General features: G+C 70.5%; 52 protein-coding genes and 3 pseudogenes (1 of these 55 running past the window's edge). 21 read left to right on the forward strand and 34 right to left on the reverse strand.

Annotation, left to right across the window (positions count from 1 at the left end):
* The 8 genes from CG719_RS04385 to CG719_RS04420 all read right to left on the reverse strand — a co-directional run.
* On the reverse strand, positions 1-60 hold the 5' portion of the coding sequence (locus tag CG719_RS04385) for a TetR/AcrR family transcriptional regulator (protein WP_199836501.1). Its footprint begins 504 nt before the window's first position; 60 of the gene's 564 nt are visible here — the first part of the coding sequence; it begins with the start codon at positions 58-60; its stop codon lies off the left edge, out of view.
* A gap of 32 nt (positions 61-92) precedes the next feature.
* A complete protein-coding gene (locus CG719_RS04390) occupies positions 93-278 on the reverse strand; it encodes a hypothetical protein (protein ID WP_234375418.1) in 186 nt (61 codons plus the stop codon).
* 25 nt (positions 279-303) lie between these two features.
* Positions 304-1,230 carry an SPFH domain-containing protein gene (locus CG719_RS04395; RefSeq protein WP_199836502.1) on the reverse strand — a complete coding sequence of 309 codons (927 nt, stop codon included), beginning with the start codon at positions 1,228-1,230 and terminating at the stop codon, positions 304-306.
* Between the two features lie 298 nt (positions 1,231-1,528).
* A complete protein-coding gene (locus CG719_RS04400; RefSeq protein WP_234375402.1) occupies positions 1,529-2,299 on the reverse strand; it encodes a hypothetical protein in 771 nt (256 codons plus the stop codon).
* Between the two features lie 119 nt (positions 2,300-2,418).
* Positions 2,419-3,252 carry a tat (twin-arginine translocation) pathway signal sequence gene (locus CG719_RS04405; RefSeq protein WP_100567113.1) on the reverse strand — a complete coding sequence of 278 codons (834 nt, stop codon included), beginning with the start codon at positions 3,250-3,252 and terminating at the stop codon, positions 2,419-2,421.
* A gap of 268 nt (positions 3,253-3,520) precedes the next feature.
* Positions 3,521-4,159 (reverse strand): LysE family translocator, encoded by a 639-nt coding sequence (locus CG719_RS04410; RefSeq protein ID WP_199836503.1) that lies wholly within the window; start codon positions 4,157-4,159, stop codon positions 3,521-3,523.
* 111 nt (positions 4,160-4,270) lie between these two features.
* A complete protein-coding gene (locus tag CG719_RS04415; RefSeq protein ID WP_100567114.1) occupies positions 4,271-4,480 on the reverse strand; it encodes a DUF397 domain-containing protein in 210 nt (69 codons plus the stop codon).
* Positions 4,477-5,352: a helix-turn-helix domain-containing protein gene (locus CG719_RS04420; protein WP_100567115.1), complete on the reverse strand. Its 876-nt coding sequence runs from the start codon at positions 5,350-5,352 to the stop codon at positions 4,477-4,479. The genes CG719_RS04415 and CG719_RS04420 overlap by 4 nt, the downstream gene beginning before the upstream one ends.
* Positions 5,353-5,504: 152 nt before the next feature.
* Here CG719_RS04420 and CG719_RS04425 point away from each other — a divergent pair, with 152 nt between their 5' ends.
* From CG719_RS04425 to CG719_RS04435, 3 genes are all read left to right on the forward strand, one after another.
* A complete protein-coding gene (locus tag CG719_RS04425; RefSeq protein ID WP_100567211.1) occupies positions 5,505-5,774 on the forward strand; it encodes a hypothetical protein in 270 nt (89 codons plus the stop codon).
* On the forward strand, positions 5,771-6,208 hold the full coding sequence (locus CG719_RS04430; protein ID WP_100567116.1) for a type II toxin-antitoxin system VapC family toxin: 438 nt from the start codon (positions 5,771-5,773) through the stop codon (positions 6,206-6,208). Before CG719_RS04425 ends, CG719_RS04430 begins: the two co-directional genes overlap by 4 nt.
* A 112-nt stretch (positions 6,209-6,320) precedes the next feature.
* Positions 6,321-9,317 carry a bifunctional [glutamine synthetase] adenylyltransferase/[glutamine synthetase]-adenylyl-L-tyrosine phosphorylase gene (locus CG719_RS04435; RefSeq protein WP_100567117.1) on the forward strand — a complete coding sequence of 999 codons (2,997 nt, stop codon included), beginning with the start codon at positions 6,321-6,323 and terminating at the stop codon, positions 9,315-9,317.
* A 113-nt stretch (positions 9,318-9,430) separates the two neighbouring features.
* Here CG719_RS04435 and CG719_RS04440 read toward each other — a convergent pair whose 3' ends face one another.
* Complete coding sequence (locus CG719_RS04440; RefSeq protein ID WP_100567118.1) at positions 9,431-10,273, reverse strand: phosphatase PAP2 family protein; 843 nt, start codon at positions 10,271-10,273, stop codon at positions 9,431-9,433.
* Between the two features lie 75 nt (positions 10,274-10,348).
* On the reverse strand, positions 10,349-11,383 hold the full coding sequence (locus CG719_RS04445; protein ID WP_267895319.1) for a LacI family DNA-binding transcriptional regulator: 1,035 nt from the start codon (positions 11,381-11,383) through the stop codon (positions 10,349-10,351).
* Between the two features lie 445 nt (positions 11,384-11,828).
* Between CG719_RS04445 and CG719_RS04450 the strand changes: the two genes are divergently transcribed.
* The 8 genes from CG719_RS04450 to CG719_RS04485 all read left to right on the forward strand — a co-directional run bounded on the left by CG719_RS04450 (position 11,829) and on the right by CG719_RS04485 (position 24,769).
* Positions 11,829-13,100: an extracellular solute-binding protein gene (locus CG719_RS04450; RefSeq protein WP_100567120.1), complete on the forward strand. Its 1,272-nt coding sequence runs from the start codon at positions 11,829-11,831 to the stop codon at positions 13,098-13,100.
* Positions 13,101-13,200: 100 nt separating this feature from the next.
* On the forward strand, positions 13,201-14,205 hold the full coding sequence (locus tag CG719_RS04455) for a carbohydrate ABC transporter permease (RefSeq protein ID WP_100567121.1): 1,005 nt from the start codon (positions 13,201-13,203) through the stop codon (positions 14,203-14,205).
* A 19-nt stretch (positions 14,206-14,224) separates the two neighbouring features.
* Positions 14,225-15,130 (forward strand): sugar ABC transporter permease, encoded by a 906-nt coding sequence (locus CG719_RS04460; protein WP_100567122.1) that lies wholly within the window; start codon positions 14,225-14,227, stop codon positions 15,128-15,130.
* 218 nt (positions 15,131-15,348) lie between these two features.
* On the forward strand, positions 15,349-17,037 hold the full coding sequence (locus CG719_RS04465; protein ID WP_100567123.1) for a glycoside hydrolase family 13 protein: 1,689 nt from the start codon (positions 15,349-15,351) through the stop codon (positions 17,035-17,037).
* Positions 17,038-17,169: 132 nt separating this feature from the next.
* Positions 17,170-18,546, forward strand: a complete 1,377-nt coding sequence (locus tag CG719_RS04470) for an alpha-amylase (RefSeq protein ID WP_100567124.1) — start codon at positions 17,170-17,172, stop codon at positions 18,544-18,546.
* Positions 18,540-18,758, forward strand: coding sequence for a GNAT family N-acetyltransferase (locus CG719_RS04475; RefSeq protein WP_199836504.1), 219 nt, complete (start codon positions 18,540-18,542; stop codon positions 18,756-18,758). The genes CG719_RS04470 and CG719_RS04475 overlap by 7 nt, the downstream gene beginning before the upstream one ends.
* A gap of 204 nt (positions 18,759-18,962) precedes the next feature.
* Positions 18,963-24,377, forward strand: coding sequence for a pullulanase-type alpha-1,6-glucosidase (pulA, locus tag CG719_RS04480; protein WP_100567125.1), 5,415 nt, complete (start codon positions 18,963-18,965; stop codon positions 24,375-24,377).
* Between the two features lie 35 nt (positions 24,378-24,412).
* Positions 24,413-24,769: a 5-carboxymethyl-2-hydroxymuconate Delta-isomerase gene (locus CG719_RS04485; RefSeq protein ID WP_100567126.1), complete on the forward strand. Its 357-nt coding sequence runs from the start codon at positions 24,413-24,415 to the stop codon at positions 24,767-24,769.
* Positions 24,770-24,787: 18 nt separating this feature from the next.
* Here CG719_RS04485 and CG719_RS04490 read toward each other — a convergent pair whose 3' ends face one another.
* From CG719_RS04490 to CG719_RS04500, 3 genes are all read right to left on the reverse strand, one after another.
* Positions 24,788-25,477, reverse strand: coding sequence for a TetR/AcrR family transcriptional regulator (locus CG719_RS04490; RefSeq protein WP_100567127.1), 690 nt, complete (start codon positions 25,475-25,477; stop codon positions 24,788-24,790).
* Between the two features lie 97 nt (positions 25,478-25,574).
* Positions 25,575-27,497, reverse strand: a complete 1,923-nt coding sequence (locus tag CG719_RS04495; RefSeq protein WP_100567128.1) for a hypothetical protein — start codon at positions 27,495-27,497, stop codon at positions 25,575-25,577.
* A 51-nt stretch (positions 27,498-27,548) separates the two neighbouring features.
* Entirely contained in the window at positions 27,549-28,049 is a 501-nt protein-coding gene (locus CG719_RS04500) for a tetratricopeptide repeat protein (RefSeq protein ID WP_234375403.1), read from the reverse strand.
* A 158-nt stretch (positions 28,050-28,207) separates the two neighbouring features.
* On the opposite strand from CG719_RS04500, the gene CG719_RS04505 reads away from it, so the two are divergent.
* Positions 28,208-28,639, forward strand: a complete 432-nt coding sequence (locus CG719_RS04505; RefSeq protein ID WP_199836505.1) for a hypothetical protein — start codon at positions 28,208-28,210, stop codon at positions 28,637-28,639.
* A 112-nt stretch (positions 28,640-28,751) separates the two neighbouring features.
* On the opposite strand, the gene CG719_RS04510 is transcribed toward CG719_RS04505, so the two are convergent.
* The 7 genes and pseudogenes from CG719_RS04510 to CG719_RS36145 form a co-directional block, all read right to left on the reverse strand.
* Positions 28,752-30,314, reverse strand: a complete 1,563-nt coding sequence (locus tag CG719_RS04510; RefSeq protein ID WP_100567131.1) for a DUF1996 domain-containing protein — start codon at positions 30,312-30,314, stop codon at positions 28,752-28,754.
* A 216-nt stretch (positions 30,315-30,530) separates the two neighbouring features.
* Positions 30,531-31,523 (reverse strand): NAD-dependent epimerase/dehydratase family protein, encoded by a 993-nt coding sequence (locus tag CG719_RS04515; RefSeq protein WP_100567132.1) that lies wholly within the window; start codon positions 31,521-31,523, stop codon positions 30,531-30,533.
* A 59-nt stretch (positions 31,524-31,582) separates the two neighbouring features.
* Positions 31,583-32,269 (reverse strand): winged helix-turn-helix domain-containing protein, encoded by a 687-nt coding sequence (locus tag CG719_RS04520; RefSeq protein WP_100567133.1) that lies wholly within the window; start codon positions 32,267-32,269, stop codon positions 31,583-31,585.
* Positions 32,270-32,615: 346 nt separating this feature from the next.
* Positions 32,616-32,765 (reverse strand): annotated as a pseudogene (locus CG719_RS35730) (glutamine synthetase); the annotation flags it as partial.
* A 71-nt stretch (positions 32,766-32,836) separates the two neighbouring features.
* Positions 32,837-33,541 (reverse strand): hypothetical protein, encoded by a 705-nt coding sequence (locus CG719_RS04530; protein WP_100567134.1) that lies wholly within the window; start codon positions 33,539-33,541, stop codon positions 32,837-32,839.
* A 159-nt stretch (positions 33,542-33,700) separates the two neighbouring features.
* Positions 33,701-34,063 carry an arsenate reductase family protein gene (locus CG719_RS04535; RefSeq protein ID WP_100567135.1) on the reverse strand — a complete coding sequence of 121 codons (363 nt, stop codon included), beginning with the start codon at positions 34,061-34,063 and terminating at the stop codon, positions 33,701-33,703.
* Between the two features lie 413 nt (positions 34,064-34,476).
* Positions 34,477-34,605 (reverse strand): annotated as a pseudogene (locus tag CG719_RS36145) (transcriptional regulator); the annotation flags it as partial.
* Here CG719_RS36145 and CG719_RS04545 point away from each other — a divergent pair.
* The 3 genes from CG719_RS04545 to CG719_RS04555 all read left to right on the forward strand — a co-directional run bounded on the left by CG719_RS04545 (position 34,577) and on the right by CG719_RS04555 (position 36,396).
* Entirely contained in the window at positions 34,577-34,867 is a 291-nt protein-coding gene (locus tag CG719_RS04545; RefSeq protein WP_234375419.1) for a hypothetical protein, read from the forward strand. The pseudogene CG719_RS36145 and the gene CG719_RS04545 sit on opposite strands and share 29 nt — an antisense overlap.
* A 165-nt stretch (positions 34,868-35,032) precedes the next feature.
* On the forward strand, positions 35,033-35,317 hold the full coding sequence (locus CG719_RS36150; protein ID WP_234375404.1) for a hypothetical protein: 285 nt from the start codon (positions 35,033-35,035) through the stop codon (positions 35,315-35,317).
* Between the two features lie 206 nt (positions 35,318-35,523).
* A complete protein-coding gene (locus CG719_RS04555) occupies positions 35,524-36,396 on the forward strand; it encodes an SGNH/GDSL hydrolase family protein (RefSeq protein ID WP_159024807.1) in 873 nt (290 codons plus the stop codon).
* A 551-nt stretch (positions 36,397-36,947) separates the two neighbouring features.
* Here CG719_RS04555 and CG719_RS04560 read toward each other — a convergent pair.
* From CG719_RS04560 to CG719_RS04570, 3 genes and pseudogenes are all read right to left on the reverse strand, one after another.
* Complete coding sequence (locus CG719_RS04560) at positions 36,948-37,337, reverse strand: hypothetical protein (protein WP_159024808.1); 390 nt, start codon at positions 37,335-37,337, stop codon at positions 36,948-36,950.
* Between the two features lie 876 nt (positions 37,338-38,213).
* A complete protein-coding gene (locus CG719_RS04565) occupies positions 38,214-38,591 on the reverse strand; it encodes a hypothetical protein (protein ID WP_100567138.1) in 378 nt (125 codons plus the stop codon).
* Positions 38,569-38,945, reverse strand: a pseudogene (locus CG719_RS04570) (single-stranded DNA-binding protein); the annotation flags it as partial. The pseudogene CG719_RS04570 and the gene CG719_RS04565, both read right to left, overlap by 23 nt.
* A 426-nt stretch (positions 38,946-39,371) precedes the next feature.
* On the opposite strand from CG719_RS04570, the gene CG719_RS04575 reads away from it, so the two are divergent.
* On the forward strand, positions 39,372-39,998 hold the full coding sequence (locus tag CG719_RS04575; RefSeq protein ID WP_234375405.1) for a hypothetical protein: 627 nt from the start codon (positions 39,372-39,374) through the stop codon (positions 39,996-39,998).
* A gap of 294 nt (positions 39,999-40,292) precedes the next feature.
* Positions 40,293-40,607 (forward strand): hypothetical protein, encoded by a 315-nt coding sequence (locus tag CG719_RS04580; protein WP_100567139.1) that lies wholly within the window; start codon positions 40,293-40,295, stop codon positions 40,605-40,607.
* Between the two features lie 46 nt (positions 40,608-40,653).
* On the opposite strand, the gene CG719_RS04585 is transcribed toward CG719_RS04580, so the two are convergent.
* The 5 genes from CG719_RS04585 to CG719_RS04605 all read right to left on the reverse strand — a co-directional run bounded on the left by CG719_RS04585 (position 40,654) and on the right by CG719_RS04605 (position 45,577).
* A complete protein-coding gene (locus CG719_RS04585) occupies positions 40,654-41,841 on the reverse strand; it encodes a winged helix DNA-binding domain-containing protein (RefSeq protein WP_100567140.1) in 1,188 nt (395 codons plus the stop codon).
* 84 nt (positions 41,842-41,925) lie between these two features.
* Entirely contained in the window at positions 41,926-43,560 is a 1,635-nt protein-coding gene (locus tag CG719_RS04590) for an alpha/beta fold hydrolase (RefSeq protein ID WP_100567141.1), read from the reverse strand.
* An 87-nt stretch (positions 43,561-43,647) separates the two neighbouring features.
* A complete protein-coding gene (pspAB, locus tag CG719_RS04595; RefSeq protein WP_100567142.1) occupies positions 43,648-44,232 on the reverse strand; it encodes a PspA-associated protein PspAB in 585 nt (194 codons plus the stop codon).
* A gap of 2 nt (positions 44,233-44,234) precedes the next feature.
* Positions 44,235-45,158, reverse strand: a complete 924-nt coding sequence (gene htpX / locus CG719_RS04600) for a zinc metalloprotease HtpX (protein ID WP_100567143.1) — start codon at positions 45,156-45,158, stop codon at positions 44,235-44,237.
* Positions 45,159-45,319: 161 nt separating this feature from the next.
* Positions 45,320-45,577 carry an SCO2583/SCO2584 N-terminal domain-containing protein gene (locus CG719_RS04605; protein ID WP_100567144.1) on the reverse strand — a complete coding sequence of 86 codons (258 nt, stop codon included), beginning with the start codon at positions 45,575-45,577 and terminating at the stop codon, positions 45,320-45,322.
* Between the two features lie 375 nt (positions 45,578-45,952).
* Between CG719_RS04605 and CG719_RS04610 the strand changes: the two genes are divergently transcribed.
* Both CG719_RS04610 and CG719_RS04615 read left to right on the forward strand, forming a co-directional pair.
* Positions 45,953-46,240, forward strand: coding sequence for a hypothetical protein (locus tag CG719_RS04610; RefSeq protein ID WP_234375406.1), 288 nt, complete (start codon positions 45,953-45,955; stop codon positions 46,238-46,240).
* A gap of 207 nt (positions 46,241-46,447) precedes the next feature.
* Positions 46,448-46,813: a hypothetical protein gene (locus tag CG719_RS04615; protein ID WP_100567146.1), complete on the forward strand. Its 366-nt coding sequence runs from the start codon at positions 46,448-46,450 to the stop codon at positions 46,811-46,813.
* A 143-nt stretch (positions 46,814-46,956) separates the two neighbouring features.
* On the opposite strand, the gene glnA is transcribed toward CG719_RS04615, so the two are convergent.
* Positions 46,957-48,366 (reverse strand): type I glutamate--ammonia ligase, encoded by a 1,410-nt coding sequence (glnA, locus tag CG719_RS04620; RefSeq protein WP_100567147.1) that lies wholly within the window; start codon positions 48,364-48,366, stop codon positions 46,957-46,959.
* A 209-nt stretch (positions 48,367-48,575) separates the two neighbouring features.
* On the opposite strand from glnA, the gene CG719_RS04625 reads away from it, so the two are divergent.
* Positions 48,576-49,043 carry an RDD family protein gene (locus CG719_RS04625; protein ID WP_100567212.1) on the forward strand — a complete coding sequence of 156 codons (468 nt, stop codon included), beginning with the start codon at positions 48,576-48,578 and terminating at the stop codon, positions 49,041-49,043.
* A gap of 111 nt (positions 49,044-49,154) precedes the next feature.
* On the opposite strand, the gene CG719_RS04630 is transcribed toward CG719_RS04625, so the two are convergent.
* The 4 genes from CG719_RS04630 to lipB form a co-directional block, all read right to left on the reverse strand.
* Positions 49,155-49,856, reverse strand: coding sequence for a DUF4191 domain-containing protein (locus tag CG719_RS04630; protein WP_100567148.1), 702 nt, complete (start codon positions 49,854-49,856; stop codon positions 49,155-49,157).
* A gap of 93 nt (positions 49,857-49,949) precedes the next feature.
* Positions 49,950-50,150, reverse strand: a complete 201-nt coding sequence (locus tag CG719_RS04635; RefSeq protein ID WP_100567149.1) for an SCO2195 family GlnR-regulated protein — start codon at positions 50,148-50,150, stop codon at positions 49,950-49,952.
* A gap of 272 nt (positions 50,151-50,422) precedes the next feature.
* Positions 50,423-51,388: a lipoyl synthase gene (lipA, locus tag CG719_RS04640; RefSeq protein WP_100567150.1), complete on the reverse strand. Its 966-nt coding sequence runs from the start codon at positions 51,386-51,388 to the stop codon at positions 50,423-50,425.
* 118 nt (positions 51,389-51,506) lie between these two features.
* Entirely contained in the window at positions 51,507-52,304 is a 798-nt protein-coding gene (lipB, locus tag CG719_RS04645) for a lipoyl(octanoyl) transferase LipB (RefSeq protein ID WP_100567151.1), read from the reverse strand.
* 244 nt (positions 52,305-52,548) lie between these two features.
* Here lipB and CG719_RS04650 point away from each other — a divergent pair, with 244 nt between their 5' ends.
* Positions 52,549-54,042, forward strand: coding sequence for a regulator (locus CG719_RS04650; RefSeq protein ID WP_100567152.1), 1,494 nt, complete (start codon positions 52,549-52,551; stop codon positions 54,040-54,042).
* A 415-nt stretch (positions 54,043-54,457) separates the two neighbouring features.
* Here the strand turns inward: CG719_RS04650 and CG719_RS04655 are convergent, their stop codons facing one another.
* Positions 54,458-55,897 carry an NAD(P)/FAD-dependent oxidoreductase gene (locus CG719_RS04655; RefSeq protein WP_100567153.1) on the reverse strand — a complete coding sequence of 480 codons (1,440 nt, stop codon included), beginning with the start codon at positions 55,895-55,897 and terminating at the stop codon, positions 54,458-54,460.
* Between the last annotated feature and the right edge of the window lie 69 nt (positions 55,898-55,966).

A 55,966-nucleotide genomic window follows, 5' to 3' on the forward strand; every position in this document is an offset into this window, starting at 1 on the left:
CACGATGCCGAGCGCCACATCGACCACGGCGGCCGGCGTCAGCGACCTCTTAGCAACCATAGCCCAGAGGCTATTGCCATTAGCCAGGGACGTCAATAGGCGCCGGAGCCGACGGGATCGCGCATGCCGCGGCGGCGGCAGTCGCGCGACAGGTCGGCCCAGGACTCGGCGGACTCCCGCAGCCCCTCCGCGAGCGCGATCAGTCCTTGTGCCCCCCACGAGGCAGCCCGAACGCAGAACCGCCGCAGTGCCCCGTAGGACACTGCGGCGGCGCTCATGGCACGGAACAACTGCCTTCGGTGACTACGCCTTATCAACCTGAGTCAGGCCCTGGAGGCGACGCAGCGAGCTCTGCATGCCCTCGACACTCCCGTCGAGGAAGATCACGTTGCCGTCGCCCTCCTTCGCGGATTCGCGAATCGTCTCCGTCCACATCGTGAAGGCCAGCAGACCAGGGTCGACCCCGTGATCCGTCAGGGTCTGCGCGGACTCCGACAGGCCCTTCGCCAGCTCCATACGGAACTGCGCGAGACCCTCACCGCGCAGTCGCGCGGCCTCCGCCTCGTTCTGCGCGGCGATCCGGATCGCGGCACCGTTCGCCTCCGCCTCCTTCGTCCGCGTGATCAGCAGCGCCTGACCCTCGAACTCAGCGGCCGACTGCGCGTTCTTCGCCGCCACCACACGAGACATCGACGCCATGACCTCGGCGTCGAAGGTGATGTCGTTCACCGTCAGGTCGACCAGGGTGTAACCCCACGAAGCGAGCTGCTCATCCAGGGTCGACTTCGCGTGCGAGACGATTTCCGACCTCAGGCCCAGAACCTCGGCCTGCTTCTTCGTCGAGACGAACTCCCGCACACTCGCCTCGACGGCGCTGGTCATCGCCATGTGGAACGAATTGTCGTTGATGAACTTGAATGCCACGAGCTGCACGGTCTCCGGGGAATGGTCGGACACCGTGAAGATGATCGTCGACGTGAAGTGGACCGCGGCCTGGTCACCCGTGATGGCGGAGAACTGCAGACGGGAGGTCTGGTTCTGAACAGGCACCTTGCGATGGATGCGTTCGAAAATCGGGATGATGAGGTTCAGGCCGGGGTTCAGGACCCGGCGGTATTTCCCGAACAGGGTGACGACTGCGACATGCGCCTGGTCGACAGTGCGTATGGAACTGACGAGCAGTACGAGCACTATGACGCCGACGGCGACCAGCGCGACAAGAAGAGACACAAGAAGACCTTTGGATCGGGCGAAACTGACGAAGTGCGCGGTGCACGCCATACGAAGGGCGGCAGTAGGGCGCGTACCTGAGCAGCGACGGAGACCTCGGAAGACAGGCCGCCCTGCCGCTTTCCGGGAACACGCCCCCCGGCGGCCTGCACCAATACTGCCTTCTCATACCGGGAAGGGGCCGGTGCTGTCCAGCCGAGACGGACGTCGCCGTCAGGCTGGTCGGCAGCATCGACCTGGCAACCCGTGGCCTTGGAGCGGAAGCGGATGACGTCCCTGGGCGCCAGGTCCTTCAGGGTCATGCGGAGGATTCAGGCGGCGTGTAGTGAAGCAAGTAGTCGCACAACTGCGGTTCGAGCCTTGACAGGTCGCCGCCGTTGACCGCATGCCACAGACGGTTCTCGATCCAGAAGCGGTGGGCGAACTCCTCGAACGACGGTGCACACCAGAAGATCGCGGCCGCCTGCTCCTCCGGGTCGTCGAGGCAACTCTCTGGCTCCTCCCTGTCACGCTGGGCCTCGAACTCGTACTCGTAGTCGAGGTGGGAGTGCACGACGAACGTCTCACCGGAGGGGCGCAGGTAGAGATACCAGATGACGCAGTCCTGCTGATCCCGCAGGAACCGCACAAGGAAGGAGCCGGGCTCGACCGGACTGGGCAGTGGTTCCGAGAGGTCCGTCCAGCAGCCGGTCACCGAGACCTCATCCAGCGAGCCGTGCAGATTCGCACTGGTCTGGAACGTGACGAAGTCCTGTGGCAGAGACAGGCTCCTGGCCGCCAGGCCCTCTGCCAATTCGTTGAGCTTCGCGACCTGCTCAGGGACGAGGCCGCGGGCGCCACCGAGCCATTGGAAATCTCCTGTGAACTGGCTGGAGTCGAGCGGCGGCAAGCTCTCGTACGGGTAGCGCTCATAGGTGTAACGGCACGCGCGGTACTCGCCGAGGTCGGTCGCACACCACGCGGCATCGAAGCCGACCGAGGACAGCACGGCCCCGGATTGTTCATCAGGCATCAGAACCCCCAGTTGATCACGGCGCGAAGTCGTCGGGTCCAGCCTGGCAGTCGCCACTGACAACTCCCGCAGTGGTGGGTCGGCGTGAAGTGCATCGACCCGGCCGTCTGCGAGACGGCCGCTCTGACGCCCTCGTCCCGGAGCGCGCGAGCTGATCCCGACCGTGACGGATGTCTTCACCACCCGCCGGCGAAGAAGTCGGCGAGCGCCCGGGGCGAGTCCGCCGCGGTAGTGGTGTTCGCGTAGGCGATGACGAGTACAACGGCCGCCAGGATCGCTGAAGCGGTACCGCCGAACTTCGTCGCGCGCCTCGACCGCGCGTCGGGCGACGTCCTGAGGCGCCTCCACAGCACGACACTCGCGCCGGCCATCGCGAGCGCGACGATGGCGGCCATCGCGGCCAGCACCGCGTGGTAGAGGGCGAAGTCGCTGATCATGACGGCGAGGGCGGGGGAGTGCCGGCCCTCCGGATAGACAGCGATCTGCTGCTGGACTTGGCCGAGGGTCGCGGTGAGTTCGCCGTCGGCACCGCCACTCGTCAGCATGGGCATCAGCGAGGCGAACGGGGCCGCTGCACCCTGCAGATTGGCCAGCAGTGCCACAAGAGCGAAGAGCCCGAGCACTCCGGCGAGGGCCCTGTACAGCGCGAGGGGGAAACGGCTGGTTCGCCCGCCGGCCGACTGCCGAAGATGGCGGCTGAGGACGACACCGAGCACCACGGCCACCGCGAGGAGCAGTGCGGAAACGCCGGCCTTGACGAGGTGAAAGCGGAACCAGAAGGCGACCGTGGTGCTCAACTGCGTCGGGAAGTCCTCGCTGCCGGAACCCCAGTAGGCGACGAATCCGCGGCGGAAGGTATCGCCGACGTTCGCGGTGTTGACCGAACTCCGGGCCAGCGCGTTGGGCGCGAGGAAGAAGGCGACGAGGACCGCTCCAGCCAGAGCGGTCAGAAGGCCGATCTGCCGCCGTGGCGTGGCGGTGAGGCGGGACCGGATTTCGAAGCGGTTCATGGAGGGCTTTCGGTTCGTCGGAGGCGGCGTCAATGCGCACAGGCCGGGGCCTGAATCCCCGGAACCGGAAACTACCGTGGGGCGACCGGCCAATCCCTGGAGCCAGCCTCCGACTACGGGGTGGGGCTGACCCCACCGAGGAGGGACTACCGGTTCTTGATGAGGGTGAGCCGGCGCGCGGGCGGTGCTGGACAGGACGCCGGCACGCCCTAGGAGCGTGTCTCAGCAACCAGCGAAACGCACAACGTTTCGAGTATCCGCTGCGTTGTCACACGTCATTCCTGGTGAGAGCCAGACGGACGCCGAGGCCGACCATCACCGTCCCGGACACTGCACCAATCGCGGACAGACGGCGGGGCGACCCGCGGAACCAGCCACGCGCCGTCCCGGCGAGGAGCCCCCAGGCCGAGTCGGAAACCAGAGCGACAGCGGCGCAGACGATGCCGAGGAGCAGGAGTTGCAGCGTCACGTGACCTGCTGAGCGGTTGACGAACTGAGGCAGCACGGCCGAGAAGATCAGGAAGCCCTTCGGATTGCTCACCCCGACAACGAAACCCTGCCGGACGATGCGCCGCACGTTCGTGGGTGGCCGCTGCTGCGTGTCCGTGACGGCCAGTTCCCCGCGATGCCGCCACGTCTGGACGCCGAGATGGACCAGATACAGCGCGCCTGCGAACTTCAGCACCGAGAACACCACGATCGACCGCGCGACCACGGCTCCCAACCCGAAGGCCACCAACACGGCCTGGACCAGCACCCCGCCGTTGTTGCCCACCGCCGTGGCCAGCGCCGCCCGACGCCCGAGCGTCACCCCGCGCCCGACCACGAATACCACGCTCGGTCCCGGAACAGCGATCAGCACAGCGACCACGGCGAGGAAAGCCCAGAAGTGCCCTATGCCCAGCATGCCGTCAGGCTAGAAGCGTGGGTCAGTGGGCGACAACCCCGCGAGGGTCCGGTGAGACAGGCTCCTAGCCGTGGTTGCGCTCGATGGCGAGCGCGGTGCGCGGGCCGGAGGTCAGCCCCTGCCCGCGAAGGTCACGAAGTCCGTCCAGGCGGTCGGTGCGAGGGCGAGGCGGGGGCCTCGGGGGTTCTTGGAGTCCCGGACGTGGACGGTGGCGGGGGTCGTGGCGACTTCGACGCAGTCGCTGGGGTTGCTGCTGTCGCTGTAGCTGCTCTTGAACCAGGTCAGATCGACGACGTTTCCCGCCGCTTCGTTGCCGTTCATGTCTCCCCCAGCAGTTGTTCGACGAAGGTGAGCGACTCTCGTGTGGTCAGAGCCTCGGCGCGGATGATGCCATAGCGCAGCTCAAGGATCCGCAACTGCTGAGGGACGGAGACCGGCCGACTGCCGAACTCGTCGTCGGCACGGCCCATCGCCGTGCCGTCCGGGAACTTCAGCACCTGGATCCGGCCTCCCGTTCCCGGATGGTCTCCACGAGACGTGGGCATCACCTGGACGTCGACGTGCCGCAAGTGCGCCACCTCCAGCAGGTGTTCGAGTTGCCTGCGCAACACCATCTTGCCCCCGACGGGGCGGCGGAGAGTCACCTCTTCCTGGACGAAGCTGAGTTCCGGAGGGGGAACCCGCTCGAAAATCGCCTTGCGGGCCATTCGGGCGGCGAGTGCTCGCTCAAGTTCGTCCTCCGACAGCGCGGGTCGCCGGGTGCTCAGCAGGGCCCGCGCGTACTCCTCGGTCTGCAGGAGCCCATGCAGGTTGTGACTGCCGTACGAGAGAAGCTCGACCGCCTGGGATTCCAGCTTGGCCAGATCACGGACCTTCTTCGGGTACCGGACCCGCTTCACGTCCTCCTTCATCGCCGAGAGCAGCCCGCCCGCGCCCAGCACCTCGTCCGCCTTGTCCAGGTACTCGGGCCGGGGGATCCGCTTCCCGCCCTCGATCTTGTAGACGAGATCCTCGCCGTACCCGACCGCCGCCGCGAACTCGCCGGCCCGCATCCCTGCAGCCTCCCGCCGCAGCCTCAGCTGCCGCCCCACGGTGGCGACGACCGCGATGCCCCAGTCGTCGTCCGGGTCCACCTCCCACCCCGGCTCGTCCGCCTCGCTCCTGAGCCGTACCGCCTCACCGTCCACCGACATCCGGACCCCTCCGTCGTACGCGTCGTATCGCGATGGCCGACGGTAGGTGTCTCGACCACTCTGAGTGATGCGAACCGACCAGTGGACACGCCTACGGGTGACAAGTGCACCAGGGCGAGCATCGTTGGTACATGTTCTGTACCATCGCTGGTATGGCTCTGAAGCGCACCAACGTCTACGCAGAGGATGGAGATCTTCTGCTGATCAAGGAGGCCGCCGCACGTCTCGGTGTGTCGGAGGCGGAGATAATTCGCGAGGGGATTCATCGCATCGCGCTGGCGCACCGTGTCTGGGACGAGCCGTTCGTTTCCGACGAGGAGACCTTCGATCTCGGCGCTCCCGTGGAGAAGGACGAGATTCGCGAAGCTGTGGCACGGGGTCATGAGGAGCGGGAGCGCCGGAACCGGGGGAACGCGGCGTGATCGCCGTCGCCGACACGTCTGGCATTCTCACCCTCTTCAATAGCTCCGACCCGGATCACTACGCCGTCAGGAAGGCCGCGGACCAGTGCGGATTCCTCGTCGCCACGCCGCTCGCGCTGACCGAGGTCCATCAGGTGGCGACCAGTCGCGCCGGGCGGGCCGCGGCCGACGCGATACTGCGCTCGCTCACGTCACGTGTCCGGCAGATGCGCCTAGTCCTGGCGCCGTCTACGCCCGAGATCCTCGATGTCGCGCTCTCCGTGCGGGCCCGGTACGCGTCGCTCGACCTGGATCTCGTCGACGCGGTGAACGTGGCCCTCGCCGCCGAGTACGAGACGGACGCCATCCTTACCAGAGACCTGCGTGACTTCCGGACCGTACGTCCGGTGGGTGGCAGGTACTCCTGTTTCCGGATCCTCCCCGACGATCTGTGACCGGCCGCCGGCCCGACGGTGGACGCGGAAACCCGGGGTCGCCCTCAGGGCCCCCGTCCCCGAGTCCGGATAGGCTCTGGCCAGGACGGGCTGGATCCGACGGGAGGCCGGGATGACGGCGCCGGGGCGCAGGAGCAGTACCTTCACGCGGCTGCTGCGGCACGGCTTCATCCATGCCACGGACGCCGAGCGGCTGCTGGACGGCCCGGACCTCGCGCCGCTCAGGGACGACCCGGTGCTGCTGGAGGCGCTGGGCGCCACCGCCGACCCCGACCTCGCGCTGGCCGGTCTGGTCCGGCTGCTGGAGGCGCAGCCGGAGTCCAAGGCCCGCCGCGAGCTGCTCGACACTCTGATAGCGGCCAAGCCGCTGCGCGACCGGCTGCTCGGGGTGCTCGGCGCCTCCGCCGCCCTCGGCGACCACCTCGCCCGGCACGCCGGCGACTGGCGGGCGCTGGTCACCTACGAGCCGCGCGACCTGCATCCGGGGGTCGAGGAGTTCGAGCAGGGGCTGGCGGAGGCCGGCGACCCGGTCGCGCTGCGCGTCGCCTACCGGCGCTGCCTGCTGTCCATCGCCGCCCGCGACGTGTGCGGCACCACCGATGTCGCCGAGACCGCCGCCGAGCTCGCCGACCTCGCCACCGCCACCCTGCGCGCCGCTCTCCGGATCGCGCGGGCCGCCGCGCCCGAGGACGACGCGCTGTGCCGGCTCGCGGTGATCGCGATGGGCAAGTGCGGCGGCCACGAGCTCAACTATGTCTCCGACGTCGACGTGATCTTCGTCGGTGAGGCCGTGAACGGCGCCGACGAGGTCAAGGCCCTGCGCGCCGCGACCGCGCTCGCCTCGCACATGATGCGGATCTGTTCCGAGACGACCGTGGAGGGCTCGATCTGGCCGGTCGACGCCAACCTGCGGCCCGAGGGCCGCAACGGGCCGCTGGTGCGCACCCTCAGCAGCCATGTCGCCTACTACCAGCGGTGGGCCAAGACCTGGGAGTTCCAGGCGCTGCTCAAGGCCCGCCCGGTGGCCGGCGACCCGGAACTGGGCGGCCAGTACATCGCCGCGCTCGCCCCCATGGTCTGGCAGGCCGCCGAGCGCGAGAACTTCGTCGCCGACGTGCAGAAGATGCGCCGCCGCGTGGTCGAGACCATCCCCGTGGCCGAGGTCGAGCGCGAGCTGAAACTCGGTCCCGGCGGCCTCAGGGACGTCGAATTCGCCGTGCAGCTCCTTCAGTTGGTGCACGGGCGGACCGACCCGTCGCTGCGCAGCGGCTCCACCCTGGGCGCGTTGCAGGCACTGGCCGCCGGCGGGTACGTCGGCCGCGTGGACGCCGTGCAGCTCGACGACGCCTACCGGTTCCTGCGCTCCCTGGAGCACCGCATCCAGCTCTTCCGGCTGCGGCGCACCCACCTCGTCCCCGAGGACGAGGCCGATCTGCGCCGGCTCGGACGGTCGCTCGGGCTGCGCAGCGACCCGATCACCGAGCTGACCCGCGAGTGGAAACGGCACACCAGCGTCGTACGCCGGCTGCACGAGAAGCTGTTCTACCGGCCGTTGCTCGACGCGGTCGCCCAACTCGCTCCGGGCGAGGCCAGGTTGAGGCCGGACGCGGCGCGGGAGCGGTTGGTCGCGCTCGGGTACGCCGACCCGGCCGCCGCGCTGCGGCACCTGGAGGCGCTGGCGTCCGGCGTCACCAGGAAGTCGGCCATCCAGCGGACCCTGCTGCCCGTGCTGCTGGGATGGTTCGCGGACTCCGCCGACCCGGACGCCGGGCTGCTGAACTTCCGCAAGGTGTCGGACGCGCTCGGCAAGACCCCCTGGTATCTGCGGCTGCTGCGGGACGAGGGGGCCGCCGCCGAGAACCTCGCCCGGGTGCTGTCGGCCGGGCGGCTCGCGCCCGACCTGCTGATGCGCGCTCCCGAAGCCGTGGCCCTGCTGGGCGACGGCGACGCGGGCGGCCTCGGACCGCGCGGGCGCGCCCAGCTGGAGCAGGAGGTCCTCGCCGCCGTCCGCCGCGCCGAGACCGCCGAGCAGGGCGTCACGGCGGCGCGCGGCGTGCGGCGCCGGGAGTTGTTCCGTACGGCCGCCGCCGACATCGTCGGCTCCTACGGCACCGAGACCCGGCCCGCCGAGGCCGACCAGGGCGCGCTCGTGGACCGGGTGGGCGGCGCGGTGTCCGACCTGACGGCGGCGACGCTGGCCGGCACCCTGCGGGCGGTCGTGCGCAAGGGCTGGGGGGACACCCTGCCGACCCGGTTCGCGATCATCGGCATGGGACGTTTCGGCGGGCATGAGCTGGGCTACGGCTCGGACGCGGACGTGCTGTTCGTGCACGAGCCGTGGGAGGGCGCCGACGAGCGGGAGGCCGCCGAGGCCGCGGCCAAGGTGGTCGCCGAGATGCGCCGGCTGCTCCAGGTCCCGAGCGCGGATCCGCCGCTGCTGGTCGACGCGGATCTGCGGCCCGAGGGGAAGTCCGGGCCGCTGGTGCGTACGCTCAAGTCGTACGAGGCGTACTACCGGCGGTGGTCGCTGGTGTGGGAGTCGCAGGCGCTGCTGCGGGCCGAGCCGGTGGCCGGGGACGAGGACCTGGGGCGGCGGTTCGTCGAGCTGATCGATCCGCTGCGGTATCCGCGCGGCGGGCTGCGCGAGGACGCGGTGCGGGAGATCCGGCGGCTGAAGGCCCGGATGGAGTCCGAGCGGCTGCCGCGCGGCACCGATCCCAAGCTGCACACCAAACTGGGCCCGGGCGGGCTCTCCGACGTGGAGTGGACCGTGCAGTTGCTCCAGATGCGGCACGCGGCGGGGGAGGCGTCGCTGCGGACCACGCGCACGCGTGAGGCGCTGGCGGCGGCGCGGGAGGCGGGCCTTGTGTCCCCGGAGGACGCCTCGACGCTCGACGAGGCGTGGGTCCTGGCCACCCGGGTGCGCAACGCGGTGATGCTGGTCCGGGGGCGGGCCGGGGACACGTTCCCCACCGAGTCCCGGGAGCTGGCCGCGGTGGGGCGCTACCTGGGCTACGGGCCGGGGCACGCGGGCGACATGCTCGACGCGTACCGGCGGACGGCCCGCCGGGCCCGGTCGGTCATGGAGGAGCTGTTCTACGGCGCGTGAAGCGGCCGCTCAGTTAAGCAGCCGTTCAGTGGAGCGGCCGCTCGGAGTGAAGCGGCTGCTCAGTGGGACGGCCGTTCAGCGGAACGGCGCCCCGGTGACACCCCAGCGGGCGCCTACGCCTCCGTCGGCCGCAGCGCCGGCGTCAGCCGCGGCAGCGCGTGCGGCAGCGCCCCGTACCAGACGCGGGCCGCCGTGAAGCCGAAGGACAGGCACAGGACGCCGCCGACCGCGTCGAGCCAGAAGTGGTTGGCGGTGGCGACGATGACGACCAGGGTGGCCACGGGGTAGAGCAGCCCGAGGACGCGCAGCCACGGAACCGCGCTCAGGGCGAAGACGGTCAGCCCGCACCACAGGGACCAGCCGATGTGCATGGACGGCATCGCGGCGTACTGGTTGGACATGTTCTTCAGGTCGCCCGAGGCCATGGAACCCCAGGTGTGGTGCACCTGGACCGTGTCGACGAAGCGGCCGTCGGTCATCAGGCGCGGGGGCGCCAGCGGGTACAGGTAGTAGCCGAGCAGGGCCACGCCCGTCGTCACGAACAGGGTGAGCCGGGCCGCCGCGTAGCGGCCGGGGTGCGTGCGGTAGAGCCACACCAGGACGCCGATGGTGACCACGAAGTGCAGCGTCGCGTAGTAGTAGTTCATGCCGATGATCAGCCAAGTCACCGAGTTGACGGCGTGGTTGACGGCGTGTTCGACGGCGATGCCGAGCCGGTGCTCGGCGCTCCAGACCCAGTCCGCGTTGCGCAGCGCCTGGGCCTTCTGCTCCGGGACCGCGTTGCGGATCAGCGAGTACGTCCAGTAACTCACCGCGATCAGCAGGATCTCGAACCACAGCCGCGGGTGGCGGGGTGTGCGCAGCCGCTCCAGGGCGGTGGGGCGCCGCTCGTCCGTGACGAGGTGTGGAACGGCCTTTTCCCGGCCTTCCCGGCGTGTCACGGTCGAGTCACCCATAGGCACAGAGTCTGCCAGAAAAGCGTTCGTCCACCGCTCATCCGCCGGTCGGGTTCCGTTCGCATGTTCTCCGGCTCAGGGACGACTGCGGTCCCCGGGGGCCGAAGCGGTCGAACCGCGCACCACCAGCTCCGGCATGAAGACGAACTCGCTGTGCGGCGCGGGCGTCCCGCCGATCTCCTCCAGCAGCGTGCGCACCGCGGCCTGGCCCATCGCCGGCACCGGCTTGCGTATGGTCGTCAGGGGCGGGTCGGTGAAGGCGATCAGCGGGGAGTCGTCGAAGCCCACCACGGAGACGTCCCGGGGGACCTCCAGGCCGCGCTGCCGGGCCGCGCGGATGGCGCCGAGCGCCATCATGTCGCTGGCGCAGACGATCGCCGTGCAGTCCCGTTCGATGAGCGCGGTGGCCGCCGCCTGGCCGCCCTCCAGGGTGTAGAGGGAGTGCTGGATCAGCTCCGACTCGACGACGTCCGCGGCCAGGCCGAGCTGGTCCCGCATGGCGCGGACGAAGCCCTCGATCTTGCGCTGGACCGGGACGAAGCGCTTCGGGCCGAGGGCCAGGCCGATGCGGGTGTGCCCCAGGGAGGCGAGGTGGGTGACCGCCAGGGTCATCGCCGCCCGGTCGTCGGGGGAGATGAACGGCGCCTGCACCTTGGGGGAGAAGCCGTCCACGAGGACGTAGGGCACGCCCTGGGCGCGCAGGCGCTCGTACCGCTCCATGTCGGCCGTGGTGTCCGCGTGCAGACCGGAGACGTAGATGATCCCGGCGACCCCGCGGTCCACCAGCATCTCGGTCAGCTCGTCCTCCGTGGACCCGCCGGGGGTCTGGGTGGCGAGCACCGGGGTGTATCCCTGCCGGGTCAGCGCCTGGCCGATGACCTGCGCCAGCGCCGGGAAGATCGGGTTCTCCAGCTCCGGGGTGATCAGCCCCACCAGGCCCTCGCTGCGCTGCCGCAGCCGCACCGGGCGCTCGTAGCCGAGGACGTCGAGGGCGGCCAGCACGGACTGGCGGGTGGTGGCGGCGACGCCGGGCTTCCCGTTCAGGACGCGGCTGACGGTCGCTTCGCTCACCCCCGCCTGGGCGGCGATGTCGGCAAGCCGTGTGGTCACGTGACCGGACTGTACCGGTCGTCCCCCGCCCTGCCCACCGATGGGGCGCCTGGCGCGAGCCGTTGAACGGCCCGCTGCGGGCTGCTGCGTCATCGCGATCCCTCGTGTTCGGTCGGCGTCCGGTCGACGTCCGGGTCTCGGCGTCCGGTCCGCAACGGGATGATTCCTCCCCCGCCACTGTCTGGCAAGGGCTTGCAGAGTCTTGCACAAGTGTCCGACGAGCCGCCTGTCCGCGTGAAATCAGGGCCGTAGGACCCGCAGGGGCGGGTCACGAAGCGGTAACTGGCGCGGTGTCTTGCACTTTTTTTCTGCAAGGTCTTTCGCCGGGCTTGCAACGCTGTTACGTTTCCGGTCGCCCGGCGGCGGCAATGGCGCGGTCGGAAAGTCGGCAGGACGGCGGACGGGGCCGTTACCTGTTCACGGGCTTAACCCTCAAGGAGAACTCATGCGGCGTGGCATAGCGGCCACCGCGCTGGTGGCGTCCCTCGCCCTCACGGCGACGGCGTGCGGCGGGAGCGACAACGGCGACAAGTCGGACGGTCCGGTGACCATCACCTGGTGGGACACCTCCAACGCCACCAACGAGGCACCGACGTACCAGGCCCTGGTCAAGCAGTTCGAAGCGGCCAACAAGGACATCAAGGTCAAGTACGTCAACGTCCAGTTCGACCAGGCGCAGAACAAGTTCGACACGGCCGCCGGCTCCAAGGGCGCCCCGGACGTGCTGCGCTCCGAGGTCGGCTGGACCCCGGCCTTCGCCAAGAAGGGCTACTTCGTGCCGCTGGACGGCACCGAGGCCCTCGCCGACCAGGACAAGTTCCAGCCCAGCCTGGTCACGCAGGCCCAGTACGAGGGCAAGACCTACGGCGTCCCGTTCGTCACCGACACCCTGGCCCTGGTCTACAACAAGGCCCTGTTCAAGAAGGCCGGCATCGCCGAGGCCCCCAAGACCTGGGACGAGCTGAAGTCCGCCGCCGCCAAGATCAAGGACAAGACCGGCGTCGACGGCTACTGGGGCTCCACCCAGGCCTACTACGCCCAGAGCTTCCTCTACGGCGAGGGCACCAACACCGTCGACGCCGACGCCAAGAAGATCACGATGAACTCGGCGCCCGCCAAGAAGGCCTACGGCACGTGGCTCGGCCTGTTCGACGGCAAGGGCCTGCACAAGGCCGACACCACCGCCGACGCCTACGCCCACATCCAGGACGCGTTCATCAACGGCAAGGTCGCCGCGATCATCCAGGGTCCCTGGGAGATCACGAACTTCTACACGGGCTCCGCGTTCACGGACAAGTCCAACCTGGGCATCGCCACCGTCCCGGCCGGCTCCTCCGGCAAGGCGGGCGCCCCGACCGGCGGACACAACCTCTCGGTCTACGCCGGCTCGGACAAGGCCCACCAGGACGCGGCCATGAAGTTCGTGAACTTCATGGCCTCGGCGAAGTCCCAGGAGACCATCGCCCTGAAGAACTCCACGCTCCCCACCCGCGACGACGCCTACACCGACGAGGTCAAGGCCGACCCCGGCATCGCGGGCTACCAGGGCGTCCTGCCCGCCGCCCAGCCGCGCCCGGCGCTGCCCGAGTACGGCTCCCTGTGGGGCCCGCTCGACACCGAGCTGCCCAAGATCGCCGCCGGCAAGGAGTCCCTGGACAAGGGCCTGAGCAACGCGGAACTCGCGATCGCCAAGCTGGTCCCCGACTTCAGCAAGTGAGCCGTCGTGGCTGTCGGAGTGCTCCCGTGAAGGGGAGGACTCCGACGGCCACCGGCCTGTGCCCAGCCCAACTCCCTGATCTTGCAAAAGGTGTCGAACCATGACAGTCGCCATCGACCGCGCGACCGGCAGGCGCCGCGGTGACCGCGCGCCTCGGCCCGGGCTGGGGCAACGCCTGAAGAACGGCTTCCAGAAGTACTGGTACGCCTACGCGATGATCGCGCCGGTGGTCGTCGTGCTCGGCGGCCTCGTGGGCTACCCCCTGGTGCGGGGCTTCTACCTGACCCTCACCGACGCCAACAGCCTCAACTCGGCGCGCACCATCGGCGTCAACCACATCGAGGCCACCTACAAGTTCATCGGGCTGGACAACTACCAGGACATCCTGTTCGGCCCGACCTCGTACGACCGGTTCTGGTCGCACTTCCTGTGGACCGTCTTCTGGACGGCCGCCTGCGTGTTCCTGCACTACACCATCGGCCTCGGCCTCGCGCTCATGCTCAACCAGAAGCTGCGCGGCCGCACCTTCTACCGGCTGATGCTGGTCCTGCCATGGGCCGTGCCGACCTTCGTCACGGTCTTCTCCTGGCGGATCATGCTCGCCGACTCCGGTGTGCTCAACCAGGTGCTCGGCAATCTGCACCTGCCCCAGCCGCAGTGGCTGGAGGACACCTTCTGGCAGCGGTTCGCCGCGATCATGGTCAACACCTGGTGCGGTGTGCCGTTCATGATGCTCTCGCTCCTCGGCGGCCTGCAGTCCATCGACTCCACGCTCTACGAGGCCGCGGAGGTGGACGGCGCCAACGCCTGGCAGCGGTTCCGGTACGTCACGCTGCCCGGTCTGCGCTCGGTCAGCTCCACCGTGGTGCTGCTCGGCGTCATCTGGACCTTCAACCAGTTCGCCATCATCTTCCTGCTGTTCGGCCCCTACAGCGCGCCCGACGCCCAGATCCTCGTCACCTGGGCCTACTACCTGGGCTTCGGACAGCAGCCGCGCGACTTCGCCCAGTCCGCCGCGTACGGCGTACTGCTGCTGTCGATCCTCACCGTTTTCACCTCCTTCTACTTCCGCTGGCTGAAGCGCAATGACCAGCTCGCCGTCTGACGCCGCAGGAGCCGCCCCCATGAGCACCACGACCCTCGAGAAGACACCGGCCGGACCGGCGTCCGCCCCGCCGCCCCCGCACCGGACCCGCCGGCGGGGCGAGCGCGGCCCGCTCGGCAGCGTCCTCCTGCACGGCGGCCTCGCCGTGGCGAGCCTCGTCGCGCTGGCCCCGGTGGTCTGGCTGTTCTTCCTGTCGCTCGGCCCGGACAAGGACGACTACCTGCACCCCGGCAAGATCTTCGGCAAGCTCACCTTCTCCAACTACAGCTTCGTGCTGCAGCACACCGCCTTCTTCGACTGGCTCAAGTCGACGATGATCGTGGCCCTCGGCACCACCCTGATCGGTGTCTTCGTCGCCGCCACCACCGGCTACGCGGTCTCGCGCATGCGCTTCCCCGGCTACAAGCAGCTGATGTGGGTGCTGCTGCTCACCCAGGCCTTCCCGATCGCCATCCTGATCGTGCCGATGTACGAGATCTTCGGCCGGTTCGGTCTCATCGACACCTACTGGGCCCTGATCGTCATCAACTGCACCACGGCCGTGCCCTACAGCGCCTGGCTGCTCAAGGGATACTTCGACACCATCCCCTTCGAGATCGACGAAGCGGGACGCATCGACGGGCTCAGCCCCTTCGGCACCTTCGTACGGCTGATCCTGCCGCTGGCCCGCCCGGGGCTGGCCGTCGCGGCCTTCTACAACTTCATCACGGCCGTCGGCGAGGTCGCGTTCGCGACCACCTTCATGCTGGACGACTCCAAGTACACCTTCGCGGTCGGCCTGCAGAGCTTCGTCAGTGAGCACGACGCCCAGTGGAACTACATGGCCGCCACCGCGGTGTTGATCGCCATTCCTGTGTCGGTCTTCTTCTACCTTGTCCAGAAAAACCTCGTCACCGGCCTCACCGCGGGCGGCACCAAGGGCTGACCCCCACGCGCCCGACAACGGCTCCCGCGCGCCTGACCCGCGCGGGTGGCGGCCGCGGTGCCCTCCCCGAGCTCTCCGAGCAAGGGGGCCCCTGACCCCGCGGGCACCGCGGCCGCCTCATCACCCGGACGCCGTCACCCCTGCCCACGACAAGCAATCGCCCCCCCCAGCTCTCGCCCACGCCGGAGCAGGGGAACACCCGACGCACCAAGGACGCCATGAGCAAGCAGTACTTCCCGGCCGAATCCCCCCTCTCCGAAGCGGCTGCCACCACCGTCGCCCCGCGCCGCGACTGGTGGCGGGACGCGGTGATCTACCAGGTCTATCCGCGCAGCTTCGCCGACAGCGACGGCGACGGCATGGGCGACCTGGAGGGCGTACGCTCCCGCCTGCCGTACCTGCGCGACCTCGGTGTGGACGCCGTCTGGCTCAGCCCGTTCTACGCCTCCCCGCAGGCCGACGCCGGCTACGACGTCGCCGACTACCGAGCCGTCGACCCCATGTTCGGCAACCTGCTGGACGCCGACGCGCTGATCCGCGACGCCCATGCGCTGGGTCTGCGGATCATCGTCGACATCGTGCCCAACCACTCCTCCGACCAGCACGAGTGGTTCAAGCGCGCGCTCGCGGACGGCCCCGGCTCCCCGCTGCGGGACCGCTACCACTTCCGCCCCGGCAAGGGCACGGACGGCGAACTCCCGCCCAACGACTGGGAGTCCATCTTCGGCGGCCCCGCCTGGACCAGGGTCACCGAGCCGGACGGCACCCCTGGCGAGTGGTACCTGCACCTGTTCGCGCCCGAGCAGCCCGACTTCAACTGGGACCACCCGGCCGTCGGCGACGAGTTCCGCTCCATCCTGCGGTTCTGGCTCGACATGGGCGTCGACGGCTTCCGTATCGACGTGGCCCACGGCCTGGTCAAGGCCGAGGGCCTGCCCGACCTCGGCAGCCACGACCAGCTGAAGCTCCTGGGCAACGATGTCATGCCGTTCTTCGACCAGGACGGCGTGCACGCGATCTACCGCCAGTGGCGGCACATCCTCGACGAGTACTCGGGCGACCGGATCTTCGTCGCGGAGGCGTGGACCCCGACCGTCGAGCGGACCGCGAACTACGTGCGCCCCGACGAACTGCACCAGGCGTTCAACTTCCAGTACCTGGGCACCGAGTGGGACGCCGGCGAGCTGCGCGAGGTCATCGACCGCACCCTGGAGGCCATGCGCCCGGTGGGTGCCCCGGCCACCTGGGTGCTGTCCAACCACGACGTCACCCGGCACGCCACCCGGTTCGCCAACCCGCCCGGCCTCGGCACCCAGATCCGCAGCGCGGGCGACCGCGAGCTCGGCCTGCGCCGGGCGCGCGCGGCCACGCTGCTGATGCTGGCGCTGCCCGGTTCGGCGTACGTCTACCAGGGCGAGGAACTGGGCCTGCCGGACGTCGTGGACCTGCCGGACGAGGTGCGCCAGGACCCGGCGTACTTCCGGGGCGAGGGCCAGGACGGGTTCCGCGACGGATGCCGCGTGCCCATCCCGTGGACCCGCGAGGGCTCCTCCTACGGCTTCGGCGGCGGGGGCAGCTGGCTTCCGCAGCCCGCGCACTGGGGCCGGCTGAGCGTGGAGGCCCAGCAGGGCGTGCCGGGCACCACCCTGGAGCTGTACCGCTCGGCCCTGGCCGCCCGCCGCGCCCACCGTGACCTGGGCGCCGGCGAGGCGGTGGAGTGGCTGCGCGCGCCCGAGGGCGTCCTCGCCTTCCGGCGCGGCGAGTTCGTCTGCGTGGCGAACACGACCGGCGAGTCGGTGACCATCCCGGCGTACGGCCGGGTGCTGCTCACGAGCGGCGAGGTCACGGAGGCGGACGGCGAGGCGAAGGTTCCCTCCGACACGACGGTGTGGTGGACCACGGCCTGACCCGACAGGTCACAGTTTCACATCAACTCCCCACGGCCCGCTGCCCGTTGAGGCAGCGGGCCTTCTACCATCCGGGGTCAACGACTTGCTGAACCTTTCAGCAAGAGCCTTCAACGAAGAAGGAACCCCCACATGGCCATCCGCAGACCCCTTTCATACGCGGCCGCCCTCGCCGTGGCCGCCTCCGTGGCCCTCGCGGCGCCCGCCGCCGCCTCCCCGCCCGGCACCAAGGACGTCACCGCGGTCCTCTTCGAGTGGAACTACGCGTCGGTCGCCAAGGAGTGCGCGAACACCCTCGGCCCGGCCGGCTACGGCTACGTCCAGGTCTCCCCGCCCGCCGAGCACATCCAGGGCCCGCAGTGGTGGACGTCGTACCAGCCGGTGAGTTACAAGATCGCCGGGCGGCTGGGTGACCGCGCCGCGTTCCAGAACATGGTCAACGCCTGCCACACGGCCGGGGTGAAGGTCGTCGTCGACACCGTCATCAACCACATGTCGGCGGGCAGCGGCACCGGCACCGGCGGTTCCTCGTACACCAAGTACGGCTACCCGGGCCTGTACTCGAACAACGACTTCAACGACTGCAGGACCGACATCACCAACTACCAGGACCGCTACAACGTCCAGTACTGCGAACTGGTGGGCCTCGCCGACCTCAGGACCGGGTCGGACTACGTCCGCCAGGCCATCGCGGGCTACATGAACGACCTGCTCTCCCTGGGCGTCGACGGCTTCCGTGTCGACGCGGCCAAGCACATCCCGGCCGCCGACCTCGCCAACATCAAGTCGCGTCTGAAGAACCCTTCCGCCTACTGGAAGCAGGAGGTCATCCACGGCGCGGGGGAGGCGGTCCAGCCGACCGAGTACACCGGCAACGGCGACGTCCAGGAGTTCCGCTACGCCTACGACCTCAAGCGGGTCCTCACCAACGAGAAGCTCGCCTACCTCAAGAACTACGGCGAGGGCTGGGGCTACATGAACAGTTCGGTGGCCGGCGTCTTCGTCGACAACCACGACACCGAGCGCAACGGCTCGACTCTCAGCTACAAGAACGGCGCGAACTACACGCTGGCCAACGTCTTCATGCTGGCCTGGCCCTACGGCGCCCCCGACATCAACTCCGCCTACGAGTGGTCCGACGCGGACGCCGGTCCCCCCAACGGCGGCAAGGTCAACGCCTGCTGGCAGGACGGCTGGAAGTGCCAGCACGCCTGGCCGGAGATCAAGTCCATGGTCGCCTTCCGCAACGCCACCCGCGGCCAGGCGGTGACGAACTGGTGGGACAACGGCAACAACCTCATCGTGTTCGGCCGCGGCAACAAGGGCTACGTGGTGATCAACCACGAGAACACGACGGCCGATCGCTCGTACCAGACCTCGCTCCCCGCGGGCACCTACTGCGATGTGCAGAGCAACAGGACCGTCACGGTGGACGGCAGCGGCTGGTTCAAGGCATCGGTCGCCCCGAACACCGCCCTCGCCATCTACGCGGGAAAGCCGAGTTGCTGACGACCCCGCGCCTGCTCCTGCGGCCGGTCGAGCCGGACGACGTACCGGCCCACCGCCGCCTGTGGACCGATCCGGAGGTGCGCCGCCACCTCGGCGGACCGGTCCCCGAGGAGACGGTGCGCGCCCGTGAACGGGGCTGCGTGGCCGCCCCCGGGCTGCTCACCATCGTGCACATGGAGGGTCAACCGCAGGTCCTCTACCGCTTCCCGTGATGGCGGGGCCGGCGCTCCGGGAGTGGAGCGCCGGCCTCCGTCGGGGCGGGCGGCCGGTTGCGTGAAAAAAGTTGCCATGAGTTTCAGGGGTATTGCAGTAAGGCTTGCGCAGGCGATACGTTCGCGGCCGCGCCCGGTGGCCCTGTTGATGGCCGGGGCGAGGGGTCGCAGTCAAGTGAGCCGTACCGCCAAGGAGTTCACCCCGTGATACCGAGATGGCCGGCGCCCTCGCGGCGCCGCACCCCGTCAGGCAGACGCGTCGCCGCCGTCACCGCGGCCGCGATTGCCGCAGCGCTCCTCCCGCCGCTGACGGCGCGGGCCGCCGAAAAGCCGCCCGCGCCGCCCTCGGACGCGAAGCTCGCCGCCGAGCCCGCCCGGCACGACAGCACCCGGGAGCAGTTCTACTTCGTCCTGCCGGACCGTTTCGCCAACGGGGACACCGCCAACGACCGGGGCGGGCTGACCGGTTCACGCCTCGTCACCGGCTACGACCCCACCGACAAGGGCTTCTACCAGGGCGGCGACCTCAAGGGCCTGACCAACCGGCTCGACTACATCAAGGGCCTGGGCACCACGGCCATCTGGCTGGCGCCGATCTTCAAGAACCAGCCCGTGCAGGGGACCGGCAAGGACGCCTCGGCCGGCTACCACGGCTACTGGATCACCGACTTCACCAGGGTCGACCCGCACTTCGGCACCAACAAGGACCTCACGACCCTCATCTCCAAGGCACACGCCAAGGGCATGAAGGTCTTCTTCGACGTCATCACCAACCACACCGCCGACGTCGTCGACTACGAGGGCGGCGCCCACGAGTACCTGTCCAAGGGCGCCTTCCCCTACCTGACCAAGGACGGCCGCCCGTTCGACGACGCGGAGTACGCGGACGGCACGAAGAAGTTCCCCGCTGTCGACGCCTCCTCCTTCCCGCGCACCCCGGTCGTCCCGGCCGCGAAGAAGAACGTCAAGGTCCCGTCGTGGCTCAACGACCCGACGATGTACCACAACCGCGGTGACTCCACCTACACCGGTGAGAACGCCACCTACGGCGACTTCTCCGGCCTCGACGACCTGTGGACCGAGCGCCCCGAGGTCGTCAGCGGCATGGAGAGGATCTACCAGCGCTGGGTGAAGGACTTCGGCGTCGACGGCTTCCGCATCGACACCGTCAAGCACGTCAACATGGAGTTCTGGACCCAGTGGGCCACGGCGCTCGACGCCTACGCCGCCGCCCACGGCCGTAAGGACTTCTTCATGTTCGGCGAGGTCTACTCCGCCGACACCGCCGTGAACGCCCCGTACGTCACCGAGGGCCGCCTCGACGCCACGCTCGACTTCCCGTTCCAGGACGCGGCCCGCGCCTACGCCTCCCAGGGCGGCAGCGCGAAGAGGCTCGCGGGCGTCTTCGGCGACGACTACAGGTACACGACCGACAAGGCCAACGCCTACGAGCAGGTGACCTTCCTCGGCAACCACGACATGGGCCGCATCGGGTACTTCCTCAAGCAGGACGACCCGAAGGCGACCGACGCCGAGATCCTGCGCAAGGACAGGCTCGCCAACGAGCTGATGTTCCTCAGCCGCGGCAACCCCGTCGTCTACTACGGCGACGAGCAGGGCTTCACCGGCTCCGGCGGCGACAAGGACGCCCGCCAGACCATGTTCGCCTCCAAGGTCGCCGACTATCTCGACGACGACCGGATCGGCACCGACCGCGGCCACGCGAGCGACGCCTACGACACCACCGCGCCGCTCTACCGGCAGATCGCCGCCCTCGCGAAGCTCCGCAAGGACAACCCGGCCCTCGCGGACGGAGTCCAGACCGAGCGGTACGCGGCGGACGGGCCCGGTGTCTACGCCGTCACCCGCACCGACGCCCGGACCGGAGCCGAGTACGTCGTCGCCTTCAACAACGCGGGCGAGGCGCGGACCGCCACGTTCGCCACCGGCTCGGCGCGGATGACGTACCGCGGGGTGTACGGCACCGGGGCCGCCGTGACCTCCGGCGCCGACCGCGAGGTCACCGTCACCGTCCCGGCCGGATCGTCCGTCGTCCTCAAGGCCGCGGGCACCCTCGACCGGCCCGCCGCCAAGCCTGCCGTCACCCTCACACCCCCCGCCCAGGGCGCCACCGGCACCGTCGAGCTGAGCGCCGACGTCACCGGCGGGCAGCTCAACCGGGTCGTCTTCGCCGCGCAGACCGGCAACGGCCCCTGGAAGGTGCTGGGCTCCGCCGACCACGCCCCCTACCGGGTCACCCAGACCCTGCCCCGGACCGTCCCGGTCGGCACCGCCCTGCGCTACAAGGCGGTCGTCGTCGACTCGGCGGGCCGCACGGCGAGCGCGACCGCGGCCTCCACCACCGGCACCCCGCCGGCCCCCGAGGTCCCCACCGCCTCCTCCCGCGACTACGCCGTCGTCCACTACAAGCGCGCCGACGGCGACTACGCGAACTGGGGCCTGTACGCCTGGGGCGACCTCGCCGACGGCGAGTCGACCACCTGGCCGGACAGCCACCCGTTCACCGGCCGGGACGCCTACGGAGCCTTCGCCCACGTCAAGCTGAAGCCGGGCGCCTCCGACGTCGGCTTCCTGGTCATCGACAAGAACGGCAACAAGGACGTCTCCGCCGACCGGTCCATCGACGTCACCCGGACGGGCGAGGTCTGGATCGAACAGGGCAAGGACGACGTACGGACCACGCGCCCCGAGTATCCGGCGCAGGACCCGGCCAAGGCCGTCCTCCACTACCACCGCGCCGACGGGAACTACGACGGCTGGGGCCTGCACGTGTGGACCGGCGCCGCGCACCCCACCGACTGGTCGAAACCCCTCCAGCCGGTCAAGACTGACTCCTATGGCGCGGTCTTCGAGGTACCGCTCACCGACGGTGCCACCAGTCTCGGCTACATCATCCACAAGGGCGACGAGAAGGACCTGCCCACCGACCAGTCCCTCGACCTCACGGCGGCCCACGGCCACGAGGTGTGGCTGATGAGCGGCCAGGACAAGCCCCTGCTGCCCCAGCCCGCCGGCGGCGCGGGCGCCCTCGACCTCACCACCTCGAAGGCGGTCTGGATCGACCGGGACACGGTGTCCCTCAAGGGCGTGGAGGGCGCCGCCTCCACCCAGCTGCTCTACTCCCACGACGGCTCGATCACCGTCCAGGACGGAACGCTGACCAGCGACGACGAGCGCTGGCTGCGGCTGGCGAGGACCACGCTCACCGACGCCCAGAAGGCGAGGTTCCCGCACCTGAGGGACTACACCGCCTGGTCCGTCGACCCCCGCGACCGCACCCGCGTCCGCGAGGCCCTGCGCGGCCAGATCGTCGCCTCCCAGCGGGCCGCGAACGGCGCCGTGCTCGCCGCGACGGGCGTCCAGCTCGCGGGCGTGCTCGACGACGTGTACGGCACCCTCGCCACCAAGGCGGAGCTCGGCCCCGTCTTCCACCAGGGCAGGCCCACGCTGAGCGTGTGGGCACCGACCGCGCGGGACGTCGCCCTGGAACTGGACGGCAGGCCGGTCGCCATGCACCGCGACGACACCACCGGCGTCTGGTCCGTCACCGGCCCGGCGTCCTGGAAGAACAAGCCCTACCGGTACGTCGTGACCGTATGGGCGCCCACCGTCCGCAAGGTGGTCACCAACAAGGTCACCGACCCGTACTCGGTCGCCCTCACCGCGAACTCCGAGCGCAGCCTCGTCGTCGACCTCGACGACCGGGCGCTGGCCCCGAGCGGCTGGCCGGGCCTGGCCAAGCCCAAGGCCGTACCGCTCAGGGACGCCCAGATCCAGGAGCTGCACATCCGGGACTTCTCCGTCGCGGACCGCACGGTCCCGGCCAAGGACCAGGGCACCTACCTGGCCTTCACCGACAAGAACAGCGACGGCTCCCGCCACCTGCGGGACCTGGCGAAGGCGGGCACCTCGTACGTGCACCTGCTGCCCGCCTTCGACATCGCCACCATCCCGGAGAGGAAGGCCGACCAGGCCACCCCGGACTGCGACCTGGCCGCCCACCCGGCCGACTCCGAGCGGCAGCAGGCCTGCGTGGCGGCGACCGCCGCGAAGGACGCCTACAACTGGGGCTACGACCCCTACCACTACACGGTCCCCGAGGGCTCCTACGCCACCGACCCGGACGGCACGGCCCGTACCGTCGAGTTCCGGCAGATGGTCAAGGCGCTCAACCAGGACGGCCTGCGGGTCGTCATGGACGTCGTCTACAACCACACGGCCGCCGCCGGCCAGGCGGACACCTCCGTGCTCGACCGGATCGTGCCCGGCTACTACCAGCGGCTCCTCGCCGACGGCTCGGTGGCCGACAGCACCTGCTGCGCGAACACCGCGCCCGAGAACGCCATGATGGGCAAGCTCGTCGTCGACTCGGTCGTCACCTGGGCCCGGCAGTACAAGGTCGACGGCTTCCGCTTCGACCTCATGGGCCACCACCCCAAGGCGAACATGCTCGCCGTCCGCAAGGCACTCGACGCGCTCACGCTCAAGAAGGACGGCGTGGACGGCAGGAACATCATCCTGTACGGAGAGGGCTGGAACTTCGGCGAGGTCGCCGACGACGCGCGGTTCGTCCAGGCCACGCAGAAGAACATGGCGGGCACGGGCATCGCGACCTTCTCCGACCGCGCCCGTGACGCGGTCCGCGGCGGCGGCCCCTTCGACGACGACCCGGGCGTCCAGGGATTCGCCTCCGGCCTGTACACCGACCCCAACTCCTCCCAGAGCAACGGCAGCAGGGCCGAACAGAAGGCCCGCCTGCTGCACTACCAGGACCTGATCAAGGTCGGCCTGAGCGGCAACCTCGCCGCGTACCGCTTCACCGACACCGGCGGCAAGGAGGTCACCGGCGCCGAGGTCGACTACAACGGCGCGCCCGCCGGGTACGCGGACGCCCCCGGCGACGCCCTCGCCTACGCCGACGCCCACGACAACGAGTCGCTGTTCGACGCCCTCGCCTACAAGCTGCCCTCCTCCACGAGCGCGGACGACCGGGCCCGGATGCAGGTCCTCGCCATGGCGACGGCAGCGCTGTCCCAGGGGCCCGCACTGTCCCAGGCCGGGACCGACCTGCTGCGCTCGAAGTCCCTCGACCGCAACTCCTACGACAGCGGCGACTGGTTCAACGCCATCCACTGGAACTGCGCCGACGGCAACGGCTTCGGCCGCGGGCTGCCCATGGCGGCCGACAACCAGGACAAGTGGCCGTACGCCAAGCCGCTGCTCACCACCGTCGGGGTGGGCTGCCCGCAGATCCAGGGAGCCTCGGCCGCGTACCGGGACCTGCTGCGCATCCGCACGACCGAGCAGTCGTTCTCCCTGGCCACGGCGGCGCAGGTGCAGCGGAAGCTGTCCTTCCCGCTGTCGGGCGGCGACGAGACGCCCGGCGTGATCACCATGAGGCTCGGCGATCTCGTCGTGGTGTTCAACGCCACGCCCGAACGGCAGCGGCAGCGCGTCGCGGACCTCGCGGGGACCGGCTACCGGCTGCACCCGGTGCAGACTGCGGGCGCCGATCCGGTGGTGAGGACCTCGTCGTACGAGAAGGCGACCGGGACGTTCACGGTCCCGGCGCGTACGGTCGCGGTGTTCAGGAACTAGCGCGGGTCCCCGGCCGGCCCGGAACAGGAGAGCTCATGCCGCAGATCACCGTCGACTACTCCGAGCGGTTGGCCGACGCCTTCGACCGGCGTGCCTTCGCGCGGGAGCTGCACGCCCGCACGGTCGAGATCGCGGCCGCCAAGCCTCCGGCGTGCAAGACGCAGTTCCGCCGGACCGAGGACACCGCCGTCGGTCCGGACACCGAGGGGCACGCGATCGTGCACGTCACCATCGGCCTGCTGGCCGGGCGCACCGACGAGACCAAGGCTCGTCTGACGGAGGCGGTCCTGGAGGCGCTGCGGGAGCATGTGAAGCCGGTGGAGGGCCTGGCGCTGCACGCGTCGGCCGAGGTGCGCGACCTCGACGCCTCCTACCGGAAGTTCGACGCCTGACGAGCGGGGCAACCAGCGTCAGGAGGCGAGAGCGACGAGCCGGCCGACCAGGTCCAGGAAGGGGCCTTCGGCCGGCTCGTCCTTGAAGACCCGGCGCATGAGCGCGCCCAGCTCCTCGTCATGGGCGGCGCTGACGGCGACCAGCGCGCCGAAGTCGTGCACGAGCTGGACCTCCAGCTCGGCACGCGGTATGCGCCGGCCGTCCAGCCAGATCAGCGCCGTCGACTCCGCGAGCGAGATCCACGAGCGGACGACCAGTTCCAGCCGCGCGGGCGGCTGATCGATCCCCAGATGCGAAAGGATCTGGTCGTACGCGACCTGCCGGACGGAGTCGACGAGCGCGTTCGTCGTCGACGAGCCGACCGCCGGGCCGCCACGCATCAGGGCCGAGAAACCGGGCCCGTGCTCGTCCACGAAGTCGAAGAACCGGCGCATCACCCGCAGCAGCCGCGCCCCCAGCGGGCCCTCGTGCGGCTCCGTGAACCGGCCCGCCAGATCGTCCGAGGCGCGCTTCAACGCGGCCTCGTACAGGCTGAGTTTGCCGGGGAAGTAGTGGTAGACCAGCGGGCGCGAGATACCCGCCGCCGACGCTATCTCGTCGATGGAGACCTCGTCGGGCGAGCGGCGGCTGAACAGTTCGAGGGCGACGCCGATCAACTGCTGCCGTCGTTCGTCGACTCCCATCCTGCGGCGAACCCCGGTAGTCATACGAACACCTTACCGATCGATTCCGGCCCCGAACGGACCGGCAAGGACCGACCGCGGTGTTCGACCGCGGCTCGTCACACCCCGCCGCGCCGACCGCTCACTTCTGACGCAGCACGGCGACGGACCTGCCGTCGGCCAGCTTCCCCTTCAGGTCGGCCTGTGCACCCTGCCGGGTCCGCACGACGAGCAAGCGGCCCTGGGTGGAGGCGCTGACCCCGCCGGTCGCGCTGATCGAGGCGGTGTCCCGGTCCCCGGCCGCGAGCAGGTACCAGGCGCCCGCCTGCGACTTCCACAGCACCCCGGCCAGCACGTGCGGATCGCGGACGCCGCACGCGGGCACGTTCTCGGCCTGGGCCGCGACCGCCGCGTACTTCCCGCCGGGCGTGTGGAACTGGGCCAGTACCCGCGTCCCGTCGCCGCGCCAGGTCTCGGCGCGGGTGCACACCCACGCGGCGGCCGAACCGGTCGCGTCGGGCAGCGGCTGCTCGGCGTACTCCCAGGCGTTGACCGACCGGACGCCCTGTGCGCGCACGGCACCCAGCGAGCAGGCCAGCGGCGCCCAGGCGCGCAGCCCCGCCGCACCGGACACCTCCTGCGGGGCATCGGGGCGGCCCGTGGTGAGGCGGGCGGGGGCCAGTTCGCCGAGGTCGGCCAGGAGCTGGGTGCCGGGTTCGCCGGTCAGCTGGAGCGCGTTCCACGAGGTGCAGCCGCCGCTGCGCTGGACCGGGCTGGCCAGCGGCCCGGTGACACCGCCCGTGAGGCCGAGGTCCATCGCCCCGGCGTCCGGCTTGAGCAGGTCCCGCTCGGCCGCCGCCTTCACCCAGGGCGCCGTCAGATAGCGGACGTTCCCGTCGGAGCGGCCCAGCACCACCGCGCCCGCCTCCGCGCCGGCGGCGCCGTCGACCCGGGCGAAGTCGAGGGCGGCCCCGGCCGAGGAGTCCCTCGGCTCGGCATAGCGGGCGATACGCAGGCCGTCGTGGAAGAGCACCACGCGCGCGTTGTCGACGTCGCCGGCGTAGAGCAGTTGCGGCGGTCCCGCGGGGCCGCCCGTGGCGGTGCCGGGGGTGGCCGAGACCCGTACGGACTCGCCGGGGCGGGCCCAGACGGCGAGCGCCCGGCGCAGCAGGGCCGTGTCGCCGGCCAGGTTGCCGCGGGCCGGCCACACGGAGAGGTCGAGCCGCGCGGAGGTCCGCCAGGCGGTGGGGGCGATCCTGGTCAGCCTGCCCGGATCGAGGGCGGCCTCGGCGGACGGGTTGTGCGCGTAGGCGGGTGCGGCGGCGCCGTCCGGACCCCAGCCGCCGCCCGGCAGCGCGACCAGCGCGCCGCACACGGCGAGGGCCGCGGCCGCGGCGAGCGCGGCCCTGGTGTGCTGCCTGCGCCGCTTCAGATCGGTGGGCCGGGCCTGCAACGAGCACGGGTCGAACTCGGGGGAGTCGAGGAGCGCGTACTGGGCGGGCAGGCGGTCGGCCTGGCGCAGCGCGGCGACCGGGTCGGCCACGCCCGCGGCCGTCAGCACCTCCCGCACGGCGGGGTCGGGGAGCCTTTCCAGGCCGCGCAGCACGTAGGCGGCACGGGCCGGCCCGGACAGGGTCGCCAGCTTCTGGTCCAGCGCGAGTTCGTCGGCGCCGCCCGAGCGCGGGAACAGGCGCAGGCCCCACACCAGGGGCAGCGCCGGCCGCAGTCGGGCGCGTCCGGTCCGGATCCCGCGCGGTGGGCGGCCCGCCCCCAGCGCCGTGCGGATCACCTGGAGGCGGACGAAGGCGTAGCCCGGGTCGGACTCGCGTCCGGCCGACTGGGCCGGGATCACGGTCGCCGAGGACCGGCCCCGCGGCAGCGCCCGCTGGGCCAGCGCGTGCGCGGTCAGCACACGGCGGCCCCGCCCGAGTCCGGGCGGCAGCACCAGATAGGCGAGCCGGACCAGACGCGGATAGTGCTCGACGAGCGCGGCCTCGGCCCGCTCGGCATCGACGACCGGCCCGGAGGAGGACTTGTGGCGCGGGGCGACATCCTGTGACTGCACGTCCAGGCCAACGAGCGAGCCGGTCCTAGGTCACACGGGGGTCCGGCGTTCTCAGTCCTCGGGCTCCACCAGCAGCCGGGCGTAGTTCGCCATCGAGCGCTGGTAGCGGGGGAGATGGGGCGCGAGGGCACCGAGGACGAGGGACAGGCCCTCGCGGTCACGGCCCAGACCGGACAGGCACAGTGCCAGACACGCCCGTACGGCGTCGTCCAACTCGTCCGAGGGTCCGTCCAGTTCGGGCGTGAGCAGCCTGACGCCCTCCTCCGGCCGGCCGAGGTTGCGCAGCGAGCTGGCCAGCTGGATCCTGGCCCGGCGGCCCCGGTAGCCGCTCAGCCCGCGCTCCAGTGCCTCCTGGTAGAGCGGCACCGCCCGGTCCGAGCGGCCGGTGGAGTCCCAGGCACAGGCCTGCTCGAACGGGCCGAGCGGGCTGCCGTCCGGCAGTTCGGCGACGAGCGCGTCGACACCCGCCCGGAACGCGGGCGCCTCGTCCTCGGAAAAGTCGTCGAAGCGGGCCCAGGCGGCGGCCACGCGGTCTTCCCAGTCCTGGTTCACCGGCTCACGTTCGCACGCGTGTGCAGGCGGCGTCCACCGGATTGAGCGCTGTGCGCACCGCAGCCGTATCGAAGGGCGGCCCCCTGCCGGGGCCCGGTGCGGCATGCTTGTGGCGCCTGCCGCCGGGAACGGAGTGCCGGAAGCGACCGGAGGAACAGATGAGGGTGACCCGACCGATGCTCGCGGTGGCCGGTGCCGCGGCGGCACTGGTACTGACGGGGTGCGGTTCCGGTGACGGCGCGGCGGCGAAGGTGCCGCCGACGGCGACCGGCAGCCTGGAGAGCCTGGCCGCCGAGGTGAAGTGCGAGCCGGACATGCAGACCGACGCCGACACCATCCGGCAGGCCATCTGCACCAACCCCACCGGCAAGTTCGTCCTCGCCACCTTCGCCACCGACCGCGGCCAGCGGGAGTGGATCGACGACGCCAAGGACTACGGCGGCTCCTACCTCGTCGGCCGCAAGTGGGTCGCCGTCGGCGACAGCGGCGTGGTCACCGCGCTGCGCGCCACCCTGGGCGGTGACGTGGAGACGGGCAAGGACCACAGCGCCCACAGCGCCCACAGCGCCCACGGCGCGCACAGCGGCTGAGCCGCTCGGAGGGGCACGGCACGCACGGGCACACGGCGAAGGCCGGCGGCGGGATCTCCCGCCGCCGGCCTTCTTCAAGAGGTCACCGGTCCAGTATCACCGGATCAGGGCGTCACTTGCAGTTCCGGCCCGAGTTGACACAGCTGGCGATCTTGTTCGCCAGGCCGCCGGTCGTGATGTTGATGAAGTCGTCGTGGTCGGTGGCCGCCTTGTGCAGCTGCTCGGGGAAGCCGTCGACCGCGTAGGCGTTCTTCACCGCACCGTTCTCGATGCTCGGCCGCGGCACGTCGTAGACCAGGCGCATCGTGAGCTTCGGGATGGCCTTGAAGCCGCTGGGGCAGTTGCCGCGCTGGTCGGCGAAGGCTATGTGCGTACGGTGGTTGGCGCTGTCGGTGTTCTGCCCGTCCCAGCAGCTCTGGAAGGCGAACGTGCGCACCATCTTGCTGCCCTCGGGGCAGATCGGGTACTGCTCCGTCAGCTGGACCTTGTTCTCGAAGCCGGTGCAGCTCCAGTGCGCGTTGGCGTTGGCCAGACCGTTGGTCGTGGTCTTGGCGTCACCGGTGATGATGCGCAGGAACTGCGGCATGGCGACGACCTTGCCGGTCGGGCTGCCGACGTACTTGATCTCCGCCTGGAGCGGCTTGAGGATCCGGCCGACGTTGCCCTCCTTGCCACCGCCGTCCGCGTCCTGGTCGAAGTCCTGCGAGCCGTCCTGGACCCGGATCACCGGCCAGTAGTACGCCGACAGGTCGTTCTTGTTCTGGCAGCTCGTGGCGCTCTGCAGGAACGTGTCGTTGCTCGAGAACGCGTCGATCTTCTGGTTGCCGACGTAGTCGTGCAGGTGGTGGGCGCCGTTGGCCACACCGGGCGCCACGATCACGTTGTCCGTGTTGTGGTTGCCGTTGGCGTTCACACCGCAGCGCGTGGTGAAGGTGCCGTTCGAGGCGTTGCGGCTCTTGCGCGGCTTGGCGGGGACGTTCGGCTGGACCGTGGTGATGTCCACGAAGTCCGCCGCGACCGGGCCGTTCCCGGCCTGACCGCCGGTGCCCTGCTGCCCGCCGTCGCCGCCCTGCTGACCGCCGTCGTTCTGGCCGCCGTTGTCGCCCTGCTGCCCGTTGTCCTGGCCGGTGTCCTGGCCGTCGTTCTGGCCGTTGTCCTGACCGCCCTCGCCGTCGCCCGCGTCCGTCTGGTTCTGCTCGACGGGGGTGCCGGTGCAGGGCGCGAGGTCGTCCAGGTTGCCGGGGGTCTTGCCGCCGGCCCGGTTGATCTCCAGCTTGATCCGGTCGAGGATCACCTTGCGCCGGTCCTTCAGCGGACCCAGGATGGCGTTCTGGACGAAGCTGGCGTCTCTGGTCTGCGCGTCGCGCGTGGTGGCCAGCCGCTGGTAGGCCTCGGTGATCTGCTGGTCGAGCGTGGCGAGTTCGCCGTCGACCTCTCCACGGGCCTGCTCCGGCACGGCGGTGAGCTGCTGGCCGACGTCAGGGCACTTGATCGTCGCGACCTGCGCGTTGACGGCCTTCGTCCGGTTGCCTCCCCACGCGTCGTTCTTCGACTCGTGCGCGGATGCGTAGTAGTTCGCCCATACAAGCCCGCCCCCACCGAGCGCTAGGGCCGCCGCCCCGGCTATGGCCTTGGTGGCCAGCGGCATTCGGCGTTTGCGTGTGTTGCGTCCCATGGAACTCCTCTGACTTCCTTGCGGGGCAGCATCGAGGCGCCCGACAGGAGTGAAGCGGCTCCCATGGATACGGACGCGGTCCCGGGCGTGTTCAGCCGACCCACGAATTCTTGCGCGATTCGTGGGTAACTTGAGCCGCAACTGCCGTGTTTTCGCAGGCAGTTGCGGTCGCAGCGGCTGAAACCCGGGGCCGTCCGGAGGCCGAGTGTCTTTGCTCTAGAGTCCGAGAACCTTCGCCTCCACGGCCGGATCCAGGCCCACCGGAGGCCGGCCGGGCCGCTGCGGAGCCGCACCGCCCAGGGCCCGGAGCCACGTCCAGGTGTCCGCGACCGTCTCGGTCACGGGGCGGCAGCGCAGGCCGGTCGCGAGGGCCCGGCCGACATCGGCGCCGTGCAGCGCGTGGTGGCCCTCGCTGCCCGGCGGTATCCACACCGGCAGCTCCGTCCAGGGTTCGATGCCCGCGGCGAGGATCGTCTCCGGATCGGTCCAGCGCAGCTCGGCGTCGGCGCCGGCGGCCCGCACGCAGGCCTCCAGCAGCTCACCCATCGTCGTGTGCCCCTGCGGGCTGATCATGTTGTACGGCCCGCTCAGCTCCTGCTCCACCGCGCCGAGGATCCACGCGGCGAGGTCGCGGACGTCGATGTACTGAAGGGGCAGGTCCCGCGGGCCGGGCGCCAGGACGGGGCCGCCCCGCGCGATCCGGCTCAGCCACCACGGCAGCCGCCCGATGTTCTCGTGCGGCCCGAGGATCAGCCCGGCCCGTACGAGCACCGAGCGGTCCGCCCCGAAGGCCTCCACCGCGGCCAGCTCGCCGCCCCGCTTGTCCCGCGGGTACTCCGTCTGCCCGGCGCCCGCCTCGGCGCCCTCGACCAGCGGCGCCGCCTCGGTGTAGCCGGCGGGCGGAGCCCAGGCGTACACCGAGCAGGACGACACGTACACGTACCGGCCGGCGCGGTCCCGCAGCAGCCGCGCCGCGTCCCGGACCGCGTGGGGCGCGGCCGACCAGGTGTCGACGACCGCGTCCCACGCGCCGTCCGTCAGGGCCTCGAGCCCGTCGGGCGCGGTGCGGTCGCCGCGCAACGACCGCACTCCGGGAACGGGCGCGTGCCGCCCCCGGTTCAGGACCGTCACATCCCAGCCGCGCCCGGCCGCCGCCTCGGCGACGGCCCGCCCCGCGAACTCCGTACCACCCAGCACCAGAAGTCTCATACCGGTGACTGTGCCCGTCCGGGCCGTGGCAGGGAACCGGATTCTGCCGCCGGCAGAGATCAACGTCCGTTCGGCGGAGCGTACTTGTAGCCTACGCGGCGCACGGTCTGGATCGTCCGGCGGTGCTCGGCGCCCAGTTTGCGGCGCAGTCGGGCGATATGGACGTCGACGGTGCGGCCGTCGCCCACATGGTCATAGCCCCAGACCGTGGTGACCAGTTGGTCGCGGGTGTGCACGCGGTGCGGGTGGGCCACGAGATGGGCCAGCAGTTCGAACTCCAGGTAGGTGAGGTCGAGTCCGTGCCCGTCCACCTCCGCGATCCGCCGTGCGGTGTCGACGCGGACGAGCGGGTCGCCGGCGCCGGGTGCGGTGCCGCCGCCCGCCCCGGCCTCCGGACGGTCGGGTTGATCGAGGCGATCGAGGTGGTCGGGGCGGGCGGGCACCGCCACCGGCAGGTGCGGCGGACGCTGGTCGGCGGGCACGAGCACCAGGTAGCCGACCATCGGCGGCCGGCCCGGCAGCCTGGGCACGGCGTGCTGCGGAGCCGGCAGCCAGGTGGCGCCGGGCGGCAGGAGGTCGGCGATCTCCTGCCCCAAGCTCTCAGCTTCGTTCGACCGGGGGAGACCCCAATCCTCGTCCCGGCCCACGGCCCGCAGCCGGTGCCGTGCGGAGGCGGGGGAGGAGGGGGAGCGGGAGGAGACGGGGGCGGGAAGGGTGGCGTCGGTCAGAGAACGGGTGGTCGCCATGACAGGTCAGCTCTTTCGCGGGAGAGGTTCGCCGGAGGACCGACGGCCGCGAGTTCGTGGTCGGGCGCGTCGGGACGTACGTCGTTCCGCGCGGACCGGAGACCGGTGGGGTTACGGCTTCACCGGGCCCGCGCGTGCGGCGCGCGGCAACAGAGCCGGTCGAAGTCGTGGTGCTGACGGGAGGGCCAGAACGGCTCCAGGTCGACGCGACTCGTCGCGACGCACTCCCGGAAACCGACCATGCCCCCATTGAAGCAGACCCCGTGTCGGGACAGGACCCTCTTCTCACTGCGCGGACACCCGCCGGCGGGCAGCCGGCGCCCGGCTGCCGCGCCACGCGTTCGGATCAGGCCGGCCCCGCCTTCCCCGGGGCGGTGCGGCAGGTGGCGATCAGCTGACGCGTGCGGCCGTACGGGTCGACGTTGGCATTCCGCCGGCGGTCCTTGACGCAGCCCTTGCCGTCCCGCTCGACCTGCCAGGGCATGCGGACCGGGGCATCGTGGTGCACGGCGAGGGCCCGCCGCTCCCGGCCGGGAACAGCGGGCCCTCGCCCGTCGGGGGCGGGTCTCATCCCACCTTCTCGATCACCGCGCGCCGGATCAGGAACTTGCCCGGCTCCCGGACCTCCTCGAAGGCCGCGTCGTTGAGCAGGACGCAACTGCCGGAGACGGACGTGACCTTCACCGTGATGGCCTTGTTGTTGTCCAGGTTGGTGACCTTCAGCGTGGTGCCCGCCGGGAACTGGTTGCTGGACGCGGCCGGTGCGCCGCCCTCGCCGGAGAGCGTCACGGTGGAGCCCTGGCACACCTGCTGTCCGGACGCGGCGACATCGCCGCCTCCGTTCCCGGCAGCACCGGCCTGCTGACCGTTCTCCTGCCCGGCCTGCTGTCCGGCCCCCTGGCCGTTCTGCTGACCGTTCTGCGCCTCCTGCTGCCCGGCCTGGGAGTCCTGAGCCGACTCCCCCACCGTGCACCCGGCCGCGGCCTGCTGGCGCTTGATCTGTTCGATGACCTCCTGGCGGTTGGCGATCCGCGCCTCGGACAGCGCGTCCGGATCGGCCCGCTGGTCTTCGATGAACTTCTGGTTGTTGCCGAGGGCGGTGGCGAACCCCTGGCAGGCCGTCGAGTCCGCGGCGGAGAGGGTCCGCGGCGACTCCGGCTGGGCGGCGTTGGACGTGGCCGCGAGGGCGAAGGCCCCGCCGCCGGCCACCGCCGCGGCCGTGACCAGCAGCGCGACCTTCTTCTTGGTGCTGACAGTGCGCCTACGCGACATGCGCGCCTCCTGAAGAGGTGAGGGAGCGTACGCCGCTAGGTACGAGATGCCGCACGAGGTTACTCAGCGGTTGCGGTGTCAGTTGAAGTGACCTGTGTCATAGGGAGGTTGGCGGGCGGCACGCCGCTTCGGCGGCGCCGCACGCCGTCCCGCCGGCGCTCACCCGCGCCCGAGCGCGTCCCGCACCGCTTCCTCGGCCCGCCCCACGACCGCCGTGCCGTCGTCGGCCGTGATGATCGGACGCTGGATCAGCTTCGGATGCTCGGCCAGCGCCGCGATCCACCGCTCACGAGCCCCGGAGTCCCGCGGCCAGTCCCCGACACCGAGCTCCTTCGCGGCGGCCTCCTGCGTCCGGGTGATGTCCCACGGCTCCAGCCCGAGCCGCCCGAGCACTTCCCGGATCTCCTCCGCGGTCGGCACGTCCTCCAGATAGCGCCGCACGGTGTACTCGGCCCCCTCGGCATCGAGCAGCCCGATGGCACTGCGGCACTTGGAACAGGCCGGATTGATCCAGATCTCCATACGGCCACGGTACGGGAAGGCCCCCCACGGCAGAGGACCGCCGGAACCGCCGCGGACACCGCCGCGGACACCACCGTGGAAAACCCGTGGAAACCCGCCTCCCGCCTGCGTCACTCCGGCCCCGAAAGCCCTTGTGGCCAGAATTTGTTCCGCCACATCATCGCGCTCCCTCCCCCAAGTCGCGGGCACGCAGTGGACAAACACCATAGCGGCGCGGCTCTTTGAGGGCACGGGATTGGACGGGATGGGCGCCGGCGGCCAGGGTGTGTACGCCTGCGCCGCCCGGGCACTGCATCGGCATCTCCCGCTGGCGCCCCGAGCCCGCACTGCAGCAGCGCCGCCACCCGTCAAGCCCGCGCCACGACCAGTGCTTCGGGCGGCTCTCGATTGCCTGAAAAGAAGACGTGCAGGCCTCAGCGTGAGTTCAACGCCCGCCGTGCTGCATTGATGAGGTTGTGCGCGTCAACGCCGTACACGGCGGATTCCCGGAGCGTGTGCCAGACCCGCAGGTAGGTGGCCACGCTGTCGGCGTCGTCCAGCCAGTCCCGGACCCAGATGTTCAACTCGGCGGTGACGCTCCACACGGCCGAAGAGATCATCCCTGTCCTGCATAGCCTCGGCTGCCGGGACGTACAGCACTACGGCATCCGCAGCTTCTGCGACTACATCACCGACGACGCGCGAAAATACGACCCGGCGTTCTACGCCGACCTTGAGCAACTGGAACTCGCCACGACTGCGCGTCCGCCCTACATGCACACCGCTCGGCTCTTCCAGCTGACGGCGCGGAAGCGGGACATCTGAGCTCGGACCATAAAGAACAAGATGAGTGTCTGTTCCTGAGGCCGACATGACATGTCGGTGGTCGCGACTGGTTGGCGAACGGCTTGACCGGTAGTGCGGGGTGAGGGTGTCGGTGCCGTTCATGAACAGGACGCCGCCGGGCCGAGCGGTGGCTGAAGTCGGATCGTGACGACGGCGGAGACCACCCTGTGGAACGTGCAGGCCAAGCGCGGCAAGCTGTCGATGGCGCTGCACTTGCTGGGCCAGGAGCTGAGCCTGTGGGAGATCGCCGCCCGGTGGGTCATCAGCAAGGGGGCGAAGAAGGGCGAGCACCCGTCGCCGGCGACGGTGATGCGGATGCTGCGTGAGCACGACCAGGCCGCCGTGGTGCCCGCTCCACGGGAGGATGTCGCAACCGTCGAGAACGATCTGACCCAACACGGGGTGTTACCGTGTGATCGCTCCACGTAATGCACGCAATGGGGCCAATCACTGAAAGGGTGAATATGGTCACTGATTCCGGGCTAGGTCGCGACCCGTCGGGGTCTTGTTCCCGCCGTCTGCGCGGGCGGGCTATGGCGGCAGCCACAGCCGTACTCGCCGTCGGCTCTGTCCTTGCCCACCCCACGGTCTCCATGGCTGCTGGACCGGTGGCGTCCACGACGCGTCCGAAGTACATGGCGATCGGCGACTCCTTTACCGCGGGCGCCGGCATCAAGCCGGAGGTCGAGGGGGGTCGGTGCGGCGGACAGTCGGAGAGGAACTATCCCCACCAGCTGGCCAACGCGATGAACTGGGACCTCACCGACCTCTCCTGCAACGGCGCGAGCCTGACGAAGAGGCAGGGAGGAGCGGGCGGCTTCTGGGACAAGGCCTACGGTGTAGAAGATCCGATGATTGACAGCGTCACCTCCGACACCGACTACGTGACGTTCCAGCTGGGAGGCAACGACAGCGGAGTCAGCACCGAATTTCTCAAGTGCGTCACGGACGGGCTCCCGACTGGCGAACCGTACAACGGCCGCGGTCTGAGCAACCGCCTCCCCGGCGCGTGCCAGGAGCGCAACGAAGCCAACTTCACCATCCACGAGGCAGCAGCAGAGATCGAGAAGGCCCTGCGGGAGATCCACAAACGGGCTCCGCATGCTCAGGTCGCGGTCGTCGGATACCCCGCCGTCATCCCCCAGGACGAGACGAAGTGTCAGTACGACGGATCCCCCATTCCTCTCTTGAGTAACCAGCTCGGGCCGATGAACCACGCTGACCTCGCGTGGCTGCGCGGCAAATTCGAGGAGTTCAACGTCGCAATCGAGGGCGCTGTCGCCGATGTCGCCGAGGATCCCGAATTCAAGGTCGCCTACGTCGATACCTACGATGCCTTCAAGGGACACGAGCCCTGCCAGCTGCCGACCCCCAACCGGTGGATCTGGCCCATCCCGGCCCCCCTGCTCTCCGAGCATGCCATGTGGGGCGCGGCCCACCCCAACGGGTACGGGCACGACGAGTTGACCAAGCTGGTCGCCGCGGCCCTGCCCATCACGGGGCAGTAACGACGGTCTGTCGGCAGGACTGGTGACTGGGCACCGCTGCGGTGCAGGTTTCTCGCATGGAATGCGGTGCCACAGTAGATCTGGGGGTGCCTTGTGGAAAGGCGCCCCCGCATGTCGGGACAGGCCTAGCTTGAGCTTGACCTCGGTCGTGTCGGTTGGGCCCTGACTGGCGGCGGAAACAGCCCTTGGTCGATAATTCTTCGCGGCGACGTCCGGGCGGCGCAGGATCTCCGGGGCGACGGCGGCGGCGACGGTGTCCTCGCGGGCCAGTTCCGTCACCGCCCTCACCATGGGCAGACTGATCGCATGAACCGGGACACCCTGCAATCCATACTGGTCCGCGACGGCAGCGTCTCCGCGCGTGCAGCCCTCGTCGAGCTGGAGGCGGGTGCTGACTTCGAAGTCCAGCTGAATACGACAGCTTCCGCACGCCTGCTCTGGACCAACTGGTCCTTGCGGCAAGAAACCATGCTCGAGACAGGCGTCACTCCCTCCCGGCCCGGACTGGCCGAAGCCGTCGAAAGGCTCCACGCCGCAGGAACGGCCCGGGTCTACATGGCGACAGTCACCGGACCGCAGAGGCGTTTCCTCCTCTTCCTCTCGGAAGACCTCACCCAGTGCGTCGCCTGCTGGTAGCACCACCTCATTGTGTTAGGTGCTCTTAGCGCCCCGATCTTCCCGAAGGCGTTTCGCCAGTACTCCTTCAACCCGAGCATAGGCTCAAGGCGTTCGCGGATCGTCGCGCCGATACCCGCAGCCTCGATCATCTGCTGGCTGATCGTCCTGCCTATGTTGGCGGTCTCCGCGTAGTTCGCGGCAAGGACGTTGGCGGACTTGTTGCGGTAGTAGTCGATCACTGGCTGGAGCGAGCGGGCCATACCAAGGGGATCAATTGTTTCCGGCTCGGAACCCTCCTCGGGCTCCGCTACCTCGTTTCTCATGGCGGCATGCTGGCATGAGGCGTGCCGCAGGAGCGACCCCGTTACCGACGGGCCGTCAGCAAGCCCGAGGGGGCTCCGGCTGCCCCGTAGACCACCCTCGGAGGCGGGTTTCTGACAGGAAGAAGGTCCCCGATCGCCTACCCGCCAGGGCCATCGGGGCCAGTCGACGTCTGGAGCCGCGGGCCGGGCCTGGAGGAGGCTCCGGCCTTCACGTAGACCAGTTCTGGGGTGGGGCCCCTCCAGGCGCAGACCCCCAGTCGTCCTTCCCACGGGGGCGACCGAGGGTCTCTTGTCCGGACGGGATGGGAGCCGGGGGAAGCGGTGGGTTGCTGAAGCCGGGAGCAGCCCACCACCAGTTCGGTCAGTGGTAGTTGTGCCACCAGTAGAGCGCGAAGGTTGCAACCCCGCTCAAGCTGGCTTTCACGCCAGCCCGCATGAGCTCATCCGTGGCAGAGCTCAGAAGGCGGCGGAAGTGGCGTTGAGCTTGATGTTCGGCAAGGCGGCGGAAGTGGCGCTGCGCCTGCCGTTCGGCGATGTGGGTGCTTATGCGGTCACGCTTACAGGCGGGACAGGTGATCGTGTAGGTGGGGCGATGACAGACCCTGCGCCTACACTTTCTGGTGTTGGAGATGTCGACCTCCTTCAGTTGGCGTCTCTGACGGTGTTGGCGGCCTCCTGCGTAGGACCAGGGGGCCGCCGCCGTTTCCGGAGGAGGCCATGGGCCTGCGTTAGGACCAGGAGGACCCCGCCGTTTCCAGAGGGGCCGTGGCCGCGTGGACCAGTCTGGCGCATGGCACTGACACCCTTTGCTTACAGAGGGGCTCAATGTCGGTTGGCTGGCTCGCTGATGAGCGGATGTCAGCGATGTTGTGCCGGTCAGCGTCGGTGACAGTTGGTCACCGAGACGAGCCTTCGAACCCTGCATTTCGGTGTCGCCCTCGACGTACTCGGCGTACGCGACGCGGGATTCCTGCGGGTCAGGTCGATTCGCATGCATGTTCCATGTGAAACAGCGAAGTTCTCGAAGAACGGGTGGTTCCCGTCGTAGTCGAACTTGACGTTGATCGCCGCACCTCGCTGTAGCTGCATACGCAGGAACTTGCCGAAGATGAGGAGGATGGCGAACTCGTCGTCGGCCTTCGCGTCGTACACAGTGAACGGGTCGATCTCGCGCAGCACGTCGTTCACCTTGTACACCACGTAGTTCATCTCGCCGTGCAGGACGGCGGTCACCTGGTAGTCCACGTCGTCCATCTCGTCGAGGTACCCGGGGTCCCTTGGTCGTGGCGTTGGGCAGGCTGACGCCGACTTCCCCGACGTTCAGCTCCTAGAGCGTGCGCTTGACGCCCTCACGGTCCTCGTAGGACCGCTGCTTCAGCCGGCCCCCTGCACGATGACGCGCATGCCTCGCTGGAGCGACTCGGCGACGTTCTCCGCCGCCTGACGCCAGACCGAGCAGGTGAGGAAGGGGCTCTTGCCGTCCTTGCACTCGTTCGTCTGGCGGTTGAAGGTACGGGGAGTGGACGCGACGCGGAACTTCGAGACCGCCGCACCGGGCGGGGTGAAGCGCAGCTCGGGGTCGTCGACTAGATTGCCGACGACCGTGATGGCGGTCTCGCCTGCGTCCCCACCCTCGCCGAGTGGGCCGCCGGACCGAGCCGGGCATGGTGAGGATGACGAGCCAGCCGTCGCTGAGTCGTACGCGGCCGACCCGAGCTACTCGGAGTAAGCCGGTAGCGGTTCGTGTCGCTGAGCTTGAAGAGGCCCCTGATCGCCTCGACGGTGAAGCGATCGGGGGCCAGTGCGTGCCGACCTGCGTAGACGAGCGTCTTCTCACGCCGTGTGAGAATCACCGATCGCCTTCCGGCGGCTCGTGTGGAGCGTCCGGTCATGGGCGAAGTGCACCATGGGGCGCGTGGAAGAACAGATTGCCGCTGATAACCAGCATGCCTACAAGGGCCTTGAGGATCTCGCCGGGCTGACCAGGGAGGTTGCGGGCTCAGCCCGACGGAAGGAGACCTGCGCGCGTTCTACGTGGCGTGGGGCCTGCTTGCCGCCGCTGAGCGTCAGGCGGCCGCGATCGTGCTACTTCATCGCAAGGGCCTCGGACATGAAGCGGCACCCAACCGGCGCGCGCTGCTTGAGCACATGGCACAGATCAGATGGCTGGCGGAGGACGGGGCGGATGCCGTCGACTCGATGAACCGGGCGCTGCAGCAGTCGCAGAAGAGGTTGCGCGAAGCCGCCGACGCAGCGGGCATGACGTACGACCCGACGATCGCGGACCTGGTGGCGGCGGCCGTGATTCCGTCCAACTCGGCGGAACAGTTCACCCGCTTCACCCCGCTCTTCAAACGCCTCGGCTCTGTCTTCCTGGCAATCTGGAGGGCTGAGACCCAGCTTGCGCATCCGACACTCACCGCCGCGCAGTGCTTCTTCGACGACACCGCGCCCGACGCGGTGACGCTGTACAGCGAGCCCGTGTATCGGCAGGGCGCAGGGAACCCGGCTGAGCGGTCCCCGCTCATCGCGTTCGTCGTGATGTGGTCGGCCATGCACGCCTTCAACCAGCTCCTTCCTGGCCAGCCATGGAGTGATGAACTCCAACGGATCGCAGCCGAAGGAGACATCGACGAATCGTGGACGGCCTCCGTCCAGTAGATCCCGCGGTGCAACCTCCCAGGAGGTAGTCATGGCGGGACGGGCTGGCGCTGAAGAGCGCCGAGCCCGTCCCGTTCCGATCGCCTCACCCGCCGGAGCGATTGGAGGCCTCTTCTCGTCTCACACTTTTCTCACAGACGCTGTGCCACTCCGCGTCTCTCCGGCCCCTGACCTGGCCTCAAGCTCCCTATCTGGACGGGTTGGATGTCATAGGCGGCAAGTAAGCTAGAAGCAGTGTCCGAGAGCGCCGCCGGGGTCTCCTCGTGGCGCTCCCCTCACGACAGGAGGATGCCTGTGGCCGCTGCCGCACTGAAGCCGAAGCCGTTGCCGACCCAGTCCACCGCGAAGCGTCCCGTCCTGCTCGACCTGCCCTACGAACCCGTGGCGAAGCGGCCGTTGCCGCCGGGGCGTCCGCGGGAGTGGTACGTCATCCACAACCGCCGTCTGAAGGCGATGCGGCTCGCCATCGCGCTGCTCGACTCGGGCGTCCACCTGCCGCACCAGGCCCGCGACGAGACGATCCGCTCCATCGCCGAACTCATCGGCGTGCACCGGCCGTCGAGCACGACGTGTCACATGGTGCGGGCGCTGATGCGCTACTCGCGCTGAGCCCGGACGCCGGGCGCCCCGCGGACGCGGGGTGCCCGGCCCCCGGTTACGCCGCCGCCAGTTCCTTCTCCAGCGGTGTGCGGAAGCGCGGTGTGACCCGGGTGGGTCCGAGCCGGCTCTCCAGCTCCTCCGCCTGCCCGGCGATCGCCGCCTCCGCCTCCGCGCCCAGCCCGTCCCGGTCCAGGATCCGCCAGGCGATCCCGCCGTCGGGGCGCTGGGCCCAGGCCCCGACGACCCGGCCGTTCCACCACACCGTCGGGCCGACGTTGCCGCTGCCGTCGAACAGGGCCGGCCGCAGCCGGGGCGCGAGGTACCAGTCCCGCTGCTGCCAGCCCATCGCCGTGGGGTCGAGAGCGGGCAGCAGGGCCGCCCACGGTTCCTCCGGGCCGGTCACCGGGGCGACGTCGTCCCCAGTGACGTACGCCGTGCCCTCGTCCACCCTCACCTCCCGCGCCCCCGCCGCGGCCAGCGCCCGCCGCACGTCCGTCACCCGCCACCCCGTCCACCACTTCAGGTCGGCCTCGGTCGCCGGGCCGCAGGCCGCGAGCCAGCGGCGCAGCAGATCGCTCTGGGCGGCGGCGACGTCCAGCTCGGGATGCTCGGGCGCGAGAGCCCAGCGGAACTGCGTGGACGTCCAGGAGCCGAGCGGCCGGCCCCGGACCACCCTGCCCTCCACGCCCAGGACGCGCAGCAGCCGCGAGGAGACCGTGTGCACGCCCTCGTAGCTCTTCCCGGCCGCGTACGCGAACTGCTCCCGCAGCCGCGGCTCGTCCTGGGCCAGCTCGACGGCCGTGGCCTGCCCGCGGCGGGCCAGCGCGGCCAGCGCCGACTCCTCGACCTCCTTCAGCCAGGCCGCGTCCGGGGCGCCCGCCTTCGCCATGTCCTTGATCAGGGCGGCGCGGGCGCGAGCGGCGATGGCGATGCCGGTCGAGGCGTGGACGACGGCGGTCAGCTCGGCCGGGAAGACGAAGACCGTGTGCCGCATGCCGTGCATCCGCACCAGCGTGCGGTCCTCGTACAGCGCGTGCTCCGTCCGCGCCACCGTTTCGGCCGGGTCGGCCAGGCGGGCGCCCACGCCCAGGTACACCGTCGCCGGGTCCGTCCCGTGCAGTGCCACCAGCGCCCGGGCGACCTCCTGTGGTGTGCTCGCCCGCGTCCCGGCGGCCAGCCGGTGCCGCAGGGCCAGCCTGGCCCGCCGCTCCGCCACGTCGATGTACCGGGGTTCCTCGCTCATGAGATCTCCGCCCGTAGTCACGCCTGACCGCATCCTCCCCGACACCACTGACACCGGCTCCGTCCCGCCGGCGCCGAAGCGGCCTCAGCCGTACCGTTCCATCAGCCCGTCCACGTATGCCTGCAGCCGGTCTCCCAGTACCTCCGCGGTGAGGTCGGTCCGCCCGAGTTCGCGCCACGGACCGGCGAGTCCGGCCGCGTCGGGGGCGTAATGGAGGGCGTCGAGCATCCGCCAGTACAGGTGGTCCGGGCCGTCGGCGAGCGGACGTCCGCCGTGGGCCTCGTAGCGGTCCCGGAAACCCAGGCCGTGTTCGGGGCCGTGCAGCAGCGCGAGAGCCGTCGAGCAGTGCGCCACGTCGAGGTCGGCGGGACCCCACGAGGTCTCCACCCAGTCGACGACACCGCTGATCCGCAGATCGTCGCCCGCTCCGGTGAACAGCACGTTCCCGGGGTGGAAGTCGCGGTGCAGGAAGCAGCCCTCGTACTCCGGAGGCTCACGGCGGAGCACGTCCACCGCGCGCTCCCACAGCGCACCCGGCCGGGCACGCACCCGCTCCGGTGACGTCCACGCCTGGTACCGCCGCGGGCGTTCGTCCGGCACGACACCGTGGATCCGTACGAGCTGCGCCGCCAGCAGGTCCAGCCGCGCGGCCAGGTCCTCGTGGTCGACCCGCACCCGGCCCGCGAGCCGCGACATCAGCAGAGAGGGGTGGTCGCAGTGCTCCGCGTCGGCGTCGACGGCGACGGGCGCCGGTGCCGGGATGCCGTCCTGGCCGGCCAGCAGGCCCAGGACGGCGGCCTCGCGGGTGAGCAGTCCGGGCGCGTGGCGCCGGAAGAAGGGCTTGACGAAGGTCCGCAGCACCAGGCCGGTGCCGTCGTCGAGGGCGAGCGCGCGCATCTGCGAGCTCGAACCGCCGCGCAGCAGGGTGGTGCCGCGTACGGTGCGGTCCTGCGGCAGTTGCTTGGCCACCCACGCCTTCGTCGCCGTCCAGCCGCCCTCGCCCAGCCCCGTCAGCACCGCGTCCACGAAGTCCCGCCGGTCGCCGGCGTGGTCGCGGAGCCACAGCCCCAGCTTGTGCCCGGCGTCGGGGAGTTCGAGCCGGGTGAACTGGGCGCGGGTGCTCAGCGCGTCCTGGACGGCCTCGGTGACGGGCGGCGGGATGACGGTGTCCGTGCCGGGCACGGCGAGCACCGCCCGGCCCTCGTAGGCGCGCAGTACGTCGAGTGCGGAGGCCGCACGCCAGCCGCCGGGCCGGCGGATGATCTCGCTGAACCGTCCGTTCCCCGTGCCGAACGGCACGTCCCAGGCCTCGTCGGCGTAGACGGCCGGCGCGCACAGGCCGAGCGCCACCACCCGCTCCCCGTAGTGCCGGGCCAGGTCGGCCACGGTCTGGCCGCTCATGCTGAACCCGACCAGGATCAGCGGACCGCCCGCCGGCACCTGGGCGTCGATCACGGCAACCGCCTGCTCGAAGCGCCGGCGCAGGCTCAACTCCCGCAGCGCGCCGGTGCTCTCCCCGTGCCCCGAGAAGTCGAACGCGACACCGCGGCAGCCACGGGCGACGAACTCGGCGAGCAGCGTTAGCAGCCGCCGCGCATCGCCGTTGCCCGCACCGTGCAGCAGCACGACGGTGGGCAGGTCCGCGCCGCCGTCGCCGCCGTACACGCCGCTGAGCCGTTCGCCGTCGTGGTCGTGGCCGAAGGAGGAGAGCTCGCTCATCCCGCCATTCACTCACGGCGCCCGCACGGATCGTGGCCATCCGGCCACACCGGAGCAGCGGGCACCGCTCCTGCGCCGGGGCCGCGGTCACAGGCCGGGGGCGCCCCACACCGGGAACCAGCGGCTCAGGTCCTGTTCGATGCGCAGGTCGTCGGCCAGGGCCGCCTTCACCCGGAGTTCCAGCGGGTTGTCGCGCCGCTGCGCCTGGCCGGCCAGTGGCGCGAACGGGTAGAAGGTGCCCCGTTTGTAGAGGTACACCAGCGCCAGCCGCCGGTCGGCGTCGTCGTGGAAGCCGGCCAGGGAGCACAGGAGCTGCGGGCCGAAGCCGTTGACCTCCATGGCGCTGTTCACCGCGTGCAGATCGTTGACCAGATCCGGGAGCTGGTCCGGGCTGCGGCGGGAGACCAGCCAGGAGTAGCCGTAGGAGTCCTGGGACAGCTCGACGGGCGGCCCTTCGCGGTCGGCGTCCGCGTCCAGCAGGGCCTGGACCTCGCGGTGCGTCTGCTCGAAGGCGGCACCCTCGACCGTGGCGAAGCACACCGCGCCCTGCCCGGTCGGGGTGAAGCCGGCCGCCGCCTCCAGGGTCAGGGCCGCCGACGGCAGCCCGAAGAGCTGGTCCAGGTCGGGCAGGGCGGGTTTGGTGCGGCCGAGCAGAATGTCCAGGAGCCCCATCCTCAGCCCGCCTTCCCCGGCGTCGCGGCCTCACCCAGCTCGGCGGAGATCCGCGCCAGCTCCTCCAGCCGCCGTTCCAGGGTCGGGTGGGTGGAGAACAGCCGGGAGATGCCGGGCTCGGCGCCCAGCGCCGGAGTGAAGTAGAAGGCGTTGAAGGCCTGCGCGGTGCGCAGGTCCTCGGACGGGATCCGGCCGATGTCGCCGGTCACCTTGGTGAGCGCGGAGGCCAGCGCCGAGGGCCGGCCGGTCAGCAGCGCCGCCGCCCGGTCCGCGGCCAGCTCCCGGTACCGGGACAGCGCCCGGATCAGCAGGAAGCTGATCGCGTACACGGCCGCCGAGACGCCCATCACCATGGCGAACAGGGCAAGGGTGTTCTGGTCCTTGCGCCCGCGCCCGCCGAACAGCTCCGAGTAGAAGGCGAACCGTACGACCAGGCCCGCGACCACCCCGAGGAAGGAGGCCACCGTGATCACGGCGACGTCCTTGTGCGCCACGTGCGACAGCTCGTGCGCGAGCACGCCCTCGAGCTCGGCCGGTTCCAGCCGCCGCAGCAGTCCCGTGGTCACGCACACCACGGCGTTGTCCGGGTTCCGCCCGGTCGCGAATGCATTCGGCATGTCCATGCTGGACACGGCGACGGTGGGCTTGGGCATGTCCGCCATGGCGCACAACCGGTCGACCACCGCGTGGAGCTGGGGATACTCCTCCCGCTCCACCACCTGGCCGTGCATCGCGAACAGGGCGATCCGGTCGGAGAACCAGTACTGGGCGCCGAGCACGCAGGCCGCGATCACCACGACCAGCACCCAGGACTTCAGCAGCACGATCAGCACGGCCACGAACGCCACGTAGAGCAACCCGAGCAGGAACAGCGTGACCCCCATGCGCACGGTCAGCCGTCGGTCGCTCCGGAAGCGGCTCTGCATCTTGCATCACCCCGCAGTCAGGCACTCGTCCCGCCATCCAGTGTGCACCTGCGGATGCCCATGAAGCGGTCCTGATCAGCTCCAGGACCGGCAAAAGCCGCCTGTGACCCCGTGTGCGCGCGGGGTGAGCGCGCGCAGGCCCCGGGACTCGGCGAAAGGCCTCAGAGGTAGCCGTGTGTACGGCCGTAGCCGAGCAGCACGATCACCGCGGCGATGCAGCCGAGTACCAGGACCGTGGATATCCACGGGGAGCGGCGCGGGGCGACCGGGTCCGGGTCGGCGCGGAACGGGACCGGCCCCGGCGGGTTGTCCTTCCAGCGCGCGGCGAGCATCCGGGCGCGGGCGGACGGCTCCTTGTGCTCGGCGGCACGCGCCCACCGGTGATCGAACTCCCGCTCAAGGTCGTCGTGCTCGGTCATCCCCGTTACCTCTCCGGTCCTTATCCGTCCTTGATGCCGACGAGGAATCATCCCCTGACCACGTGAGCGCTGTGAAGCGATCGTCGCTGTGAGGCGATCGCTCAAGATGCTGCGCGCCCGCCGGGAAGCTAGCCTCTATGGGTGAGGGCGGCGGTCCGGGAACAGGACCGGCGTCGACCAAAGACCCTGCTCACGGGGCTGACAGCGCGACCGCGCGGGCCCTGCCGCCTGTACCCACGCGGCAACACCTACGACCGCGCCGCCGAACCCTTTCCGGCTGCGGCCGCGGCCATTCTTCTCGTGCCCGAACCCGCACGAGGGGATGGAAAGGAAGGTATTCCCATGAAAGCACAGCGTGCAAGGCGTCTCTTCGCAATGTCCGCCGTCGGTGTTCTGATGGCGGCCGGCACCGCCCTCGGTGCGGCGGGCACGGCCTCGGCAGCGACCCCGGCCGCGGCTCCGGTTCATGTCTCCACCGCCTCCACCAGCCTCACCCACGGCGGCGGCTGGGGCTGCGGTTGGTGGTCCCGCTGGTGCGGCGGCGGTTTCGGCCGCGGCGGCTTCTTCGGCCCCGGCTACGGCGGTTTCGGCGGCTACGGCGGCTACGGCGGCTACGGCGGCTACGGCTTCGGCGGTGGCCCGGTGGTGGTCGTGGTCCGCTGACGGCACCACGACCAAGGGCCGCCCCCCGGCACCGGGGGGCGGCCCTCCGGTGTCCCTGGCGTTCGAGGAGTTCACGATCCTGGCTGGATTACCTCTCTCCTTGTTGTTGAACACTCAAGTAATTTGAGTCGGGTCAGCCCGGGCCACCGGGCTCGCAGGTTTCCTGCCTGACATTTCTGAGATGCGATGAGAAGTGAGGTAACGCGAATGAAGACGAACCACCGGCGTGTGAGCAGGGTCGCCGTCGCCACCGCCGCCGCGGCCCTGTGTCTGGCCGGAGCGGGCCAGGCACAGGCCGCCACGCTCGGCAGCATCACCTTCTACACGGGGGCCGACCAGACCGGAACCGCCGTCCGGCTCGACCTCGAGAAGGTCGACGTGTGCCAGGAACTCACCACCCCGGTCCGATCCTTCTTCGCCGCGTCGAACCAGTCCGTGGACGTCTTCTTCAACAAGGGCTGCACGACCGGCGCCCCGGGCCGGACGGGCGACGTGTACTACCGCACGGGCACCCTCGGGCAGGGCAACCTCCCCTACGACGCCGTCAGTTACCGAATCCGCGCGACCGGCTGACGGACGCGGGTGCCGGGTCCTTGATCCCGGCGCCGCATATTGAAAGAAGGCCGTCGGCCGTGCCCCTCCGGACGAGGAAGAGCACGGCCGACGGCCCACAGGCGGCCCAGGGGAGCGGAAGCCCGCTCCGACCTGGGGCGATATCACACGTCGAAGTACAGCTCGAACTCGTGCGGGTGCGGACGCAGCTGCAGCGGGGCGATCTCGCTCGTGCGCTTGAGGTCGACCCACGTCTCGATCAGGTCGGGCGTGAACACGTCGCCCTGGAGCAGGAACTCGTGGTCGGCCTCCAGGGCCTGGAGGACGGCCTCCAGCGAGGTCGGGACCTGGGCGACGTTGGCGTGCTCCTCGGGCGCCAGCTCGTACAGGTCCTTGTCGATCGGCTCGGCCGGCTCGATCTTGTTCTTGATGCCGTCCAGGCCGGCCAGCAGCAGCGACGCGAAGGCCAGGTACGGGTTGCCGGAGGCGTCCGGCGCGCGGAACTCCACGCGCTTGGCCTTCGGGTTCGAGCCGGTGATCGGGATGCGCATCGCGGCGGAGCGGTTGCGCTGCGAGTACACCAGGTTCACCGGGGCCTCGAAGCCCGGCACCAGGCGGTGGTACGAGTTCACCGTCGGGTTGGTGAACGCGAGCAGCGCCGGGGCGTGCCTGAGGATGCCGCCGATGTAGTAGCGGGCGGTGTCCGACAGGCCCGCGTAGCCGGCCTCGTCGTAGAACAGCGGCTCGCCACCGCTCCACAGCGACTGGTGCACGTGCATGCCCGAGCCGTTGTCACCGAAGATCGGCTTCGGCATGAAGGTCGCCGTCTTGCCGTTGCGCCAGGCGACGTTCTTCACGATGTACTTGAAGAGCTGGAGGTCGTCGGCGGCGGCGAGCAGCGTGTTGAACCTGTAGTTGATCTCGGCCTGGCCGGCGGTGCCCACCTCGTGGTGCTGGCGCTCGACCTGCAGACCGCTCTTCGCCAGCTCCAGGGAGATCTCGGCACGCAGGTCGGCGAAGTGGTCGACCGGCGGGACCGGGAAGTAGCCGCCCTTGTAGCGGACCTTGTAGCCGCGGTTGTTCTCCAGCGCGCCGGTGTTCCAGGCGCCCGCCTCGGAGTCGATGTGGTAGAAGGACTCGTTCTCGGCGGTCCGGAACCGGACGTTGTCGAAGACGTAGAACTCCGCCTCGGGGCCGAAGAACGCGGTGTCGGCGATCCCGGTGGACGCCAGGTACGCCTCGGCCTTCCTCGCCACGTTCCGCGGGTCACGGGAGTACTGCTCACCGGTGATCGGGTCGTGGATGAAGAAGTTGATGTTGAGGGTCTTGTCCCGGCGGAACGGGTCCACCCGCGCGGTGGACAGGTCGGCACGCAGGGACATGTCGGACTCGTGGATGGCCTGGAAGCCGCGGATCGAGGACCCGTCGAACGCCTGCTCCTCGTCGGGGTCGAACGCCTCGGCGGGCAACGTGAAGTGCTGCATGACGCCCGGCAGGTCGCAGAACCGCACGTCGATGAACTTGACGTCCTCGTCCGCGATGTACTTCTTGGCCTCGTCGGCGTTCTGGAACATCCAGCTCCTCCTACTCCCGACCGTCCCGCCGGGGTGGTAGATCGTTGGTGCGGCCGGTGCGGTGGCACACGCTGAGCTCGACCCTAGGGACGGGTGATTTCCCGGGCGTGACCCATTTGTTTCGCTGAAGTTAACCGGCTCGGGTGGCGGTCACGGTCGCGGACACCCCGCCGACCCCCCTGATTCCAGCGTCGCAGTACGGTGGTCGGGTGGACAACAGGCAAGCAATGGGATCATGGCTGTCCGGCCCGCGCGCGGCCATGGAGGACGCCGGCGCGGACTTCGGCCACCGCGGTCAGCAGCTGGGGCTGCCGGAGCAGGGAGCCGGTTCGATCGCAGGTCCGGGACGGCGGCTCGGCGCCCTGGCCGTCGACTGGGCGCTGTGCCTGTGGATCGCCTACGGCCTGATCACGCACGGCTATCACCAGGCCACCAGCAACTGGGCGCTGCTCATCTTCCTGGCGCTGGGCGTCCTCACCGTCGGCACGATCGGGTTCACGCCCGGCAAGCGCCTGTTCGGCCTGCGCGTGGTCGCCCTGGCCACCGGCCGCGTCCAGCCACTGCGCGCCCTGCTGCGCACGGTCCTGCTGTGCCTGGCCGTTCCCGCCCTGATCTGGGACCGCGACGGCCGCGGCCTGCACGACCGGCTGGCGGGCACGGTGGAGGTCCGCATCTAGAAGCACGCGTACGACGAGGCGTCGTACGCCGAGAGGTGTTCCTTACGACGATGGGGGCGCCCGGAGTGGTCTCCGGGCGCCCCCATCGTCGTAGGAGGTGTCTGAGCGGTGTCAGCGGGCCTTCGGGCCGCCCTTCGGCATCCGCATGCCCTTGGGCATCGGACCCTTCGGCACCGGCATGTTGCTCATCAGGTCGCCGAGGGCGCGCAGCCGATCGTTGGTGGAGGTGACCTGCGGGCCGGTCAGCACGCGCGGGAACTTCAGCAGGGTCGTGCGCAGCTTCTTCAGCGGGACCTGGCCCTCGCTGTCGCCCACGATCACGTCGTGCACCGGGACGTCCACGACGATCCGGTTCATCTTCTTCTTCTCGGCGGCGAGCAGGGACTTCACCCGGTTCGGGTTGCCCTCGGCGACCAGCACGATGCCGGCCTTGCCGACCGCGCGGTGCACCACGTCCTGGCTGCGGTTCATGGCCACCGCCGGGGTGGTGGTCCAGCCGCGGCCCACGTTGTCCAGGACCGCCGCGGCGGCGCCCGGCTGGCCCTCCATCTGCCCGAACGCGGCGGTCTCGGCCCGGCGTCCGAAGATGATCGCCGTCGCGAGGAAGGCGAGCAGCACGCCCAGGATGCCGAGGTAGACCGGGTGGCCGATCGCGAAGCCGATCCCGAGAAGGACACCGAAGGTGATGATGAAGACACCCGCGAGTACCAGACCGATCTTGCTGTCGGCCTTGCGGGTCATCTTGTAGGTCAGAGCGATCTGCTTCAGTCGCCCGGGGTTGGCAGCCTCGGCTGCGTTGTCCTTCCTCGCCATGCCACGAAGTCTACGTGTCTCCCGGAGCGGCCCACGACGGCAGTGCCCTTACGGGCACCGGGCAGCAGGTGGGAGGGGGTGGGGGAGGAGCGGTCAGGGGCCGACGGCGGGGAACTGGTCGAGGACCCGCTGCGCCTCGACGCGGTCCTTGGCCCGGCGGCGGTCCTCCAGGACGGAGTTCCAGGCGTTGCGGCGGGCGGTGCGCTGGCCGCTGCTCATGAGCAGGGACTCGACCGCGCGCAGTGCGACGGTGAAGGACGGGATCGCGGTGGCACGAACGTGCACGGCCTGCATGGGAGGTCCCCCTCATGACGGCTCTTGGTGTACGGGGTGTGAGTCCAGGGTCACTGCTTGGTGTTACCAGGGCGTGACCGGACGGTCAAACACCGATGAAGCCTTGCGGCCGCGGTCCGAAAGGCTGACGCGGCCCTGTCCGTGACGCTCATCTGCGGCGACGGTCAGGACCGCGTCGTATCGGCCACTACTCGATAGTAGGCTCTTGTGCCCGATTTCACACACTCTCGGCTCGCCGGTGGGGCGGGAGCGGTGACGGAGGGTCAGCCCTGTCAGACCGCCTGGGCGGCGATGTACGTGCCCCGCTTCTCGACGGCCATCCGGTACAGCCGGCCGGCGCGGTAGGAGGACCGTACCAGCGGACCCGACATCACGCCCGAGAAGCCGATCTGCTCGGCCTCCTCCTTCAGCTCCACGAACTCCTGCGGCTTGACCCACCGCTCCACCGGGTGGTGGCGCACCGAGGGGCGCAGGTACTGCGTGATGGTGACCAGCTCGCAGCCCGCGTCGTGGAGCTGCTTGAGTGCCTCGACCACCTCCTCGCGGGTCTCGCCCATGCCGAGGATGAGGTTGGATTTGGTCACCAGGCCGAAGTCGCGGGCCTCGGTGATGACCTTCAGGGAGCGCTCGTAGCGGAAGCCGGGGCGGATCCGCTTGAAGATCCGGGGCACCGTCTCGACGTTGTGCGCGAAGACCTCGGGGCGGGAGTCGAAGACCTCGGCCAGCTGCTCGGGGACGGCGTTGAAGTCGGGGGCGAGCAGTTCGACCTTCGTACGGCCGTCCTCGCGGTCCGCCGTCTGCTGGTGGATCTGGCGCACGGTCTCGGCGTACAGCCAGGCGCCGCCGTCCTCCAGGTCGTCGCGGGCGACGCCGGTGATGGTGGCGTAGTTGAGGTCCATGGTGACCACGGACTCGCCGACGCGGCGCGGCTCGTCACGGTCCAGGGCCTCGGGCTTGCCGGTGTCGATCTGGCAGAAGTCGCAGCGCCGGGTGCACTGGTCGCCGCCGATGAGGAAGGTCGCCTCGCGGTCCTCCCAGCACTCGTAGATGTTCGGGCAGCCGGCTTCCTGGCAGACCGTGTGCAGGCCCTCGCTCTTCACGAGGTTCTGCATCTTGGTGTACTCGGGACCCATTTTCGCCCGGGTCTTGATCCACTCGGGCTTGCGCTCGATGGGGGTCTGGCTGTTGCGGACCTCCAGGCGCAGCATCTTGCGTCCGTCGGGTGCGACTGCGGACACGACCGGCTCCCTGTAGCTTCGATTCTTCGGCGTACACCAGGGTACGCCCGTGCTTGTTGCGCCCCGTCGGTGAGGCCAACCTGCGGGCCTGAGGGATCATTCCCCCGGCAGGTCACGGTCAGGCGGTGGCCCGCTCGATCTCCCGCGGCTTCAGGTCCGCGTTCTCCAGGACGTCCTGCAGGTGCCGTTCGACGACCGGCAGTACTTCCTCGATCGTGACGTCCCGGCCCAGTTCGGCCGCCAGCGAGGCGACGCCCGCGTCCCGGATGCCACACGGAATGATCTTGTCGAACCACTTGTTGTCCGGGTTCACGTTCAGTGCGAAGCCGTGCATCGTGACGCCCTTGGCGACCCGGATCCCGATCGCCGCGATCTTGCGGTCCTCGCGGCGCTGGCCGGCGTTGGACGGGGCGTACTCCGGGCCGTTCAGCCGGGGGTCGAACTCGTCGTCGGCCAGGCGCGGGTCGAAGTCCAGGGACAGCCCGCCCAGGGAGGGCCGCTGCTCCACCGGGTCGCCGAGCACCCACACGCCGCTGCGCCCCTCGACGCGGGTGGTCTCCAGGCCGAAGTCCGCGCAGGCGCGGATCAGTGCCTCCTCCAGGCGGCGCACGTGGGCCACCACGTCCACCGGGCGGGGCAGCTTCTGGATGGGGTAGCCGACCAGCTGGCCGGGGCCGTGCCAGGTGATCTTGCCGCCGCGGTCCACGTCGATGACGGGTGTGCCGTCGAGCGGGCGCTCGCTGTCCTCGGTCCGCCGGCCGGCCGTGTAGACCGGGGGGTGCTCCAGAAGCAGCACGGTGTCGGGGACCTCGTCCGCGAACCGGGCGGCGTGCACCCGGCGCTGCTCGTCCCAGGCCTGGACGTAGTCCACGGCCTCGGCACCGAATCCCATGCGGACGAACCGCAGCTCACTCACGGCGAACGCCTCCCCGGAAGGTCGTAAGGCACGAAACGTGCCCACGCAACTGTACGTCCGGCCGGAACGCGTCAGCTCCGCGGGCAATCCTCACACGATCGGATGAATGGTGGTCAAACTCTGCGGTCAGTTGCTCACTCTCCGCTACATTCGCGCCGTTCATGAGGCCATAAGGGCTGCTCACAGGCAATCCGGGCACCACGCGGCCGCGTGGCTGCCCGAAAGGCAGGAGACCGCACCGCAGATGACGGAACGACCCGCGCAGCGCACTCCCAACCGCCAGCTCGCCGCGCTCATCGCAGAAGCGGGATTCTCCAACGCGGGTCTGGCCCGTCGCGTCGACCAGCTCGGTCTCGAACACGGCCTGGACCTGAGATACGACAAGACGTCGGTCACCCGCTGGCTGCGCGGTCAGCAGCCGCGGGGGACCACGCCCGCCCTCATCGCGGAGGTCTTCACCCGGCGCCTGGGCCGCCGCCTGACGGCGCAGGACCTCGGTCTGGACGCCTGCGCCCCGGTGTACGCGGGGCTGGAGTTCGCCGCCACCCCGGAGGAGGCCGTCGACATCGTCGGCGGGCTCTGGCGCAAGGACTGCGGCAGCCACGCCGAGCTGCGCAGGATCGCCTTCACCCCGGCGGGGCTCGTCGTGCCCAGCCGGGACTGGCTGATCGGCCGGGCCGACGACCGGGTGGCCCGCGTCGAGGCGCCACCGGCCGCCCGGGTGCCCGTCCAGGGGCGCCCGGAGCGGCCCGCCCCCGGCGTGCCCGACCCCTCGGTGCCCGGCATGCCCCAGCAGCGCGTCCGGACCGAACGCGTCCCGGCCGGACGGGCAGCGGGCCTGAAGGTCACCGGCGGCGACATCGCCGCCCTGCGCTCGGTCGGCGAGCTGTTCCGCACCCTCGACGACCTGTACGGCGGCGGCCACGCCCGCCAGGCCCTCGTGCGCTACCTGGAGCACGAGTGCGAGCCGATGCTGCGGGGCACCTACGGCGAGCAGACCGGCCGCCGGCTGTTCGGCGCCGCCGCCGACCTGACCCGGCTCGCCGGCTGGACGTCGTACGACATCGCCGCGCACGGGCTCGCCCAGCGCTACTTCGTGCAGGCGCTGCGGCTCGCCCAGGCCGCGGGCGACCGGGCCTACGGCGCGTATGTGCTGGTCACCATGAGCCGGCAGGCCGTCTACCTCGGGCACGGGCGGGAGGCCGTGCAGCTCGCGCGGGTGGCCCAGCAGGGGCTCGGCGGCTCGGCCCCGCCCGCGGTGCAGGCGCTGCTGCACGCTGCCGAGGCACGCGGGCACGGCGTGCTGGGCGAGGTGCGCGCCTGCACGGCGTCCCTGGTGCGCGCCGAGCGCTCCCTGGAGGCGGCCAGGCCCGGGGACGAGGTGCCCTCCTGGGGCCGCTTCGACGAGGCCCAGCTGGCGGACGAGTCCGGGCACTGCCACCGGGATCTCCAGCAGTACCGCGCCGCCGCCCAGCACGCCGAGCGCGCCCTCCAGCTCCGCGACCCGGCCCACGCCCGCAGCCGGCTGTTCTGCCGGGTGGTCCTGGCCACCGCCCGCCTGGGTCTCGGCGACCTGGACCAGGCCTGCCGCCTGGCCGCCGAGGCCGCGACCCAGGCCGCCGACATGCGCTCGGTGCGGGCGGTGGAGTACGTCAAGGACTTCGAACGCCGCCTGGAGCCGTACAGGGACGCACCCCCGGTACGCGGCTACCGCGACAGGGTGGCAGCGCTGGGCTGAGGTCGGGGGCGGGGCGTGGTGCCGGGTTGAGATCCGGGATGCGGGCCGTGCTGTTGGGCTGCGGCCCGGGGCGGGGTGATGGCGTCGGGTTGAGGTCCGGAGTGGTGGCAGTGGTGCTGGGCTGCGGCCTGGGGCAGAGCCGGTGGTGCTGGGCTGCGGCCTGGGGCAGAGCCGGTGGTGCTGGGATGCGGCCCGGGGCGGGGCTGATGACGCTGGCTGCGGCCCAGGGGCAGGGTGTGGCGCCGCGTTGAGGTCCCGGGTGGGGCCGGTGGTGCCCGGGCTGCGGCCCGGGACGGGGTGGTGGCGTCCGGTTGAGCTCCGGGTCGGGTCGGTGGTGCTGGCTGCGGCCCGGATCCAGATGGTTGGGACGGAGGCCCGGCGCGGGGGCGTCGGGCCTTGTGGGGCGGGCGTCGGCTCAGGCGGCTGCTCGGGGGGCCGTTGCCGCCGGGTCCGCGCGGTGCATCGGGCGTCCGGCGCCCAGGTCGCCCAGGATGGCCGCCGCGGCCCGGTGGGCCGAGTGCAGCGCCCCCTGGACGGTGCTGGTGTCCCGGTGGTCGCCGCACACGTACAGGCCCGCAAGGAGCCGCACCGGGCGCCGCGGATCGTGCGGCGGGCGCATGGCGGGGACGGCCTCGGGGGTGTCATGCACGGCGAGCGTCTCCCAGCGGGCCGTGGAGGTGCCGTAGAGGCGGGACAGATGGCGGCGTACCGCCGTGTCGACGTCGGCCGGGGGCACGCCCAGGACCGTCGACGACACCAGCGCGCGGCCGGCGGGCGCGCGGGCGGGGTCGACGCGGCTGACCACCGCCGTGTGCGCCACCGGGCCGCCGCGGTCCGCGTCGAGCAGCAGGTACGCGCCCGTCTCCGGAGGCTCGTCGGTCGTGTGGTGGACCACCGTCACCGGGTGGAAGTCCGGCACGCGCAACCCGGGCAGCAGTTCGGCCGCGGCGCGCGCGTCGGTGGCGACCAGCACGGCCCGGCAGCGGATCACGCCGTGCTCGGCGGTGGTCACCGCGGTCGTGGAGACCGAGGTGACCCGTACGCCGGTGTGCACGGTGCCGGGCGGCAGGGTGCGCGCGAGCAGCTCCGGCAGGACCTCGGCACCGCCCTCCGGCAGGCACAGCCGGCCGCTCACGAAGGAGTGCAGGGCGAGGTCCGCGGTGCGACTGGACGTAGTGAGCTCCGGGTCGCACAACAGGGCCGCGAGCAGCGGCCGCAGGAAGCCGTCGACGGTGCGGGCGGGCAGACCGCGGGCGGCCAGCGCCTCCCGGGCGGTCGACTCCGGTCGCGACAGCAGCCGTTCGACCGGGGTGGCGGCGATCCGGCCGAGCGCGGCACGCAGCCGCAGCGGCGCGCCGATCCCGCGGCGTCCGGGAGGCGGACCCTCGAAGAAGGGCGCGGCGGACGAGCGGGGGAGGGACGAGCCGGGAGCGGACGGCCGGGGAACGGCCGCCCGGGCATGGGACGACGGCCGGGGCACCGGCGGGCGGGGGGCGCTCGCCAGGGCGCGCACTACGTGAAGTGCGCTCCTCGCGCTACCGCCGTGCGCCGGAGCGCCCGCACGGAAATGCCGTCCGTCGTTGTGCAGCAGGACCCCCGGCGCGAACGGACGCAGCACGAGCGCGTCGAGCCCCGGGCTCAGGGCCAGTTGGGGATACGACGTGTTCAGCAGCTGTCCGATCCGGTCGAGCCGGAACCCGTCGACCTTCTCGGTCGACATGCGGCCGCCCACGTAAGGGGCGGCCTCCAGTACCGCGGTCGTCACTCCGGCGCTGGTCAGTCGATGCGCTGCCGCGAGCCCGGCGACCCCGGCTCCCACGACGACGACGTCAGCCTGATACGCGGGCTCAAGCACGTGCCCCTCCTCGAGGTTGCGCGGCCGGTGGGGCGGTGATGCCCGCGACCGGCGTCAGGAATACCCGAG

Origin of the sequence: Streptomyces sp. CB01373 (genome assembly GCF_002803075.1) — a bacterium.
GTDB lineage: Bacteria > Actinomycetota > Actinomycetes > Streptomycetales > Streptomycetaceae > Streptomyces.

Excerpts from the sequence above, each read along its gene's own strand:
- CG719_RS04390 (WP_234375418.1), bottom strand. The coding sequence starts at position 278 with ATGAGCGCCGCCGCAGTGTCCTACGGGGCACTGCGGCGGTTCTGCGTT.
- CG719_RS04405 (WP_100567113.1), bottom strand. The coding sequence starts at position 3,252 with ATGAACCGCTTCGAAATCCGGTCCCGCCTCACCGCCACGCCACGGCGG.
- CG719_RS04410 (WP_199836503.1), bottom strand. The coding sequence starts at position 4,159 with ATGCTGGGCATAGGGCACTTCTGGGCTTTCCTCGCCGTGGTCGCTGTG.
- CG719_RS04415 (WP_100567114.1), bottom strand. The coding sequence starts at position 4,480 with ATGAACGGCAACGAAGCGGCGGGAAACGTCGTCGATCTGACCTGGTTC.
- CG719_RS04420 (WP_100567115.1), bottom strand. The coding sequence starts at position 5,352 with ATGTCGGTGGACGGTGAGGCGGTACGGCTCAGGAGCGAGGCGGACGAG.
- CG719_RS04425 (WP_100567211.1), top strand. The coding sequence starts at position 5,505 with ATGGCTCTGAAGCGCACCAACGTCTACGCAGAGGATGGAGATCTTCTG.
- CG719_RS04435 (WP_100567117.1), top strand. The coding sequence starts at position 6,321 with ATGACGGCGCCGGGGCGCAGGAGCAGTACCTTCACGCGGCTGCTGCGG.
- CG719_RS04440 (WP_100567118.1), bottom strand. The coding sequence starts at position 10,273 with ATGGGTGACTCGACCGTGACACGCCGGGAAGGCCGGGAAAAGGCCGTT.
- CG719_RS04450 (WP_100567120.1), top strand. The coding sequence starts at position 11,829 with ATGCGGCGTGGCATAGCGGCCACCGCGCTGGTGGCGTCCCTCGCCCTC.
- CG719_RS04455 (WP_100567121.1), top strand. The coding sequence starts at position 13,201 with ATGACAGTCGCCATCGACCGCGCGACCGGCAGGCGCCGCGGTGACCGC.
- CG719_RS04460 (WP_100567122.1), top strand. The coding sequence starts at position 14,225 with ATGAGCACCACGACCCTCGAGAAGACACCGGCCGGACCGGCGTCCGCC.
- CG719_RS04465 (WP_100567123.1), top strand. The coding sequence starts at position 15,349 with ATGAGCAAGCAGTACTTCCCGGCCGAATCCCCCCTCTCCGAAGCGGCT.
- CG719_RS04470 (WP_100567124.1), top strand. The coding sequence starts at position 17,170 with ATGGCCATCCGCAGACCCCTTTCATACGCGGCCGCCCTCGCCGTGGCC.
- CG719_RS04485 (WP_100567126.1), top strand. The coding sequence starts at position 24,413 with ATGCCGCAGATCACCGTCGACTACTCCGAGCGGTTGGCCGACGCCTTC.
- CG719_RS04490 (WP_100567127.1), bottom strand. The coding sequence starts at position 25,477 with ATGACTACCGGGGTTCGCCGCAGGATGGGAGTCGACGAACGACGGCAG.
- CG719_RS04505 (WP_199836505.1), top strand. The coding sequence starts at position 28,208 with ATGAGGGTGACCCGACCGATGCTCGCGGTGGCCGGTGCCGCGGCGGCA.
- CG719_RS04510 (WP_100567131.1), bottom strand. The coding sequence starts at position 30,314 with ATGGGACGCAACACACGCAAACGCCGAATGCCGCTGGCCACCAAGGCC.
- CG719_RS04515 (WP_100567132.1), bottom strand. The coding sequence starts at position 31,523 with ATGAGACTTCTGGTGCTGGGTGGTACGGAGTTCGCGGGGCGGGCCGTC.
- CG719_RS04520 (WP_100567133.1), bottom strand. The coding sequence starts at position 32,269 with ATGGCGACCACCCGTTCTCTGACCGACGCCACCCTTCCCGCCCCCGTC.
- CG719_RS04530 (WP_100567134.1), bottom strand. The coding sequence starts at position 33,541 with ATGTCGCGTAGGCGCACTGTCAGCACCAAGAAGAAGGTCGCGCTGCTG.
- CG719_RS04535 (WP_100567135.1), bottom strand. The coding sequence starts at position 34,063 with ATGGAGATCTGGATCAATCCGGCCTGTTCCAAGTGCCGCAGTGCCATC.
- CG719_RS04555 (WP_159024807.1), top strand. The coding sequence starts at position 35,524 with ATGGCGATCGGCGACTCCTTTACCGCGGGCGCCGGCATCAAGCCGGAG.
- CG719_RS04560 (WP_159024808.1), bottom strand. The coding sequence starts at position 37,337 with ATGAGAAACGAGGTAGCGGAGCCCGAGGAGGGTTCCGAGCCGGAAACA.
- CG719_RS04565 (WP_100567138.1), bottom strand. The coding sequence starts at position 38,591 with ATGGACGACGTGGACTACCAGGTGACCGCCGTCCTGCACGGCGAGATG.
- CG719_RS04585 (WP_100567140.1), bottom strand. The coding sequence starts at position 41,841 with ATGAGCGAGGAACCCCGGTACATCGACGTGGCGGAGCGGCGGGCCAGG.
- CG719_RS04590 (WP_100567141.1), bottom strand. The coding sequence starts at position 43,560 with ATGAGCGAGCTCTCCTCCTTCGGCCACGACCACGACGGCGAACGGCTC.
- pspAB (WP_100567142.1), bottom strand. The coding sequence starts at position 44,232 with ATGGGGCTCCTGGACATTCTGCTCGGCCGCACCAAACCCGCCCTGCCC.
- htpX (WP_100567143.1), bottom strand. The coding sequence starts at position 45,158 with ATGCAGAGCCGCTTCCGGAGCGACCGACGGCTGACCGTGCGCATGGGG.
- CG719_RS04605 (WP_100567144.1), bottom strand. The coding sequence starts at position 45,577 with ATGACCGAGCACGACGACCTTGAGCGGGAGTTCGATCACCGGTGGGCG.
- CG719_RS04610 (WP_234375406.1), top strand. The coding sequence starts at position 45,953 with ATGTCCGCCGTCGGTGTTCTGATGGCGGCCGGCACCGCCCTCGGTGCG.
- CG719_RS04615 (WP_100567146.1), top strand. The coding sequence starts at position 46,448 with ATGAAGACGAACCACCGGCGTGTGAGCAGGGTCGCCGTCGCCACCGCC.
- glnA (WP_100567147.1), bottom strand. The coding sequence starts at position 48,366 with ATGTTCCAGAACGCCGACGAGGCCAAGAAGTACATCGCGGACGAGGAC.
- CG719_RS04630 (WP_100567148.1), bottom strand. The coding sequence starts at position 49,856 with ATGGCGAGGAAGGACAACGCAGCCGAGGCTGCCAACCCCGGGCGACTG.
- CG719_RS04635 (WP_100567149.1), bottom strand. The coding sequence starts at position 50,150 with ATGCAGGCCGTGCACGTTCGTGCCACCGCGATCCCGTCCTTCACCGTC.
- CG719_RS04650 (WP_100567152.1), top strand. The coding sequence starts at position 52,549 with ATGACGGAACGACCCGCGCAGCGCACTCCCAACCGCCAGCTCGCCGCG.